This window comes from Ruminococcus sp. RTP21484sp1_RTP21281st1_A8_RTP21281_210402 (genome assembly GCF_040914025.1).
In the GTDB taxonomy this organism is placed as follows: domain Bacteria; phylum Bacillota; class Clostridia; order Lachnospirales; family Lachnospiraceae; genus Blautia_A; species Blautia_A faecis.
Genome location: NZ_JBCPGE010000023.1, coordinates 1 through 57,671, shown reverse-complemented (window position 1 = coordinate 57,671; position 57,671 = coordinate 1). Strand labels below are relative to the sequence as shown.

The following is a 57,671-nucleotide window of genomic DNA, read 5'->3' as shown; positions in this document are numbered from 1 at the left end:
ATGTTCAGTCTGGGAACAGTTCCTCTGATGCTTGGTTTTGGAAGTCTGGATACGTCAGAAGCTGAAAATACGGAATCAGATGCGGAGAAAGAGGAAACAGTGGTATATGAAACTCCTGCCGTAGAGAATGGTGAAATTTCAATTGATGCAGATACATTGACTTCGAATCCAATGTATATCAATTACGATTCCAATGGAACCAATATCCAGCTTATTGCTGTAAAAGGCTCGGATGGAACTCCGCGCTTATCACTTAATACATGTCAGGTATGCAATCCATCGCCAAGGGCGTATTTTAAGGAACAGAACGGAAGACTGGTATGCCAGAATTGTGGAAATGTATTCACGACAGTCAGTGTAGGTGAAACTACAGGCGGGTGCAATCCTATGTATATAGATTATAAGAATACAGACGGAAAACTGACGGTAAGTGTGGCAGATCTGGATACATATGCAGATCAATTTGCATCGTGGGATGGTCCGGTAAAATAGTATCTTCATCGGAGAGCTATCAGCTTGAAAGGTGGATACCTTATCTGCCACCTGAGTCTATGGTGAAAGACCTTAAAGCTATCTGATATAACTGAAGTTTTACGGGCAGGATTCTTATTCAAAATGTGAACTGCGGAGGAAATCATGATGAAGAAAAAAATTATTAAGCTGTTCGCAATACTGGCGGCTGTTTTTCTGGGATCCCTGGAGGTGGGATGGCGCTTTTTTAACATGGTGGTCTGCTGCAAAAGGGGAGAGCAGAAAAAGGAAAGAAAAAAATGGTTTGAACTGTCTCATATCAGGGAAAATCATCCCCAGAACGGTTATGCCAGAGAATATAATGAGAGTAAGGCATGGTGCTTTGGACAGAACATGCAGGACTGTTATATCAAAAGTATTGATGGATTAAAACTGCATGCATTATATCTGCCTGCAGTAGCTGCAAAACGGATCGTCATATTAAGTCATGGATATCGTGGCAGCCGGTTTGGCACGTTGTCGTTTATGGCGAAATATCTGCATGAGCATCAGTGCGATGTCCTGTTTATCGAGCATCGCTGCTGCGGTGACAGCGAGGGAAAATATATTACTTTTGGGGCAAAGGAACAATGGGATGTGCAGCAATGGGCAGTGTATATGGCTGAACGAAACAAAGAGAAGCTTCCCATTTACCTGTACGGACAGTCCATGGGTGCAGCTTCTGTGCTGATGGCATCAGGACATACACTTCCACCGGAGGTGAAAGGCCTGATTGCGGACTGTGGTTTTCAGTCTATGGAACGGCAGATGCGTGATATGGCAGCTAACTGGTTCCACCTGCATCATATTCCGTTGCTTCTGATGGAACTGGACTGGTTCTGTTCTCTTCTGGCTGGATTTCATATGAAAGATGCAGACACTACAGAAGCCATGAAAAAAAATAAAAGACCGGTTCTCTTTTTCCATGGAGAGAAGGACACCTATGTATATCCCAATAACTCTTTTCAGAACTATATGCTCTGCAGGGCAGAGAAGGAACTGGTGATCATACCGGGAGCTCGGCATCTGTGCAGTGCCTATGCAGATCCGGAACTGTATCAGCATAAGATGATGGAATTTTTTGAAAAATACGATTAAATGAAAAAATCCTGACCGAGATTTATCAGACATAGTACATAGCAGAAAATATACCTTTGAACTGCTAGTACATCGAAACTTAATATTCGATGTACTATGTTAAATGTATGATAAGTTCCGGTCAATTTTTTATAAAGTGTTCATTAAGTCTTCAGGGTACTGGTATTTCCTGAGAAGGTATGATATTTTTTCACCTGAAGCATACATACAATGTTTTCTGTCCCGGATAAAGAGGAAAATCGGGACAATGGAGGTTATCTATTATATGAGAAATTATTATCCTTTGACGGCAGCTCAGAAAATGCATCACAACTGGATCCTGGATTATGGTACACAGCAGGTATCTGGCGTGAGCGTTGTGGCTTCTGTACAGGCAGAACTGGATTTTGGATTATTAAAAAAATGTATTCAGATGGAAACAGAGCGTTCCGGTTGTACCAGAGTCCGCTTTACAAAGCCGGATAAAGAGGGAAATGTAAAACAGTATATTGAAAAACAGGACCCGCGTGATATTGAGCTGAAGGATCTGTCAGGAATGGAAAGTCTGGCAAAGGCAGATGAGCTGATGCAGCAGTGGGCATATGAAACATTTGACGGAAATAATATTCCCATGTGTGAATTTACCATGCTGAAGCTTCCAGAAGGATACAATGGTTTCTTTTTACATATGGATCACAGACTGATCGATTCCTGTGGACTTGTAGTTATGATCGAAGATCTGTTCCAATTATATACGCATTACAGATATGGAACAGCCTGTCCTCAGGAACTGGTAGATTTTGAAACGGTTCTGAAAAAAGACCTGGCAAAGGCGGGCAATGAAAAGCGTTTTGCAAAAGATAAAAAATTCTGGGATGACCAGCTGGATGCACTGGGTGAGCCGTTATATTCTGATATTCAGGGACCGTCCGTATTGGAGGAAGCAAGAAAGCGCCATGGAAATCCGAAGCTTCGTGCTTCTGACATTGAGATGAACGAGCTGTTTGTTGCAGTAAAGGATTATCATCTGGAACCGTATGCGACACAGAACCTGATGGATTTCTGTATGAATCATCAGCTTTCTATGACAAATTTGCTTCTGCTTGGTATCCGTACTTATCTGTCAAAAGTAAATAATGGACAGGAGGATATTACAATCCAGAATTTTATATCCAGACGTTCTACCCATGACGAATGGACTTCAGGAGGAAGCCGAACCATTATGTTTCCATGTAGAACAGTGATCTCACCAGAGACAGATTTTCTTTCGGCAGCTTATGAAATTCAGAATATGCAGAATCGAATTTATATGCACAGCAATTATGATCCGGCATTTATTGTGGATGAGATGAGAAAAAGATATCATACACCGGAGCATACCAGCTATGAAAGCTGCTATCTGACCTATCAGCCAATGCCGGTGAAGGTGGAGAATGAAATGCTTGGAACTATTCGCCAGCATGCCAAATGGTTTGCAAACGGTGCTGCAACCAAGAAAATATATCTGACCGTATCTCACACCGAGGATGGGGGAATGAACTTCTCCTATCATTATCAGACTGCTCATCTGGAGGAGCATGACATGGAACTGTTGTATTATTATATGATGCGTATTCTTTTTAAAGGGATTGCAGAGCCGGATATGAGCATTGGAGAGATTATGGAACAGGTATAAAGAGCAACAGGTTCCACAAAGCATGAAAGGTTAAGCGTGGTTAACGAGAACTTGTCGGCATTGTTTTTATAGAAATCAAAAATCAGGAGGAAATGGAATGAGTCAGGAAATGGAATTTAAAAATATTGTGGCGCAGTACAGTAAAGTGAAACCGGAAGAGATGACAGGTGAGATGAGATTTCGTGAGGATCTGGGATTTACTTCCCTGGATTTTATGTCTTTCCTGGGTGAGCTTGAGGATACCTTTGATATTGAACTGGATGAAAACGAAGTGACAAAAATTACAACTCTTGAGGAGGCACTGAAGCTTCTTGAGGAGCTTCAGTAGGACTTAACGTTACTGTTCCCGGAGTGAACAGTAAGAATTAACAGAGTGTCAGTTCACTGAACAGTGAAGGAGGAAAAATATGCTGATCAGGAATATATTAGAAGGAAGTGTACAGAAATTTGGCGAAGTCAAAGCAGTAAAATGGCTTAACCGAAAAGAAGTTCTGGAGAAAAGCTACAGCGAAATGATGAAAAATGTGATTTCTACCAGAAAAGGACTTCTTGCAGAAGGGTTTGAGGGAAAACATATTGCATTAATCGGAACCAGTTCTGTAGAATGGATCGAAAGCTATCTGGGAATTATTACAGGATACACTACAGCGGTGCCGCTGGATGCTGCACTCCCGTGTGAAGAACTGATCGACCTGATAAATCGCTCCGATTCCGAAGCACTCTTCTTAAGTCCGAAACACAGACCATATCTGGAAGCATTTCTTGCAAACTGTCCCAAGCTTCAGAAAGTATGGATGCTCCAGGAAGAGGTGGAGGATCTGCCTTCAGGCGTGTACAGTATCAATGAGCTGAGAGACATGGGAAAGAGCGCAGCAGAAGATGCTTCCTGTCCGGATGCAGAAGCTATTGCGACTATTATCTTTACTTCCGGAACCACAGGCAAGAGCAAAGGGGTTATGCTGACACAGAATAATCTGGCATCCAACGTTGAGGCAGTTAAGATTTCAGCAGAGCCTGGAACTGCCATGCTCAGTGTACTTCCAATCCATCATGCATTCTGCCTTGTCATGGACTGGCTGAAAGGATTTTCTCAGGGGGCAACTATCTGTATCAATGACTCCCTGCTTCATATGGTCAGAAATATGAGCATTTTTAAACCAGATATCATGCTCATGGTTCCGATGATGATTGAGACAATTTATAAGAGACTGGCGGCTGCTGATCCGGAAATCCCGAAGGCGGTTCTTGCAGAAAAAGTATTCGGCGGAAAACTGCAGACGATTTTTACCGGCGGGGCACATCTGGATCCGTACTATATTGACCGTTTTGCAGAATATGGCGTTCAGATACTGGAAGGATATGGCATGTCGGAATGTTCTCCTGTTATCAGTAATAATACACCGGAAAATCATAAACCGGGTTCTATCGGAAAACCACTTGAGAATGTGGAGATAAAGTTTGAAAACGGGGAGATTCTGGTAAAGGGTACAAGTGTTATGAAAGGGTACTATCAGATGCCGGAGGAGACAGCGGAAACACTGAAGGATGGCTGGCTGCATACAGGCGACAAGGGCTATATGGATGAAGATGGATACCTCTTTATTAACGGTCGTGTGAAAAATCTGATTATTCTCTCCAATGGGGAAAATGTATCACCGGAAGAACTTGAGAACAAGCTTGCGCTGAATCCACTTGTTGCGGAAGTGATTGTAACAGGTGAAGAGAATGGTCTGACAGCACGCATCTATCCGGAACAGGCAGTTGTGGAGGCAAAGGCACTGGATACGGAGATGATTCGTTTACAGCTTCAGGCATTTCTGGATGTATACAATAAAAATCAGCCGACCTATCGTCGCATTACAGGTCTGGTGATCCGGAAAAATCCGTTTATACGCAGTACAACAAAGAAAATCAGGAGACAGGATGTCCTGATTGATGAGCCACAGGCATAAAAAAATCCGTCTGAGTGAATTGCTTAGACGGGTTTTTCTTATGACTGTTTGAAAGAGCATTCCCGCAATCTGCACGCTCCACTTTGCGGGAATGCTTTTTCAAACACGTCAGGATAAAAGAGGCAGCATGCCAGTCAGGAAAACCTGAGTCAGAATCTCTGCGATGACTTCTGGTTCAAGATCAAAATGATCTCGGGTCCATTTGTGAAGAACACCGATCGTGCTGCCGATCGCACAGGTGATCACATAAGATATTTCCTCTTTTGTGTGTCTGCCGGGTCTGGCACTGGAGGTAGTAGCTGTGACATAGTGATGAAGCATAGTCAGCATTTTTTCAAAGAGATCATTCCCATGGGGTGTGCTCAGAAGACTGGACAGGAAAGGATTTTCCATTGTATAGCGGCAAAGTGTCAGAAAATAGGACTGACAGATATCCCGGTTATTTTCAGGATGAAATTTTTCCATTATAGAAAAAACATCCTGGATCGTCTTTTCCTCAACAGCGGATACAAGAGAAGGAATGTCTTGATAATGATTATAAAAAGTGCTTCTCGCGATACCGGCTGTCTTAGTGATATCGGATACTGTGATCTGATCAGGAGTTTTTTTCTTTAGAAGTTTAAAAAAAGCACCCAGGATGGCTTCATCCGCTACAGAATATCTTTCGTCAGGAACTGGATTTTGCATAGTCGATTCCCTCCCAATATTTTATCAATAAATATAAGGATATGAGTGGCAAAAGACCTTTTGACTCTCATATCATGTATATATGGAAATCTGGAAAATGTTTATTTCTCTATTTCATAGGCAGGAATCAATATACATGCGCAGAAGTTTTCCAATGGCTGGAAACATTTGATAATAAGTTCACGATGAATCCTGGCACTGTAAGTCTTGAGACGACAGCTTCCGCCATTCAAGGCAACATCTGTATATGCGGCAAGGAGCTTCTTATCTCCGTTGGGAAATGCCTGATAAAAAGACTGGTCAAGTATTTCCAGAGTATCCATGCCTTCCAGAAGAAGCATTTCTTTATTGCAATAGCGGAAAACGAAGTCAATTCCAGTTCCGTTTTTATTAAAAATCAGTTCGATTACACAAAAAGCAATGGGCATATCATCTAATACAGAAAAACGCGTACGAATATTTGGAGATAAAGTCTTGGCAGGATCCTGATGCAAAGATTTGTTCAGAAATTTGTGAGTGGCCGCGCCACGCTTACGTCCTTCCAGACGTACGCCATCCTTCATATGATAGGTGCAGTTCTCAATATGATCAATCTGTCCTCTGGAAACCACGGTGCCCTTATTTATGGAAATATAATCATAAGGTATAAGAATTTCATATAAATCTTTGATTGTGATAAAAGTTTTCACAACTCGTCCATCGGTCATATAAATACAGGTCTTATTCTCCTGCCTGAGCAGATATTTGATATTACTGATATGGATATTGTTTTTCCTTAAAAATTTCATGATTTTTTCATCCATATAAATATCCCTCCGGTTATTAGTGTAAGGTAGAAGATGTCAGGTTACTATATTTCTGACATTGCTATCTGCAGATAATGAAATAAGTATACCATAAATGTAAAGATTTTACCAGTGTAATTGGGTAAAATATAAGGCTGCATGATCTGTATGCATCGTGATTTGTTTTGGGCGAAAAGAGCGCAGAAAATCCGGTTTTTTCAGATGAAAAAATGCACGGATATTATAAATGAAAAGCGAATTTTGTGATAATTTCACAATAAAAGACGATGTTTTCGAAAATAATTTTGAAACAAATAAATATATCATAAATACTGTAAAAAGACAGGGATTTTGGCATTAAATGTTTCTGTAATAAGTAATTAAAAAAGGTATCACAACCGGAAATGAAAGGTTGCGATACCTTTTTTATGTCAAACTGAAAATCGTTTTACCAGATTTGCCGAAACTTCAATTTTACAGGTATGCTGTCTGGGTTCGTTTATTTGAGAGAGAAGCTCTCTGGCGGCAACCTGTCCCATATAATGACGGGGGATGCTGATACTGGTAAGGGAGGGGTCGATAATGCGTCCCTCAGAGATATTGTCGAAGCCTACAATTGCCACCTGCTCCGGCACCTTGTAACCTCTGAGTCGCAAGGCCTTGATGGTTCCGATTGCAATCAGGTCATTGTCCGCAAAATAACAGTCTGCCAGAGTATCTCCCCTGTCAATAATTGCAAGCATATCTGCCATTGCTCCATCAATGGTTGGAGAAAGCTGGTGGATAATACAGCGGGAACGGGACATTCCGTTATCATGGACAGCATGATAAAATCCCTCCAGGCGCTCTGAAAAGTTGCGGAGAGGATAAGCAGACTGCAGGTATCCAGGCTGCTTCATTCTCCGGCTGATCAGATAATCGGTAGCCAGATAAGCTCCCTGACGGTTATTGGGAACAACATAATTACAGTTAAGGTTTTCAAAATAGGCGTCTAGGATCACCACCGGAAAAGGAAGCTTCAGGAAAGGCCGGACCATTTCTTCCCGCATTTCAGTACCAAACAAAATAATTCCAACGCAGTCAGTAGTTCTTAAATCCCCCAGATAATGCTCCAGATTATCCCGCTTTTCATAAAATGTGATTACTTTCAGTTTATAATTATCTTTTTGCACTACGGATTCCATACCCTCCACCATAGCATCAAAAATAGGAGAATAGGACATGATGGCATTATGGGAACGATAGCTTACCGCGTAAATGCTTCCGGCTTTATTTTTCTTTAGAGAAAGTTTGGTAAAGTCGTAGCCGTATTTTTCCGCAGCTTCTACCACCAGCCGGCGGGTTTCAGTGCTGACTCCGGGCTTATTATTCAGCGCCATGGAGACGGCAGTCTGTGAAAGATTCAGTTTTCTGGCCAGTTCTTTAGCAGTAATGGACATTTGCGGCACCTCCCGAAGTGGTATTTAGTAAAGTATCTGCTGTTTAGGGCAGAAAGTTGGTTTTCTGTGGAAACTGTTCATATTTCTTTGGCAGAAGTTTTTTCTGTTGTATATATTGTACTTCTTAATTGAAAAATAAACAATATATTTGCGAAAAATAAAGCGAAAATAAAGTCAAAAACACTTTATTTTTTATTGGAATAAAGCTGAAAGAGACCTATACTAGAGCTACAAAGAAAAGCAAATAGAATATCTGGGTAAGTAATAAAGAAAAAGATTTTACAGCTAAGAAAAACCAAAAGAAAATAATAAATATAAACAAGGAGGAATACCAGAATGGCAAAGATCAAAATCGGCTACGCGCCAACCAGACGAAGTATTTTCAGTGCACCGGATGCAGTTAAGTATCGTGGACTTACTGCAGACAGATTAAAAGAATTAGGAATCGATTTTGTAGACATCACAGACGTAAATGATGAGGGCCTTCTTTATGACGAGGCTGGCCGCATTAAGATTGCAGAGAAATTCAAAAAAGAGAAAATCGACGGACTTTTCCTTCCACACTGCAATTTCGGAACTGAGTTTGAATGCGCAAGACTTGCAAAAGAGTTAAATGTACCGGTTCTTCTGTGGGGACCTCTTGATGAGAGACCAGACGAGAATGGTGTCCGTCTTCGTGATACACAGTGCGGACTTTTTGCAACAGGTAAAGTCCTCAGAAGATTCCGCGTTCCATTTACATACATGACAAACTGCAGACTGAATGATCCGGTATTCGAGCGTGGACTTCGTGATTTCATGGCTGTCTGTAATGTAGTAAAAACCTTCCGCAACATGAGAATCCTTCAGATTTCCACAAGACCATACGAGTTCTGGTCCACCATGTGCAACGAAGGTGAGCTCCTTGAGAAATTCAACATCCAGCTGACACCAATCCCAATGCCAGAGCTGACAGATGAGATGAAGAAAGCAAAAGCAGAGGGAACAGAGGTTGCAAAGGTTGTGGAATACTGCCGCCAGAACATGGAAATCTGTGTAAAAGACAACGAGCTTGAGAATGTAGCAGCTCTTAAGGTTGCTATGGGAAATCTTATTAAGAAATACGGCTGCCAGGCAGCTGCAATCCAGTGCTGGAACCAGCTGCAGAGCGAGATCGGAATCATGCCATGTGCAGCAAATGCACTTCTCAATGAAGAAGGAATTCCGGTTGTATGTGAGACCGATATTCACGGTGCAATTACCGCTCTTCTTGTTGAGGCAGCAGCACTTGATGACACAAGAAGCTTCTTCGCAGACTGGACCATCCGCCATCCTGATATTGAGAACGGCGAGCTCCTTCAGCACTGCGGACCATGGCCAATCTCTGTTGCAAGAGAGACACCGAAGCTTACTTATCCGCTGGCATTCAGCCATCCGGGAAGCATTACAGCTGAGGCAAAGCATGGTGAAGTGACACTGGCACGTTTCGACGGTGATAACGGAGAATACTCCATGCTCCTCGGAAAAGCAAAAGGCGTTGACGGACCGAAAGGTATGGGAACTTACCTCTGGGTTGAGGTTGAGAACATCAAACGTCTGGAAGCCAAGATTGTAGAAGGACCATATATCCATCACTGTGTAGGTATCCATAAAGATGTAGTTCCGGTACTTTACGAGGCATGCAAATACATGGGAATCACTCCTGATTTATATGATCCTATTGAAGAAGATGTGAAAGCATATTTAAGAGGTGAATGAGAATGGAAAATTTAAAGGCAAAATCTTTTGACTTGAGAAAAGATACTGTAGATATTATCGTTGCCGGAAAGGGCGGACATATCGGCGGCGACATGAGTGTGATCGATACTCTGATGAGCCTGTATTTCTGCCAGATGAACATTTCTCCGGAAAACATGGATGATCCGGATCGCGACCGTTTCGTACTCAGCAAAGGCCACTCTGTAGAGGCTTACTACGCTGTACTTGCAGCAAAGGGCTTTCTGGATCTGGAAGATATTAAAGCACATTTTTCAAAATTTGGTTCCAAATATATCGGACACCCGAACAATAAGCTTCCTGGAATCGAGATGAACTCCGGTTCTCTGGGACATGGACTTCCTGTATGCGTAGGTATGGCTCTTGCAGGCAAAAAAGATAACAGAGATTACCGTGTTTACACCGTAATGGGTGATGGTGAGCTGGCAGAGGGTTCCGTATGGGAGGGCTTCATGGCAGGACATCAGTACAAACTGGACAATCTTTGCGCAGTAATCGATCGTAACCGTCTTCAGATTTCCGGAAACACAGAGGATGTTATGGGACATGATGATCTTCATGAGCGTATCCGTTCTTTCGGATGGCATGTGATCGATGTAAAAGACGGAAACGATATTGACCAGTTAAATGCTGCTTTTGAAGAAGCAAAAACTGTAAAAGGCAAACCAACAGCTGTAATTGCCAACACTGTAAAAGGCTGCGGTTCTTCTGTAATGGAGAACAAGGCAAACTGGCATCACAAGGTTCCGACTCAGGAAGAATATGATCAGATCATCGCGGATTTTGCAGCAAGAAAGGAGGCCGCTCTTCATGAATAAGATTCCAAACAGACAGGCCATCTGTGAAGTTTTGATGGATAAAGCAAAAGAAGACAAAGATATTATGGTGCTTTGCAGCGATTCCAGAGGATCCGCTTCCATGACACCATTTGCAGATAATTTCCCGGATCAGTTTATTGAGACAGGTATTGCAGAGCAGAATCTGGTAAGTATTTCCGCAGGTCTTGCAAAATGTGGAAAGAAACCATTTGCATGCTCACCGGCCTGCTTCTTATCCACAAGAAGCTACGAGCAGGCCAAGGTTGATGTGGCATACTCCAATACAAATGTTACTCTTATCGGTATCAGCGGTGGCATCAGCTACGGCGCACTTGGAATGAGCCATCATTCTGCACAGGATATCGCAGCTATGTCCGCAATCCCGAATATGAGAGTTTACCTTCCAAGTGACCGCCATCAGACAAAGCATCTGATCGAGGCACTGTTAAAAGATGAGAAACCATCCTATATCCGTGTTGGAAGAAATCCGGTTGAGGATATTTATACAGAAGATAACTGCCCATTTGAAATGGACAAGGCAACTGTTCTGAAAGAGGGAACAGATGTGGCAATTATCGCCTGCGGCGAGATGGTGCGCCCGGCATTTGCAGCAGCCAAGTTACTGGAGGAGCAGGGAATTTCCGCAACTGTACTGGATATGTACTGTGTGAAACCGCTTGACGCTGAAGGCGTTGTAAAAGCTGCCAAGAATGCAAAGGCAGTGATCACGGTAGAAGAGCACGCACCATTTGGCGGACTTGGCTCCATGGTTGCACAGGTTGTTGGTGCAGAATGCCCGAGAAAAGTGCTGAACATGGCTCTTCCGGATGCTCCGGTTATCACTGGTAACTCTCAGGAAGTATTTGATTACTATGGATTAAATGCTGAGGGTATTGCCAAGAAGGCTGTTGAAGCTCTGAAATAAAAATCAAATAAGAAACAAATTTAAGCGTGACTGACAGACTGCGTGGATGCAGAGCCAGGATGCTGCTTGGAAGTGCTGCCCGATTGGGCGTGCTTCTGAGCAGTCTGGTCAGGCACGCTTATTATTTAGTTATAAAACAGACTTAAGGTACAGAGATGTTGATTTTAGAGAATATAAAAGTTTTAAGAGGATAGTAAACATGGCAAAATATATTATTAGTATTGATCAGAGTACCCAGGGTACCAAGGCGCTCCTTTTCGATGAGACAGGAAGCATTATGCGCCGTACTGACCGCCCTCACAGGCAGATCATCAATGAAAAGGGCTGGGTTTCCCATGATCCAGAGGAAATTTACAGCAATGTTCTGGAGGTTGTGAAAGAGCTTCTGGAGGGGGTAGAGAAGGAATATGTAGTTGGGCTGGGAATCAGCAACCAGCGTGAAACTTCACTTGCCTGGAACCGCGTCACCGGTAAGCCTTACGGAAATGCAGTTGTATGGCAGTGTGCCCGCGCAGTAGATATTTGTGCCCGTGTGGAAAAGGCTGGTGCAGCGGAGATGGTCCGCCAGAAAACCGGAATGAATCTTTCCCCATATTTCCCGGCCTCCAAGATTGCATGGCTTCTGGAAAATGAAGAGGGTGCAAAAGAGGCAGCAGAGCGTCATGAAATCTGCCATGGTACTATTGACAGCTGGCTGGTTTACAAGCTGACAGGAGGCAAAGAATACAGAACCGATTATTCCAATGCTTCCAGAACGCAGCTTTTTAATATTTTTGACCTGAAATGGGATGAGGAAATCTGCGGATTATTTGGCATTGATCCGGCAAATATGGCAGAGGTTACAGATTCCGATGCCTGCTTCGGCGAGACGGATTTCGAGGGACTTCTTCCTCATAAAATCCCGATCCATGGCGTACTTGGAGATTCCCACGGCTCTCTTTTTGGTCAGGGATGCCTGCAGCCTGGTATGATCAAGTCCACTTATGGAACCGGTTCTTCTATTATGATGAATATTGGCGAGAAGCCAATCCTCAGCACCCATGGTGTTGTTACCTCTCTTGCATGGAAAATCGGTGGCAAGGTTAACTATGTGCTTGAAGGCAATCTGAACTATACAGGCGCTGTGATTACCTGGCTGAAGGATGATCTTCAGATCATTTCTTCTCCTGGAGAAACCGGTAGACTGGCGAAAGAAGCCATTCAGGAGGACAGCCTGTATCTGGTTCCTGCATTCAGCGGCCTTGGTGCTCCTTACTGGGACAGCGAGGCGAGAGCTTCTGTTGTAGGCATGAGCCGTACTACCCGCAAGGCTGAGTTTGTAAGAGCTGCACTTGAATGTATTGCCTATCAGATTACAGATGTTGTACAGGCTATGTCTGAGGATGCTGGTGTTCCGGTGAAGGAGCTTCGCGTAGATGGCGGTCCGACCCGAAACGACTATCTGATGCAGTTCCAGAGCAATATTGCAGATGCCGGAGTTCTGGTCCCGGATTCCGAGGAGCTTTCCGCTATCGGACCGGCCTATGCGGCAGGATTGCAGCTTGGTGTCTGGGATGAAAGTATTTTTGGAAAATTAAACCGCGTGTCCTATAAACCGGACATGGATGCCAAGAAACGGGAGCAGAAGTATGCTGGCTGGAAGAAGGCTGTGGCTTCGGTGATTACAAACAAATAATTCAGATTCATGGTAAAGTGTTTTTTTTAAGTTCTAAAATAGGCCCCATAATCAGTTGTTCCTGGCGAGCAAGGTTTATGGGGCTGAAATTTATGTGGAGGAAACAGTTATGTATGGCATTACACTTATGTCAAGACCATCAGATTGGGAAATTATACAGCAAAAAGAAGGCAAGGGGAGCGTCTTTCTAAATGGAAAATTTTCGGTACATCCGGCAGCTCTGGAGGTTGGAGTTGAACGTGTAATACCGCTGGTAAGAGTAATGAGTGAAGATGATAATATGGCGGTGATTCCGTGGACGAATGCAGATCATTTTACTTATAATGAAAATTTTCAGGGAGAATTCGATGTAACGTTAGACATTCCGGCTGGGGGACCATATAGAATTGACACTGGGCTTGAAACCAAAAGTTCTATCCCGGATCTGACATGGGTCTATCGGGGGGATTGTGTGCTTCATATCGGAGTTGGAAATCTGTTTATTATTGCAGGTCAGTCAAATTCAGCCGGATATAGCCGGGATTTTTGCATGGATCCTCCAAGTATGGATGTACATTTATACAGAAACAGAAGCAAGTGGGATATAGCCAGTCACCCAATGAATGAGAATACATATGCGGAGACATGTGCGAATGAAGAAATGGGAGTATCAGGAGTTTCACCCTATCTTGCATTTGGAAAAAAATATGCAAAAATATCTAATATGCCGGTTGGATTGGTTCAGACATCTCTTGGTGGCTCCTCTATGGCTCGCTGGGATCCGGAAAATGGAGATTTGTATCAGAACATGATAGATAAAATCCATGAAACAGGGGATCGCTGTGCAGGAATTTTGTGGTATCAGGGGTGTTCAGATACAGATCCGGAACCGGCAAAAAAATATTTTGAGCATTTTTGCAGCTTTGTAATGGCAGTGCGCAAAGAACTGGGCTACCAGGTTCCATTTTTTACTATGCAGTTAAACCGGCAAATTAATGGAAGGAATGATGACTGCTGGGGCATGGTTCGTGATGCACAGGCGAGAGCTGCAAGAGAGATTCCTGGCGTATCTGTTTTGACAACATCTAATTTAAGTTTGTGTGATGATATTCATAATACGGCACATGCGAATGTGGCTTTAGGAGAAAAACTGGCAAAACAGTGTGCATTTGTATTAAACGGACTGGAAGAATACCAGCCGCCGGAAGTGATCAAAGTTGAAAGAGTAAATGAGGATGAAAAAGAAAAATTTCAGCTGGAGGGAAACAGAATCTGGCTGAAGCTTACGTGTGTACATGTGAAAAATTGTTTTTTACTGTATTCGACAGCAGGAAAGGACAGTGGATTTACGCTTACGGATAGTAAAGGAAATGTGGAAATTCTTCATATACGCGGTAATAGAGAAAATAAAAATCATTTGTATCTTGAATTAGCCCGTGAAGTGGAAGATGAGGCAGAACTTTCATTTGCCTGGCAGGCAGATCCAATAAAACACCCACCTGTTGATGAAGTGACGTTTTTACCACTTCTGTCATTTTATAAAAGCCATATAAATCTGACAATAAACAAAGAATTTAGACTTGACGTTAAATGAATATAATCGTATGATTTTAAAATATATCTGAGAAGCGGATTATGAATAACCGCTTGACTTGATAACGTGGAAGTTTAACTGTTAAATTATTTGAGTTATATAAATTTATAGAAGCGGTGAAGGGAGAAATATAGAATGAAATTAGGAATTGTTTATACCAGCACAACACCAGAACTTATTGAGTGCGTAAATGAAGAAATCAGAAAGAACCTTGGAGATACACCGGAGATCCTCAACTATCAGGATCCATCCATTCTTGCTGAAGTAAGAGAGCATGGTTATGTAACAGCAGGAGCTGCAGCACGCCTTGTCGGAATGTACATGCAGGCTGTTTCTGACGGAGCGGATGTAATTTTAAACTGCTGCTCTTCTGTTGGAGAAGTTGCAGATGCCGCACAGAATATCGGACGCTACACAGGTATCCCGATTGTTCGAATTGATGAGGAAATGTGCCGCGAGGCTGTCCGCCTTGGGAAGAGAGTAGGAGTTCTGGCCACTCTTCCTACCACACTGGAGCCTACTAAGAATACAGTTTCCCGCGTGGCAAGAGAAATGAACAGCCATGTAGAATTGGTTGACGGACTTGTAGACGCATTCGGTGCAGACCAGAATAAATTTAAAGCACTTCTTTGTGCAAAGGCAGAAGAAATCGCAGATCAGGTAGATGTGATTCTTTTGGCTCAGGGATCTATGGCATATGCAGAAGATGCAATTCATGAGAAAATCGGTAAGCCGGTACTTTCCAGCCCTCGCTTCGGAGCTCAGGCACTTGCGAAAGCACTGCAGGAAAAAGGAATGTAAATAAGGTTTATAATAAGATATCCTGGGGTCTGTATCAAAGAAATAAGGTCTTTGATACAGGCTCTTTGAGTTGTTTGAGCATGACAATTTAGTGGATATATTTTGTACAAATATTATGCAAAATTAACAAAAATATATGCGAAAAATCAGTTGGTATTCAGAGTTTACAAACTCTATTCAGGATGTTAATATAATGACAACAAGTTAAACATCCTACGTTATACGTAATAGAAAGGACAAAGGTGAAAAAAATGAGAAAGAAAGTATCTCGTGTAGCAATTAGTATGTGTGCAGTAGCAAGCATGGTATTGAGTGTAGCTGCACCGGCAATGACAGTAGCAGCAGAGACAACAGATGAGCCGACAGAGATTACTGTGTGGGCATGGGATAAGAACATGAATGGTACAGCAATGGAGGTTGCAGACAGCCTGGATGACAACGTAAAAGTTAATTTCGTTGAAATGGCGAAAGCAGACTGCCTCCAGAAGATTCATACTGTACTGGCTTCTGGTGTAACAGACGATTTACCAGATATTGTTCTCATCAGTGATTTAAATGCGCAGGGTTATCTGATGTCTTATCCAGATGCATTTTTACCAATGGATGACTACATTTCTTATGATGATTTTGCCGCTTATAAAAAAGATATGCTTTCCTACGACGGTGCCGGATACGGAGTGCCTTTTGATACAGGCGTTGCCGGATTATTCTACCGTACAGACTATATGGAAGAAATCGGCGTAACAGACGAGGACATGCAGGACCTTACATGGGACGAGTACCTTGCACTTGGGGAGAAACTGAAAGAGAAAGGTCATATGCTTCAGACCTACAATCCGAACGATATCGCCGAATTCCAGATCATGCTTCAGTCTACTGGAAAATGGTTCACAGACAATGACGGAAATGCTGATTTCACAAATAACGATGCATTAAAAGAATGCTATGATGTATTCAAAAAACTGAACGAATCTGATTTCTGCCAGGTAGTAAGTGACTGGACCGGATTTGCAGGAGCAATCAATAATGGTGATGTTGCCTGTGTTATGAGAGGAAGCTGGATCACATCTACTATTATGGGCGCTGATGATCAGAGCGGAAAATGGAAAATGGCTCCTGTCCCGAAGATGAGCACAGATGGTGCTACACATTATTCCAACCAGGGTGGTTCAAGCTGGTTTGTACTGAAGAACTCCAAGAACGCAGATGCTGCAGCAAAATTCCTTGCTGATACATTTGGCGGAAGCACAGAGCTTTATGATTCTCTTATGAAGAGCAATAATATTATCGGAACCTACCTTCCGGCGGCTGATATTGAAGCAGTTAATACTGAATCTGAATTCTTCAGTGGACAGCAGATCAATAAAACACTGGTCGATTGGGAAGCTCAGATTCCATCTGTAAATACTGGCGCATTTAGCGCAGAAGCCCAGAGCGCATTACTTGCAGTGACTCCTAACATCCTTAATGGCAGCGATCTGGATACTGAATTAGCAGCAGCAGAAGAGCAGTTTAACCAGACTATTCAGTAAATAAACGTAAAGAAGATAGTTAAAATAAAGAAATTAAGGGGGCGGAGTGATTCGCCCCTTTTCTAAAATAAAAAGATAATGGATATAGAACGGAAAGGAGATTCCATGAAAGGTAGCACATTGGAAAAAAAGAATTCCCGTATTGGCTGGACAATGGTAATTATTGCTTCTGTGCTGATTCTGGCATTTAGTTATATCCCTATGGTGCAGGCATTTCTTTTATCCTTAAAAACAGGAAAAGGAAATAATCTGACCTTTGGCGGCGTAGCCAACTATGTAAGAATGCTTAATGATACCGGGTTTAAAACAACGATTGGTAATACATTATTTTATGCAGTGATCCAGATCCCGATCATGTTGCTTCTTGCATTATTAGTTGCTGTCTTATTGAATTCTGAAACCTTAAAACTGAAAGGCTTTTACAGAACCTGCATCTTTCTGCCATGCGTAACTTCTCCTATTTCTTACGCAATTCTGTTTAAGAATATTTTTGCAACAGATGGAGTTGTGAACCATGTTCTGTTATCACTTGGACTGATTAATTCCCCAATTGCATTTATTTTGGATCCTGTCTGGGCAAAATTTGTTATCATCATTGCTCTGATCTGGCGTTATTCCGGATACTATATGATCTTCTTTTTATCTGCATTGCAAAATACAGATAAGTCAGTATATGAAGCTGCCAAAATTGATGGTGCTAATTTCAGACAGTCCTTCTTCAAGATCACAATGCCGATCTTGAAGCCAATTATTTTCCTTACCAGCATTATGGCAGTAACCAACACACTTCAGCTGTTTGACGAGGTTGTAAATCTGACTGGAGGCGGTCCTGGAAATGCAACCAGAACTATTTCCGAGTACATTTACGATCTGTCCTTTAACTATGTTCCGAATTATGGATATGCAGCTGCTGTTTCTTATGTGGTCCTGGTGATCATTGTACTTATTACAATCGTTCAGAAGAAAGTGACAGGTGATCATGATGAATAAAAAACATTTAATTGGTGAAGGTTTTAAACATGTATTTTTGATGACATTGTCATTACTTTGTGTATTCCCATTTTACTGGATGATTGTAGGAATGACAAATAGCTCTGCTGACATTACCATGGGAAAACTCACCTTTGGAAATAAACTGGCAGAAAATGTTACAAATGCTTTTAACTATTCCAATCTGTGGAGAGCATTTGGAAACTCCCTTTTACTGGCGGTAATCGTTACCGGTATAGGTCTTTTAATCTGCTCCATTGCAGGTTATGCCTTTGTTGTATTTCCAAGCCGCGGAAAGGAAATTCTTTTTCTTGCGCTGATCGCATCCATGATGGTACCTTTTGCAGCAAAGATTATTCCAATGTTCCGTATGTTTTCCAAAATGGGACTTTTAAACAATTATCTGGCAATTATTCTTCCGGCAATCGGTTCTCCGTTTTTGATTTTCTTCTTTAAGCAGAATGCCTATTCCTTCCCGAAGGATACGCTGGAAGCAGCCAGAATGGACGGACTGAATGAATATCAGATCTTTTTCAAAATTTTTATGCCAATGATGAAGTCCACATATGCAGCAGCCGGAATATTCATGTTCATGGCAAGCTGGAACAACTACATGTGGCCTCTGATCGCACTGCAGAGTGATACGAAATTTACACTGCCGCTGGTTGTAGCAAACCTTGCCTCCGGATTTACACCGGATTACGGTATGACAATGGTTGGTATTGTGCTTTCCACATTGCCTACAATTATTGTATTCTTTACCTTACAGAAATCCTTCGTTGAAGGTATGACAGGATCTGTTAAATAAAAATGTGAAGGAGATGCAGGCATGAAAGGTCAAAAAATAAAAGAACTCTATTTTGGTGGAGATTATAACCCGGACCAGTGGGATGAAGCTACAATCCGCCAGGACATGGAATATTTTAAAAAATGTCATATCAACTATGTAGCACTTCCAGTTTTTTCCTGGGCTAAGCTAGAGCCACAGGAAGGAGTTTATAACTTTGAATGGCTGGACAAGATTCTGGACATTCTCTGGGAAAATAGAATTTATGTATGCCTTGCTACTTCTACTGCTGCACAGCCGGAATGGATGAGCAAGAAATATCCGGAAATCATGCCTGTAGACAACAACGGGCTGAAACGTACTCATGGAATGAGAAATTTTTACTGCGTAAACAGTGAAAAATACAGAGAAAGAGCAGCAGCTCTGGCAGAGCAGATGGCACTTCGTTACAAAGATTATCCGGGGCTTGTTGCATGGCATGTGGCAAATGAATACAGCACATTCTGTCACTGTGAGAACTGCGAAAAGAAGTTCCGTGTATGGCTGAAAAAGAAATACGGAACCACAGAAGAACTGAATAAGAGATGGAATACTTCTTTCTGGGGAAGAACGGTTTATGATTTTGACACGATCATGCTTCCTACAGAACGCAATGATGATGACAGGTTTTTCCCGGCAAAACAGCTGGATTACCAGCGCTTTGTTACAGATACAACAGAGGAGTGTTTTTTGAATGAGGCAAACGTGCTTCGCAGAATTACTCCTGATATTCCGGTGTTCAGCAATATTTCCGGATTTATTAAAAAACTGAATCAGTTCCAGCTGACCAGAAATATGGACATTGTAGGATGGGATAACTATCCGTCTCCAAAAGATGATGCAGCATTTCCGGCATTAAAGCATGATATTATGAGAGGACTGAAGGACGGTGCTTCTTACATGGTCGCGGAGCAGTCCCCGAACCAGCAAAATTGGCAGCCATATAACAAGCTGAAGCGACCGGGAGAGGTAAGACTTCTGGCATATCAGGGAATTGCCCATGGCGCTGACAGCTCCTTATATTTTCAAATGCGTCAGTCCGTTGGAGGACAGGAAAAGTTCCATGGCGCAGTTATTTCCCATGCAGGAACTGATGACACCAGGATTTTCAGGGAGTTTGAGCAGTTGGGAGCTGAGCTTCATCAGCTTGGTGGACAGATTCTGGATGCGAGAACAAATGCCGATGTAGGAATTCTCTTTGACTGGGACAACTGGTGGGCACTGGAGCTTTGCAGCGGCCCAACTAAGGATATGGATTACCTGCTTCAGGTGGCTCATTATTATCGTGCATTCCACAAGCAGAACATAGCTGTGGACATTGTGAAATTCACAAGTAATCTGGATTCCTATAAGGTTGTAGTTGCACCTCTTGCATACATGATAAAGCCTGGATTTGCAGAGCGATTGACTAAATTTGTGGAAAACGGCGGAACACTGATTGGAACCTATATGACAGGCCTTGCAGATGAAACAGACCGCTGCATCTTTGGGGCATATCCGGGTCCGCTTCGCAATGTATTTGGGCTGTGGGTGGAAGAGACAGATGCACTTTATCCGGAAGAAACCAATCAGATTATTTTGAACGAAAATAAGGAAGCCTACAGCTGCAGCTTCCTGTGCGACCGTCTCAGACTGGAAAATGCAAAGGCATTTGGAACTTATGGAAGTGATTTCTATGCAGGAGAGCCTTGTGTCACAGTAAACGAATACGGAAAAGGAAAAGCGTATTATCTTGGAACACAGCCGGATGAGGCATTCTTGAAGATATTTGTTCATAAGGTATGCGAGGAGACGAATGTGCATCCGGTACTTCAGGTGGAAGAAGGTATTGAGGTAACCAGCAGAGAAAATGAAAACGGCAAATTCTATTTTGTCATGAATCATAACGCGGCAGAGAAACAGATAGTGCTTCCGGAAGGAAAATGGGAAAATCTGATTGGGGCACAGCCGGAAAATGAAAAACTAATTTTGAAAGCAAGAGATGTAGCTGTTTTAAAACGCCGGTAAAGTAGTGTATAATAATACCAGAGTTAAAATACCGAAAATCGCAGGCTCCTGTGCAGTGCGATTTCCGGTGCTTATAATGCGGTATATATTATAAAAAGTCAGGGGGAGCAAATATGTCTGATAAGAAAAATTTTCTGAAAAAGCGGCTTCATAAAGACAGCGTTGTAAATCAGGTAGTGGAACAGATTACAGATTCGATTATTGCCGGAAACCTGCAACCAGGTGATAAACTTCCTACTGAGCCGGAGCTGTGTGAAAATTTTGGTATTGGAAGAAATTCTGTGCGTGAAGCCATTAAAATTCTGGAAGCGTATGGGGTGGTTTACATAAAAAGAGCGGAAGGAACCTTTGTAAACGATACCTATAATCATAAAATGTTAGACCCGATGCTGTACGGAATTCTTCTGGATAAGAATATGAGAATAGACATTATTCAGGTTCGTAAAGTTCTGGATACCGGAATGCTGTATCAGATTATAGGCGGAATCACCGATGAAAAGATGGACCAGATTTTGAAGAAATTTGATAATCTGAAAACAGTTGTTTTGAGAGAAAATGTTACTGCCAAGCAGGTGTTGCAGGCTGATGTTGATTTTCATCTGACTCTTGTAGAAAGCACGGAAAATCCTATTTTATGCAACATACATGAGTATGTAGACCGAATTACCACTCCGTCCAGGGAAAAAACGGTGGAGCTGGTTCTGGAGAAGAATCAGAAAGAGACATTCATTCTGCTTCATCAAAAGATAATCAATCTTCTTCTGGAAAAAAATTATCAGAAAATCGAAAGCGTTCTGGCAGAGCATTATAAGTTCTGGGTAGAAGGCTAGAGCATGTTTGAAAAAGGCTTTCTGCAAGATGTGCGTCACAATTTGTGGGAGATTTTGTCCGGATGAGGGCGCCGTAGCGGGCTACGGCAACTGAATTCGGGCGAAATATACCGCAAAGTGGGGCGTGCAGATTGCGGGAATGCTTTTTCAAACACGCTCTAAGCCATGCGAAGAAAACATGACATAAAATAAAGAATGTGGACTTGAGATTTCCAAAAAAGAACTGTAAAATTTTTTATATCGTATAATGTGCAAGCAGTGTATTTATAACAAAACTGCACAATTAAAGGAGAAAAATCATGCTGACAGATACAACCAGATCCCCTTACGCGAAGGTACATGCGTTGGACGGGATGAAAGTAAAATGGACCGGCGGCCTTTGGAAGGAACGCTTTGACACCTGCGCCAACAGTACAGTGCCTCAGCTGAAGCACATGTTTGACAGCAAGGATATTAGCCATGTAGTAGAGAATTTCAAAATCTGCGCCGGAGATGCGCAAGGAGATTTTGACGGAACTGTTTTCGGAGACGGAGACTTTTATAAATGGATGGAATCTGCCATTTATACGGCTTATCAGACAGATAACCAGCTTCTGAAGGATGAGATTGAAAAATACATTGATCTCATCGGAAGAGCACAGCAGCCGGACGGTTATCTTTCCACCAAGCAGATCATTGGAGAAAGAAGCGGGAATGGCGTTTCCAGAATGGGAGATATTAACGATTTCGAGGTATACAACTTCGGACATATGTTTACAGCGGCCTGTGTACATAAAAGAATTACAGGTAAGGACAGCTTTCTTGCAATTGCAGCCAGAACAGCAGATTATCTGGAGCATCTGTATGAAGAGGCAGAACGCACAGGAGAGGTTCAGACTGCAGTTTGCCCTTCCCATTATATGGGACTTGTGGAAATGTATCGTACCACTGGCGAGGAACGTTATCTAAAGCTTGCAAAGCAGGCGATTGCGCTTCGTGACAGCGTAAAGAATGGCTTGGATGACAACCAGGATAAGATTCCGCTGAAGCAGCATGAGAAAATTCTTGGACATGCAGTTCGTGCCAATTATCTCTATGCAGGTGTGGCGGATCTTTGCCTGGAAGAGGAAGATCCGGATTATATTAAGGTTCTCCACAAAGTATGGAGAAGCCTTGTGGATAAAAAGCTTTATATAACAGGTGGATGTGGAGCATTGTATAACGGTGCCTCCCCCTATGGATACTTTTTTGATCATCAGCTTGTTCATCAGGCATATGGCTATGAATACCAGCTTCCGAATATCACAGCATACAATGAGACCTGTGCATCTCTTGGCGGTGTTTTCTGGGCATACCGCATGTTCCAGCTGGAGCCAAAGGCAGAGTACTTTGATATTCTGGAACGAATGATGCTGAATACCAACCTGGCTGCACTGAGCCTGGACGGAAAAAGATTTTTCTATGAAAATATGTTAAGACGCGCCAAGAAGCTTGATTATAAGCTGATCTGGCCACTTACAAGAAGTGAATATATTCTTAGCTACTGCTGTCCTCCAAATCTGGCGAGAACCATTGCCCAGTCCAGTGAATATGCATATCTTACATCTGATAACAGCGTATGGACCGGTATGTACGGTGCAAGTGAAGCTCAGGTGAAGCTGGAAAATGGAGGAGAATTCACACTGGTGCAGTCCACAGATTATCCGTTCGATGGAGCAATCCGCTTTACAGCAAAGAATGTGAAGGTAAATGCTCCTGTTCATTTGAGACTGCGTGTTCCGGGATGGGCTGCAGGCGGCTCTATTAAGGGCGCTGGCGCAGACCGTGAGCTGACAGCAGCTGATGCAGGAACCTATTTGGATATTCTTGTGGAGGATCTGCAAAACATGGATGTACAGCTGAATCTGGATATGAAGATTCGCTATACCGTTGCAAACAATATGGTAGAGGAAACAGTTGGACAGGCTGCCATTGAACGTGGACCGCTGGTATATTGCTGCGAGAGTGCAGATACCCATGCATCGACTTTGGATGATATTTATCTGGATCTGAATGCAGAGTTTGTTCCTGTTGAATTTGAAATCGAGGGAAGAAAAATGACAGCCCTTGAGACAGAGGAATATTCTATTGATCGTTCTGAATTTGACAGAAATGCACTGTATCAGCCGCTGAAATACCACGGTATGAGCAAAAAGCATGTACGCCTGATCCCATATTATGCGTGGGACAACCGTGACTATGGAGAAATGAGGATCTGGTTCCCTGTCGCATATACCGTATAATAAATTGAGTTATCAAAAACTGAGATATGAATGTAAAAAATCCTGCCGCTTATATTTTGAACGAACAGAATGGAGAGTTATAGAAATTATGGAATGTAAAGTAATTCCTTTCCATACCGTCGAGGAGAGGAGCAAAACAGATGCCGACAAAGCAGAAGCACTTCTTTCCCAGGTAATGGAAGGTTTTCATAAAAAATTAGTAGTACTGGATGATGATCCGACTGGTGTACAGACCGTTCATGATGTGTCTGTTTATACTGACTGGGAAGAAGAATCTATCCGCAAGGGCTTTGAGGAAAAAGAAGCTATGTTTTTTATCCTTACCAATTCACGAAGCTTTTCTGTGGAGGAAACTACAAAAGTTCATCAGGATATTGCCGCAAGAGTGGCGAAGGTTGCCAGAGAGCTGGGACAGGACTTCATGATCATTTCCCGTGGAGATTCCACACTGAGAGGTCACTATCCGCTGGAAACACAGCTTCTGGCAGATGGCCTGACAAAGAACGAGGGCGTTGTTATTGACGGGGAGATTATCTGTCCGTTTTTCCCAGAAGGCGGGCGCTATACAATGGATAATATCCATTACGTAAAAGAACAGGAAAATCTGGTTCCTGCCGGAATGACAGAGTTTGCAAAGGACAAGACCTTCGGCTACAAATCCTCCGACCTTACAGAATATGTGGAGGAAAAAACAGAAGGAAAGTACCATAAAGAGGACTGTATCACCATTTCCCTGGACGAGCTGAATGCTCTGGATGTGCAGGGAATTAAAGACAAGCTTATGTCTGCACAGAATATGGCGAAGATCATTGTGAACGCAGTATCCTATGCAGACCTGAAAGTTTTTTGCGCCGCACTTGTACTTGCAATGAAAGCTGGAAAGCATTATATGGCAAGAACTGCCGCTGCTTTTACCAAGGTGATGGGACGTATTTCAGATCAGCCCCTTCTGGGAAGAGCACAGCTGGAGGGCGATACAAAGAACGGAGGAATCGTTCTGATCGGTTCCCATGTAAAGAAGACCACAGACCAGCTGAACTGTCTGAAAGAACTGGACGGACAGGCTGATTTTATGGAATTTCAGGTAAATACCGTGTTCGAAGAAAACGGTCTGGAGAAAGAGGTAGAGAGAACGGTGAAGGCAGCAGAGGAGAAAATCCTGTCTGGAAGAACCGTTGTAATTTATACAAGCAGACAGCTTCTTGCGCCGGAGAATATGACTCCGGAAGAGAAACTGCATATTTCTGTAAAAATTTCCAATGCAGTGACCAGTATTATCGGAAAGCTTTCTGTGAAGCCGAAATTCATCATTGCAAAAGGCGGAATCACTTCATCTGACGTAGGAACCAAAGCTCTTCGCGTAAAGAAAGCCCGTGTTATGGGACAGGTGAAGAAAGGAATCCCGGTATGGATGACCGGCGAAGAAAGCAAATTCCCTGGAATGCCATACATTATTTTCCCGGGAAATGTGGGTGAAGTAAGTACGTTGAAGGAGATTGTAGAGGAATTGATCTGAAAAATAGCATGATTGCAGGTCTTCGTTTACACGAGTGGCAAATTTCAATTACGTAAGAGTTTTAATGACCTAACAAGTAAATTTTTAGTCTGTTTTGAACAGCTTACGGAGACTCTGTATGTTAGAGCGTGTTTGAAAAATCATTCCCGCAATCTGCACGCCCCACTTTGCGGTATATTTTGCCCGAATTCGGTTGCCGTAGCCCGCTACGGCGCCCTCATCCGGACAAAATCTCCCACAAATTGTGACGCACATCTTGCAGAAAGCCTTTTTCAAACATGCTCTAGGAAGCTGTCTATTAGAAAGAGGTTCGCTTAAATAGGAGGTTTACATAATGAGAAAAGTAATTATATCTCTGGCGCCTGTACAGGCAGGAACCAGTGTGGATGCAGTAAAACTTGCAGAGGATGTAGAGAAAAGCGTAAAACTTGGTGCTGCTATGTGTCACCTTCACTGTCGTAAACCAGACGGAAGCCTTACACCTGACATTTCTTATATGTCTGAGTGTTTTGACGAGATTCTGAAACGGACAGATGTGGTAGTTCAGGCGTCTACAGGCGGTGTTTCCGATATGAATATCCAGGATCGCTGCAATCCTCTTGACTACCCGAAGGTAGAGAGTGCGTCTCTTAACGGCGGAAGCACAAATCTTGGTGAGGCAGTATATATCAATTCCTTTGATGATATCCGTTATTGCGCAGATGCAGTTTATAAAAGAGGAATCCTTCCGGAAACAGAAGTTTTTGATATTGGAATGTTACATAACATGGCAGTAGTGAAATCTGAGCAGCCATTTGCTGTTCCAATGTTGTTTAATCTGGTATTCGGACACAAAGGAGGTATGCAGCCTACACCAGAAATGCTGGCAGCTTTCCGTTCCTTTGTTCCATCTGATGCACTTTGGGGTGTTACCCATTTTGGCCGTGATAACTGGACATTTCTGGCTGCTGCAATTGCTATGGGAGCAACGGTAGTACGTGTTGGTTTTGAAGACAGCCACTATCTGGCAGAAGGTGTAGATGCCGAGTACAACTGGCAGGTGGTTGAGAAACTGGTAAATCTGATCCGCGCCATGGGTCTGGAGCCAGCGACTCCGGATGAGGCAAGACAGATGTTGAATCTGAGAAAACGCTAAAATACGATTTAAAAATATAAAGTGTTGGATCGTAATTATTCAGTAGATGTTATTCTGCGAAGTGTGTGACCATGAAGGTACTGAACAGTTACGATATACCAAAGAAATATATGTCAGAAAGGATGGGTTAAAACAAATGTTGGCAATCAAGAAAATATATATGGATTATGAAACAGCCCCGGTTGGTGTTTCCCATATGCCCCAGTTTGCCTGGGAGCTTGTAAGCGATAAGAAAAATGTAAAACAGAAATCCTACGAACTTCAGATTGCAAAAGACGCTGATTTTACAGATCTGATCTATAACAGCGGAAAAACAGAGTCTGAGGAATCTGCACATGTTTATGCAGAAGGTGCTTCACTGGAGAGCGGCAAGCGCTATTTTGTCCGTGCAAAAGCCAGTGATGGGCAGGAAGAAACGGACTGGAGCGAAACCGCATCTTTTGTAACTGCCCTTGCAGGAAAAAATGGTGAGTGGGAGGAAGGCGCACCAGCATGGAAAGCTCCTTTTGTATCCGCCGAAACTGACGATTCCTATAAGAACGTTTCCAAAGGAACCTATGTAAGAGGAACCTTTGAAATCAAAAAAGATATAAAAGAAGCCTATGCCTTTACCACAGCCCTTGGCCTGTATCAGTTTTACCTGAATGGCAAAAAAGTTGGTGAGGACGAGATGACACCGGGATGGACATCCTATAGAAGACATCTCCTCTATCAGACCTATGATGTAACGGAATATCTGCAGAAGGGCATTAACGGTGCTGGAGCAATGCTGGCTCCAGGCTGGTATAAAGGTGTTATGGGGCTGACAAAAGCCCGTAACAACTATGGTGATCAGACGGCTTTTACTATGGAACTTCTGATTCGCTACACCGATGGAACAACAGAATCTGTTTATACGGATCCATCATGGAAAGGCTGCGATTCACCGGTGGTATTTGCAGAAATCTATGATGGTGAGACTTATGATGCAGCCCTTGAGATTCCGGACTGGTCAAAGGCAGAAACCACAAAAGGCGACTGGAAGCCGGTTCAGCTTGTATTCTTTGATACACAGGTTATGCGCGCGCAGTACGCTGCGAAGGTTCGTGTAATGGATCGTATTCCAGCGAAACGTATTTTCAAAACACCGGCAGGAGATACAGTTATTGATTTTGCCCAGAATATGGCAGGACGAATTGAAGTAACTGCAGCCGGAAAACCAGGCGATGTGATCGAACTTCACTGCTTCGAAGTTCTGGACAAAGATGGAAATGTATATCTGGACAATCTTCGTGCAGCCAAAGCAACGATGAAATATACTTTTGCAAGGGAAGAGACAGTTACCTGGCATCCGACTTTCACTTACATGGGATTTCAGTATGCGCTGATTGTTTCCTATCCAGGCGAGCCGAAAGCTGAGAATTTCACAGCCTGCACCCTTCACTCCAACATGGCTTCAAACGGAAGTCTGGAGTGTTCGAATCCGCTGCTGAACCAGTTGCATCACAATTTCCTGTGGGGGCTGAAGAGTAATTTCCTTGATGTACCTACAGACTGCCCGCAGCGTGATGAGCGTCTGGGATGGACTGGAGATGCGCAGATCTTCTGCCGTACCGCCACTTATCTGATGAATACATATACGTTCTATAAGAAATGGCTCCATGATCTGGAGGTTGATCAGACACCAGAGGGCGGTGTACCACATGTTGTTCCGAATATTGAGGAAGGCCGTACAGATGGAAACTGGCTTCTCCGCCAGGGACCTCACTCTGCAGCAGCCTGGGCTGATGCGGCCATCATCAATCCATGGACCATGTATCTGATGTATGGGGATAAAGATATTCTGAAAAAACAGTACAACAGCATGAAGGGATGGATTGACTTCATGCGTGCCCATGCTGTTGATTATATCTGGAACTACAAGCTGCAGTTTGGCGACTGGGTAGCTCTTGATGCAGAAGAAGGCAGCTACTTTGGAGCCACACCAAATGATCTGACCTGTACGGCATATTATGCATACTCTACCGGACTTTTTGTAAAAATGGCCCATGCTCTTGGAAAAGAGGATGTGGCAGCAGAGTATGAGGAGCTTTATCATAAGATCGTAAAGAAATTCCAGGAGACTTTCTTCGACGCAGAAGGAAATATGACAGCACAGACACAGACAGCACATATTGTGGCACTGTATTTCCAGCTGACTCCTGAGAAATATATCACAAAAACGGTAGAAGGTCTGAAACGCCTTCTGGACAAAGAAAACGGACATCTGGTTACCGGATTTGTGGGAACTCCGTATTTCTGCCATGCCCTCAGCCAGAATCACAGCCTGAAAGAAGCTTACGATTTGCTTCTGAAGGAAGACTTCCCATCCTGGCTGTATCAGGTGAAAAAAGGTGCCACCACGATCTGGGAGCACTGGGATGGAATGAAGGATGACGGAAGTATGTGGAGTGCAGATATGAACTCCTTTAATCATTATGCTTATGGGGCTATTGGTGAGTGGATGTACCGTGCAATGGCCGGAATTGAAGCGGATCCGGAACATCCGGGCTTTAAACATGCGATACTCTATCCGCGCATTGGTGGAAATCTGAAGTACACCGCCGGAAAATATCATAGCATTTATGGTGATGTTGGTGTAAAATGGGAAGTCCAGGGGAAACAGATTACTTTAACTGTTCAGATTCCGGTGAATACAACAGCAGAGATCCGTCTGGATCAGGCAAAAGCTGTTCTGGAAAGCGATGGACTGACATTTGCCAGGGAAGCAGACTATATGGCTGCCGAAGCGGGAAGCGGTACATACCATATCGCATTTGAACAGTAATCATAACGCAGAATGCGAAAGGGTGATGAGAATATGGAAAAGAAAAAGAAACCTTCGGGAATACAGAAAGCGTGGAGACAGCTGAGTATTCAGAATCAGATTTTTTTATCCATGTTTCTTATCACCCTTTTGGGTGTGGGCGTTTTGATGAATATTGTATACAAAACCTCTATTGATGCGATTGAACAGAATTACAGGGCATCTTATCAGTCTACGCTGAAGAATTCCAGCCGCGTTATGGATATGAATCTAAAGAACATTGTAGACGTAGGCCGAAATTTTCTGAATGATGAAGCTCTTCAGCAGATTCTGAAAAAAGGCAATGAATACGGAGGAAGCAAGTTTACGTCCACAGATCGTGTGAAGCTTCGTGTGATTGCAAATGAAATGGCCAGTCAGCAGGTGTGGGTGAATTATATAGTATTTACGGATCTTTATGGTCATGTTTATCAGCTGAACAATGTGAACCTGGGTACTTATGATTTCTATAATTATTATAGTGATAAGGATATTCTGGAAGAAAGCTGGGTGAAACAGGCAAAGGCTGCGCAGGGAAAGGAAATTTTTTTCTGTGACAGTATTTTAAAAGCAGGAACAAAGAAAGGATTTTCTTATGCGAAATATATGATCAATCCCTCTGATGGACAGGGAATGGGCTATATGGTGGTGGGACTGAGCCAGAAGCTGTTGGGAAAATCCTTTGTTATGGGCAATGAAAGCTTTGATTCCAGTAACTTTATGGTTGTAGATGAGGATGATCAGCTGGTTTATTTTGTGGGAAATGAGGAAAGGGAGAATGCAATTATGCAATCCTATTCGAATCCGGGAGAGAACCATCTGTATCTGTTTTCTTCTGTCACCAATTCTACTACAGGCTGGCATATTGTAAACGTAGTGGAGAAAAATGAGATCAGTGAAGAGAGCAAAAATATCCGTCTGACCTCGTTTCTGGTAGCCGGCTGTGTTCTTGTAGTGGGTTTTCTCATGGCACGAATCATTTCCAGAACCATCAGCCATCCTCTGAAGCAGCTGGAAAATACCATTGCACAGGTTGGGGAAGGAGAGCGCCACATTACAGAAGAGTTTGACTACAGTGAAGTTGGCCGGATTGGACGGAAATTCAAGGAAATGGTCAATACGAACCTGGAGCTTTCCGAGCATCTTATGGCGGTGAAGCTGAATGAACGGGAAGCAGAGCTGCTTTTGCTTCAGTCTCAGATCAATCCCCATTTTCTTTATAATACACTGGATTCTCTGTACTTTGTTGCAATCATGCATGGGGATGACCAGATGGCAGAAATGGTAGAGGCACTTTCTGATAACTTTAAGCTGGCGCTGAATAATGGAAGCAAATATATTAAAGTTGCGGATTCTGTGAAATGGATGCAGGGCTATATGAAGCTTCAGAATATGCGCTACAATAATCGTTTTGAACTGTTCGTGGATATCAGCAGAGAAATTCTTCAGCGTGAAACGATCACCTTTATTTTTCAGCCATTTATTGAAAATGCCATGTATCACGGTCTGGAGCCGAAGATTGGAAAAGGAAAGATTTCCCTTCGCGGCTGGCAGGAGCAGAATAATATGATTTTCACTATTGAAGATGATGGTGTGGGAATTGACGATATGTCCAGACTGGAGAATGGTTATGGAGTGCGCAATGTAATAGAGCGTATAAAGTTGAATTACGGGGAAAAATACGGCGTAACATTTGAAAGCAGTCCAGGCAATGGAACGAAGGTAACGATTGTGGTTCCGGTAAGATAAGGGATAGGGAAATGCAGATACAAGGAGGATTTTCATGTATCGCTTAGTGGTAATTGATGATGAATATATAGTTGTGCAGGGAATTAAGGCTTTAATTTCCCGCCTGAAGCTGGATTATGAGGTAGTAGGGGCTGCTTATGACGGAATCCAGGGACTGGAAGTGATCCGAAGTGAGAAACCGGATGTAGTAATTACGGATATCCGAATTCCGGGGCTGGATGGTCTGTCTGTGATCGAGGCGGCGAAGGAAGAATGTCCGGATACATATTTTATTGTGATCAGTGGCTATTCTGAATTTGTGTATGCGCAGAGGGCGCTTACTCTTGGTGTAAAAGATTATATTGATAAGCCGGTTACAGCAGATAAACTGAAAAATGCCCTTACCAGAATTGAAGATGAATGGGCGAAGACCCGCCATGAAGATAATCGTAAGGCACAGGCTAATCGTGAGAAATTCCTGGAATTGGAAAGATTTTTTGAGAGCAGTGTAAAATGTATTACAAACTGTGATGCTGCAGCATTTCGGGAAGAATGCCGGCAGACAATCAGATGCCTGCAGGAACTTTACCCGGAGTTGCAGGATTTTCGCAGGGAATTTTACAAGCATCTCTGTGTGCTCAGCGATGTACTGATCGAAAGTCAGAAGCAGGTGGAACGAGGGTCACTTGTCTCTTTTCAGGAGATGGTAAAATGTCAGAGCATAGAAGAAGTACAGGCCTATGGAAAAAGCGTTCTGTCTGATATCAGCAAGCATCTGACCGCAGACCAGACCGGAAGCAAACACAGAGTTATCCTGGAACTTCTTACTTATCTGGATGAGCATTATGATCAGGATATCGGACTTAGTGAGCTTGCAGACAGAGCTGGAATGAGCACGGCTTACTTAAGTGTTCTTTTTAAAACAGAGGTTGGCACATCTTATGTGAAATATCTGACGGACCTTCGCATAAAAAAGGCGAAGAAGCTGTTACAGGATGGATATAAGGTTAATGAAGTCAGTGAAATGGTGGGATATAATAATTACAGATATTTCTGTGATATTTTTAAAAAACACGAGGGCATGACTCCCAATGAGTATAAGGGAAACGTGTGGAAAGCAGAATGATAAAAACAGGATTTGCAAAAATGCACATATTCAAATTGCTGAATATGTGCATTTTGTATATTTAGCACAATTGAATGCCTGGACAAGTGAAACTTTTTATAAAAAACAGTCTAAAAAAACTGTACATTACCAAAAAAATTAGGCACTGGTAAAAAAACAGAACAATGGTATTATATAACCATAAGATATTTCCCGGGGATACAAAGAAACAAATTAAACGTGACCGAAAAGTAAATGGCAATCAAGAGTAAATTATAACAAAGTTCAATAATTTTGAAAATTCTGGAGGAATTTATAATGAAAAAGAGAGCATTAGCTATTTTAATGGCAGCATTAACAGCAAGCACAATGTTTGCAGTTCCTACATTTGCAGCAGATTACTCAGGAGAGGATCCGCAGCTTGAGAAAAACATCAAAATCCTTACCATCTGGGCAGAAGATAATGACAATGGTATGCTGTTAAACAAAATCTGCGAAGACTATCAGAAAAATGTAAACCCGAATTTCACATGGGAATATGAGATGGTTGCTTCTGACAACCTTCAGCAGAAAATTGCTACACTTGCAGCATCCAATGATCTTCCGGATCTGTTCGCTTACGAAGCAGGTGCTCCACTCAGCGTTCTCATCGATTCCGGAAAGGTTAAAAATATTACAGAAGCTGTTGACGAGATCGGAACAGCAGATTATTTAAACAGCGGTGCTGTTGAGCTTCTGAAAGGATTATCCGGAACAGATGATCTTTATGATCTTCCTCTTGGACTGAATGTAGAAGGCTTCTGGTACAACAAAGCCCTGTTCGAGCAGGCAGGATGCGAAGTTCCTACTACATGGGATGAGTTTGAAGAGGTTCTTCAGAAACTTTCTGATGCGGGTATCCAGCCTCTTACAACTGGTGGATCTGACAAATGGGGTGCAACCCGTCTGATCAATGCATACGCAGTAAGAACCGCAGGAAACGACATTATGACAAAAGCAGCTGACGGCGAAGTTCCTTATACAGATGAGAAACTTGTTGCAGCAGCTGATAAGATTGCAGAGTGGGCAGAGAAAGGATATTTCGGAGAAGGTATCACAACAGTTGATATGAATACAGCTGGTTCCATGCTGATGAGTGGAAAAGCAGCTATCTTCTACAATGGTTCCTGGTTTACACAGAACCTGACAGATGATTCCCAGAACCCGGCAGGCGAGGACGGAATCGGATTCTTCAACATTCCGGTTGCAGATGAGTCCATCAGCTCCGCTACTTCTTACTCTATGAACTGTGGTAACATTCTTGCACTTGACAACGACAAATATGATGAGGCTACTGGCTGGTTCCTGAAATACTTCATGGAGAACATCGGAAACGTAGCTATGGAAGATCAGGGAACTGTTAAAGGCTACACATATGATGTTGCAGCAGATGATATGGATAACTACACCAAGCTTGTTCTTGACGAGATTGACAAATCCACAGAAGGATTTGCATGGTGGGAAGCAAAAATGCCTAGCGAAATCTCCAAGACAGCTCAGGAAAATGTACAGCCTCTGTTAAACGGCGAAATGACTGGCGAAGAATATATGCAGTCCATCCAGGATGTATATGACATGCAGTAAGTAACAGCTTTGGCAATATAAGCTTTGAACTTCAAATGGGAGTGTTTGCCAGCAGACACTCCCATTTTTATGTTAGAAGACAGGATGTTAGATGTGGGAGCGCCAAAGGCGCAGAGCATCTGACTTTCGTATTGAAATCAGAAAGGAAGGAATTTTATGAACAAGGTATTAGGTAATAAGAAAGCGATATCCCTTTTCGTAGTTCCGGCATTAATTGTTTACACCATCATCGTAATGGTACCGGTTATCTGGTCGTTGTATTATTCATTCTTCAGCGGCAGCCCGGGACTTCAGTGGGAATTTGCCGGATTTGACAATTATGCAAGACTTTTTAGAGACAAGAACTTCTTAAATGCATTGACAGTAAACTGTAAATATGTATTGGTAGTAACCGTTGGCCAGGTTGGAATGGGACTTTTACTTTCCCTGATGTTTAAATTCTGGCTGAGAAGATGCAAAACCATCGTAAGAACTCTGGTTTTCTTCCCGGTAGTACTTCCTACTGTTGCAGTAGGTCAGCTGTTTGCAAAAATATATGAGATTCAGCCAAACTATGGTCTGTTAAACTCATTGCTTGACTCTCTTGGTTTTACGAACCTTGTTCAGCCATGGATCGGCCAGTCCAGCACAGCTCTCTGGGCATTGTGCGTAATGGATATCTGGGTAGCCATGGGATTCTATTCTGTAATTTTCTATGGAGCACTCCTTGATATCTCTGATGATATCCTGGAAGCAGCCAGAATCGACGGCTGCGGTGGATGGCAGTTATTTAAAAACATTCTTCTTCCGCTTCTTCGTCCGATGGTAATTACCAGCCTTGTATTCAGCTTCTCCGGAACTGTAAAAATGTTCGAGTCTGCTATGGCTCTTACAAAGGGCGGACCTGGAAGTGCAACAAAATCACTGTCCATGTATATGTATGACGTTGCATTTACCTACAACAAGGTTGGTTACGCCAGCGTTATCGCAATCGTGATCTTCCTGATCTGTGTAGTTGGATCTCTTGTTATCAACAAATTTGATGTGAAAGACTGAAAGGAGGAAATATTATGAAAAAAGTAAAAGCAGCTTTTCGAGGAATTGTAATTTTCCTTCTTTGCGTAATTGAGATCTATCCGTTATTCTGGATGCTTACTGCATCATTCAAGAAACAGGCTGAGTGGAGTGAGAAGCCAGCTTATGCGTTAAATGATGGCTTTTATTTCCAGAACTACTCTGATGCATGGACAAGAGGACATATGTCCACATTCTTTAAGAACAGTTTGATCACTACATTAGTAGCACTTGTATTTATTGTATTTTTCTCAGTAACTGTAGGATTTGCTGTAACAAAGATGAAATGGAAATTCAGAAATGCAGTTGCACAGTATTTCCGTTTCGGTATCATGATTCCGGTAGCAATTGCTTTGATCCCGCTGTTCCAGATTTACAGCAGATCAAATCTGTTAAATACCAGAACATGTCTGATCATTACGTACATAGCATTTGGTCTGTCGTTATCCATTTATCTGGTTCAGGGATATCTTCGTTCCTTCCCGGATGATATTATGGAGGCAGCTGTTATTGATGGCTGCGGTATTTACAGACTGATGTGGCATATTGTAACACCGCTTATGAAGAACTCTATTGTAACCGTACTGGTTCTTCAGTTCTTCTTCAAATGGAACGACCTTCTGTTTTCCATGACATTCATCAGTGATTCTGCATTGAAGACTGTTCAGACAGGACTTCTGTACTTCTCTGATGAGTTTGGATCCAAGAACTGGGGTGCAATCTTCGCTTCTGTATCTATGAGTGTATTCCCGCTTCTGATCCTGTACATGGCACTGAATAAGAAACTGATGGAAGGTATGACAGCAGGAGCTGTAAAGGGTTGATTTTATGGAAGATAAAAGGACAGAGCAGTATAGACAGGAATTAAAAGAATTTGTAATGTCTCATACGGAGGATGTGCTTAAGAATCCGCGAAGCTTTATCCGTTACCCGTTTATTGATCCGGGCTCTGTTTACGATGGAAATGTATGGGACTGGGATACCTACTGGTCCGTATATGGCTTTCTGAATCTGGCGGATTCCTACCAGGATCCGTCTGTGAAGCCAAGAATTATAGAGCATGCACAGGGAAATATCCGCAATTTCTTCGACCATCAGCTGGAAGATGGATATATTCCCATGATGATCGAGGTGGCAGACTGGCCGGAGCCTTATCTGAATATGAGGCATAAGGAAGGCAAGATTATGAATATGCATAAGCCCTTTCTTTGCAGTCAGATGTGCCTGATCAGTGATTATACTGGTGATTATGCCTGGACGGAAGAATTTCTTTCAGGCGTGGCGAAGTATTTTGAATGTTATGATCACTATTATTTTCATGAAAACAGCGGACTGTATGTATGGCAGGATGATATTATGATCGGTATGGACAATGATCCGGCTACTTTTGGCCGTCCGCCATTTTCCACTGCCAATATTTATCTGAACAGCTTTATGTGTGTAGAACTGGAAGCTGGTGCCAGATTATACAGACAGTTTGGCAAGGAGGAAGCGGCAAAGAGACTTCTGGATAAGCGCGAGGCACTGATCGGTGCTATTCAGCAGGAATGCTGGGACAAACGTGATCATTTCTTCTATTCAGTTGATGTGGATATTAAGACAAGGAAATACGACTGGTTCCACCAGGGGCTTGGAGTTTTCTGGAAAACACTGCCCATCAAGATTCGTGTATGGTCCGGATTTATTCCCATGTATGCAGGAATTGTCACGAAGGAGCAGGCGGCAGACATGGTGAAACATATTTTTGATCCCGATACCTTTGGTTCTGACTTTGGTCTGACCACGCTTTCAAAGGATGAAAAAATGTTTGACCTGTCTGTTACCAATAACCCGTCCAACTGGCTTGGCCCGATCTGGCTGGTTGCAAACTATGTGGTATTCCGCGGACTTTTGAACTACGGATACCGCATGGAGGCGGAAATTATGTATAAGCGCACCATGCGCCTTCTGGGAGAGGACCTGGAGAAAACAGGATGTCTTCATGAGTATTACAATCCATTTAATGGAGAACCGGTTATGAATGGTGGCTTTATTAACTGGAATATACTGGCATTGAATATGGCAGATGAGCTGAAAGGAAAGAAACCAATGTGTCTGCCAGAATTGCTGGAAAAACAGGCAGAAAAGCAATCGTTATAATAAGATTTTTCTGCTGTGAGGTAAGTAAATACAGGAAAAGGATTGCAGAATACGTGAAATTTTGCAGTCCTTTTTTGTTTGACCGGTAAAAAACATCTTTCTGAAACAAAGTGTGTACAAAAAAATTTAAATAGCTTATACTTAGAATGTGTTTTAAGTTTATTTTGTAAAATGAAACAGATAAAGGAGCAAAAACATGATTCAGAACCCGATTCTTCCGGGATTTTGCCCGGATCCAAGTATTATACGTGTTGGAGAAGATTATTATATTGCAAATTCAAGCTTTGAATGGTGGCCTGGTGTGAAAATCTATCATTCTAAAGATCTGAAGCATTATGAACAACTGCCATCGCCGCTGAACAGAATGAGCCAGCTTAATATGGTTGGTGAGGATGATTCCTGTGGCGTATGGGCACCGGATATTTCCTGGGACGGGGAATACTTCTGGCTGATTTATACGGACGTGAAAACTCGTACCGGAGGACTTTTTAATACCCATAATTATCTTGTAAAATCAAAGGACATCCGTGGCGGCTGGTCTGAGCCGGTTTATCTGAACAGCTCAGGTTTTGACCCATCTGTATTTCATGATACAGATGGCAAAATGTATATTGTGAATATGATCAACAATTTCAAGGGAATTCTGGTGCAGGAGTATGACCCGGTACAGGAGCGCCTGGTAGGGGAAGCGAAAAATGTTTTTCCGGGAACCGGAAGAGGCTATACAGAAGGACCACACATTTACCATATTGGAGAGTATTATTATTTGTTAATGGCAGAGGGAGGAACCGGTTACGACCATATGGTGACAATGGCCCGGGCGAAATCTATCTGGGGACCTTATGAGGAAGATCCGGGTAACCCTGTGCTGACCTCAGATATGGAGAATCCAGATGAGCTGCAGCGTTGTGGGCATGCAGATATTGTATGTACCCAGAAAGGTGAGTGGTATATGGTACATCTTTGCGGTAGACCACCGAAAGGCAGCGGACAGTGTGTATTAGGCCGTGAAACGGCAATCCAGAAAATGGTTTGGAACGAAGAAGGCTGGCTTAGAATGGCCTGTGGCGGCAACTTCGGGCAGTGGGAGACAGAAGAGCCGGAAGGACTTGTTGAGTGTCTTTTCCCGGAAGAAGCAGGGAAGGATTACGGCAGGGACGATTTTGATATTGAGATTTTAGCACGTGGAAAATCTGGCGGTGACTTTGAGAACAATACAAGTAAAAACAAAAGCTCAGAATATCTGGATGTGCGCTACACCTCCCTGCGCCAGCCCTATGACAGCTACACAAGTCTGACGGAGCGTCCGGGCTACCTGCGCCTTTACGGTCAGGAATCCCTGAATTCCTGCTATGACGTAAGCCTGGTGGCAAGGCGGCAGATGGAGCGCCATGTCCAGGTGGAAACATGCGTTGAATTCACCCCGACCTGCAGGGAGCAGATGGCAGGTCTTGCCTACATGTACGATACCGGCAATTTCTATCTTCTGATAAAAACCAGAGACGAAGAGTTTGGAAATCAGAACCTGGATCTGAAAAGACCAGCCAAACTTCGTCTGATAAAAAGCGATCACTTCGATGTCACGGATGCGATTCCGGAAATTGATATTCCAGAGGATGAACCTCTGTTCCTGCGGGTTGTGACTACCCAGGAGGGGCTATATGCGAAATTCTTTTACTCATTGGATGGAAAAGAGTATAAAGAACTGGCGGAACTGCCTACCAAAATCCTCACAGATGAGCAGAGTGACGGTTTCACTGGGGCACACTTCGGAATGTATTGTCATGATATGACCGGGCTGAGACGATATGCGGATTTTGATTATTTTGAGATTATAAAAACTGAGTAACCGCTATATAAATATCAGGATAATACTACATCAAAATGGTTTTCACCAGAATGTGCTATAAGCTGCTTTCCGTTTGGTAGGTAAACCAGAAGAGTGGTTTGAAATGGAACAGAAACCTGAAAACGCAGGTGAGTCTGTGTATTGTATTCCCATTTTATTTTATAAGTGCCCTGATAAGTTGAGATTTTCCCCTCTGCGTATCCCAGACGTGCGTCTGGCATTGGTGCAAGAAACAGATTTCCTTCTTTGTCAAAACGGAAACCACAGAGATATTCGTACATCCATCCAGCAACACATCCATAAGCATAGTGATTCAGACTATTCATATCAGTTGGGCTGATGCGACCGTGTTTATCAAGGGAATCCCACCGTTCCCAGATACTGGTTGCTCCAAGTTTTACTTCATGTAACCATCCAGGATAGTCTTCGCTTAGAAAAATATCATAAGCTTCTTTGCTCATTTGGCATTTGCAAAGGGCTGGAAGGAGAAAGCGTGTACCAATAAAACCTGTACTTAAATGCATATTGTATTTTTGTAAAGTTGCGTAAAACTCTTTGCATAGCTGAGCTTTTTGTTCAGGAAGATGCAGTTCAAAATATAAAATCAAAGCATAAGAAGTTTGTGTCTGAACTCGGTTTAATGAGCCGGAAGGAGACAGAAATTCTTGTATAAAAGCATTTCGGATTTGTTCTGCTTGTATTTTGTAGTCGTTTTCTAATTTGAGAAAATCAAGTACATGTGCAGTCTGTTGGCATAAAAGAGTTGAGTAATAATAGTATGCACTTGCAACAAGTCCGGTATCTGTAAGTCCTGCTAAGGAATTCTCCTTTGGATTGTCCAACGCTAACCAATCGGCCAGCTGATGATCATTATCCCAGAGAAATTCTTTTCCACCAAGCTGAACACGGAGATTTACATAATTGTTCCATGCGGACATAGCTGGAAAATGGGAAGATAACATTTGCTTGTTATGCGTTCTTAAATAGATTTCCCATGGCAGAACAGTTATGGAATCTCCCCATGCACAAAAACCAATTTTTCCTAATGGCTGATCAGTATCAGCCGAAGGTTTTGGTTTTGGAAGGGGGGCGTATAAAGGAACCAGACCGTGTAAAGCTTTTTGTTCTAATGCGAGATTTATCAGGTAATGGTTTAAAAAGGCAGCAGAATCCATATGGAAACAGGCTGTTCGTGCAAAAATACAGATATCTCCGGTCCAACCCAGACGTTCGTCACGTTGAGGGCAATCTGTAGGCACAGAGAAAAAATTACATTCTTGTGAGCGCTTTGTATTTCTAAATAATATATCAATTTCCTTTCTGGAAGTCTGGATGTTGCCGGTTTCGTGTAAAGCAGACATCAGACGAAAAGCTGTGAAATTCTGTGGATTTGGTGGAAGAGTTCCTGTTACCTTCACATAACGGAATCCATAATAGGTAAAATGTGGTCGTATCCATTTTTGTGTACAGATACCTTTGTAGGAAAATTGAGCCTTTGCAGTTCTTAAATTATCACGATAAAATTCTCCATTTTGTAAAAGCTCACCATATTGCAGCTGGAATTCTCCATATCCATCAAGATAACATTCAACCCAGCCGGTAATCATTTCCTCGAAATCAAGAATCAGATCACCAGAAGGTGTATAAAACATATTTTTTACAGGGTATTGTTTAGTTTTGATAATTGGAAGATCTGTGCGTGGTTTTAGGTTTGCTGGAGAAATTAATGTATCGGGAAATAAAGAATTCTCTGTAGTATGGGTTGAAGGAATTAATATTTTAAGTGTTGCAGAGCTTTTGGGGGATGTGGTATCAATGGATTCCCCATCATAAATGTTGTTTAGAAAAATGTTGCTTCCTGAAGCTTTCCAGGAGCTATCGGTATATATTTCCTTGGAAGTACCATCTGTAAACTCCAGCGAAAGAATTGCGGTTAGCATTTTTTTGTTACCATAGAGGTTTTCGTAACCGCCGCCGAAAGAGAATCGTCCCATATACCAGCCGTTTCCCAAGAGAAAACCAATCTGATGTTCTCCGGCAGAGAGAAATTCAGTAATGTCGTAGGTCTGATATTCATTTATAAAATCATAAGAATGATAACCGGGTGACAGATATTCTTTGCCGACTTTATTTCCATCTAAATAAGCTTCGTAAAGGCCAAGTCCATATGCATACAGCCTGGCTTTGCGGATGGGTTTATTTGTGGTGAAATTACGAAAAATAAATGGCATAGATTGATTTTCAACATGGGCAGTCAGCCATTTTGCGGGCCAGTCACCTTTTGCTCTGGCAGTTTCGAACCAGGTAGGAGCACTGAAAATATGCTGCTTATTCAAAAGTGCAATTTCAACCTGCCAATAATAACGAATGCAGGGCTCAGGGATGAAGTTGGGCTCATAAAAAGGCTGATTCCAGGAATAAAGAGGCTGACTATCAAATACAAGAGCTGATGCTGCAAAATTATTTTTGAAAATTCGAATTCTGGTATAGAGACTGCTATCCTGCGGTTCAAAATCGCTACATTCCCAAGAAAAATGAAGACTGGAAAAATCCCATCCAAGAGGTTGAAATATATGGTTGGTTTGAAGGTTGTTGATTTTCATTATATAAAATCTCCTTTAAAATCCTGCAAGTTTACATATACGAGTTTTGCATAGGCGATTAAAAATAGCAATTACCCGTCCTACGCCGATCATTGCAATTATGGTGCCGATTCCGATTCCAGTCAACTGATGTGTAAAAATCAACCCGATGAGGCAGCTGATTCCAACACTGGAAAAATCGATAATATTTTTTCCAAGCCCCATGCCTTTTTTTGAAACCTCACCAACTGTATGGGCGAGTCCATCGGCCGGATTGGGGATAAAATTCATATTTACCATCATGGCAGCACCAATGCCTGTGAAAACAATAGCCACAAAGAGGAGAAACAGATTTGGCCAGAGCTGGGAATAATTCATGGTAAGAATATTGCCGAAGAAATTCAGAAGGAGACTGAATACCAGACTGAATGGAATCTGGAGTAAATCAGCCCAATGATAATCCGGTCTTCTTAAAATAAATTCAATTCCCACGAGAACAGAATAAACCAAAAAGGTCATGGCGGCGAAATTTAATTTCCATATGGAGGCTATGGCAAAAGGCACAGATATGATAGGCGAAACTCCAAGCCCGGTTTTTGTGCTTAAAGTGATGCCAAAAGCCAGAAAAATACAACCCAGGATATAGAAAAATGTACGGTAAAAATTGCAGGTTTTTTTCATTTACATGCTCCTTATAATTCGTTCTTTTCAGCTGGCCGTACGGAAAGATTACTGCGAATCTTGATAATAGCATTGGTATAATAGTATTCACGAATTGAATCTGGCCCGTTAGTTATTGCATTGAAAAGAATGTCAAGAGGTTTGCTGCCTTGATAACCAGGCTCTTGATCGATGGTTGCAGCAATAACACCGGCTTCCAAAAGCTGTTTGGTGGCTGGTGTGCAGTCATTGGAAATTACTGTTATCTTGCGGTTGCACTCTGTAACAGCACGGCAGGCGGCACTTACGCCTGCAGCAGAAAGATAGAGTGCATTAATTTCAGGGTTTTCCTTCAGGACTTTGCGAGTGATCAAATAACTTTCCACATCATCATAACAATTGTTGGAAACAGTAGCCAAAATCTGTGCATCGGGATAATTATCCCGAAGATAATTCTGGAATCCAGCGTTACGCTGGGTGATACACATAATGTTTTCAGAACCGCTGATGATGCCTACTTTTGCCTTTCCGCCAGTGATCATTCCCATAAGATTAGCGGCAACCTGTCCGCATTGATAAAAATTACTGCCTACATAGGCAATACGTCCGGAATCCGGAATATCAGTATTACAGGTGACTACAGGGATTCCCTGTGAAGAAATCTCCTGAATTTTATGGGCGATTTCAGCTGTGTTATATGCTGTAATAACAATTCCGTTGTATTCATTAGCAACAAAATCGTCCAGAAGCTCCAGCTGTTTATTGATCTCATTTATTGGAGTGAAACGGATGTCTACTGTTACACCAAATTCTTCAAGCTCCAGAGCTTTTTTACGGATTCCCTTTTCCACATCAGCAAAAAACGGATTATAATTATTGGGTGAAATAAGGATAAAACCAAATTTCAGCTTCTTTCTGCGTACTGCAAGATTTTGAGCTGCTTTATTGGGGAGATAATTCAGAGCTTCCATAGCAGCCCGGACCTTCTTCTCTGTTTCAGGGCTTACTCCGCCTCGATTGTTAAGGACTCGGTCTATTGTACCCCTGGAAACATTTGTAATTTCTGCAATCTGTTTGATCGTAGCCATAAAAATACCTCTATACATTTTATTATCGTTGATTAGAACTAAATTTGAATCTGTAAACTCATTATAATTGGTATTTCGGTGCATGTCAATTGAAAAAGTGAAAAATATGTGCGCGAGCACGAAAAAGCACAAAGCACGATAGAAAAATATATGCAAATAATTAAAAAGAAGCAGTGCATATTGCATTATATACAAAAAATAGAAGACAATAATGTTGAAAATGACAGTTTTATATAAGGGTATTGACAGAGACAAGTTGATTTGTTATCATCAAGCCATCAAGTGAACGAGCACGAAACAAATCTGATAAAGCCGCGGAAAAGATAAGTAACGTGCACGGGCAAAATCGAAACGAAAAAATAAACAAAAGAAAAACAAAGGAAATCCAGGGAGGAATTTAAAATGAAAAAAAGATTAGCAGTAGCAGCTATGGCAGCAGTTATGACAGTATCCATGATGGGAATGACATCTGTGGCAGTACAGGCAGATGATACAGTTAAGATCGTTACAATTGGTGTACAGAGCGGTGGCTCTTACTGGGGAAACATTGAGAAAGGATTTACAGAAGCCTGTGAGGAGCTTGGCTGGGAAGGTGATTACTGGACTCCACAGAATGCAGGAAACGATTCTGAGATGGTTCAGCTTGCTGAGAACGCACTGACTCAGGGATATGACGCTATTTGCATGGAAATCAATGATCTTGATATGTACGGTGACGTGATCAGCCGTGCCAAAGAGGATGGCGTGAAACTGATTTCCCTTACAGATGTTGGAGAAGAGAACTGTGATGCATTCGTAGGAATCGACTCCTATGCAAGTGGATATTCACAGGGGGAAAAAATTGCAGAATTTGCAAAACAGCTGGAATACGATTCCATTAATTATGTAACCCTGATGTCAACAACAGACAATGCTTCCCAGCTGAAGAACAGACAGGGTATTGCAGATGCAATTGCTGAAAACTTTGACGGTGAGGTCAACGAGATTGACATTGCAGCAACTGACAGCAATGCAGCAACTGCACAGGACAAATTAAGTGCTTTCTATCTTGCAAACCCGGATCTGAATGCAGTAGCAAGTGTAGACCTTTATGCTGCACTTGGAGCAGCTCAGTTCGTAGATGAGAACGGCTTAGAGGGCAAATTCATTGCTACAGGTCTTGAGCTTACAGCTGATGCATTTAACCGTGTACTGGATGGTGATTTAATGGCAACCTCTTCTGTAGACTCTGTTGGTATTGGTAAAAACTTCTGCTATGTAGCACAGAAAATTTTAAATGGTGAGGACTATGATTACAGCAACCCGGCAGAGAAGATTTGGGTACTTCCGGATGAAGTGGAGAGCTACTGCGCGGAGAACGGAATTGAGTTAAACTAATAAAAAAATAAGCTTCGTTTAGAACCGTTTACGGTGTTTCGCAAATGATGTCCCGCCTTACGGCGGGGTATTTTATACCAAAAATTCGGCATAAATCGAGCCAAAAAGGAGAAATTATGGAAAAAAAGAAACCTTCATTAATAAAAACTCTTTTTCAGATTAAAGAGATCAGCGTAATACTTCCACTGGTAGTTCTGGTAATCGTAGCGATGATTGTGAATCCGTCGTTCCTCAGAATGAGCAATATTCTTGATATTTTAAGAACATCAAGCTTCAACGCGATGATTGCAGTTCCTCTTACTTTCCTGCTTGCATCCGGAAGAATGGATCTTTCCATCGCGGCAACCACCACACTGGGTGGTCTGATCGCAGCAATTGCAGAGACAAATGGTGTTCCTCTTGTATTTTCCATTCTGCTTGCCCTGTTAGTAGGTGCATCAGTAGGTGTACTGAACAGTATTCTTGTTGAAAAATTTGAAATGCTTGGTTTTATTGCAACCATGGCAACCTCTTATGTAGTAAAAGGTATCGCTTCTGTTATCACAAATAATAATCCGGTAAGTGGTATCTCTGATGGTTTCCAGGCAATCGCAAAAACACGCGTTGGCGGAAGCATCTGGATCACAATTATTTATGCTCTTGTAATTGGCGTGGCAGGACAGCTGATCCTGAACAGAACCAAATATGGCCGTGCCACACTGGCTGTGGGAGGAAACCCGGAGACCGCAAACCTTGCAGGTATTGATGTTAAGAGAAGACATTCCGAGCTGTTCATTCTGGTTGGTGTTTTTGCAGCAGTAGCAGGATGCCTTCATTGTTCCAGATTTGCAAGCGCGCAGCTTACAGCCGGAAGCGGTACAGAGCTTACAATTCTTGCATCCTGTATTATTGGTGGAACAAGCCTTCGAGGAGGTACAGGTACTGTAACAGGTTCTTTACTTGGATGTATTCTTTTTGCAACCATCACCAATGCACTTCTGGTTATGGGTGTTCCGACCACATGGCAGAACGTAGTATATGGAGCAATTCTGATTATCGCTTTGCTGATTGATATTTTCAAACGTACCAAGATGTCCAAGGCGTGATAGGAGGAAACAAATGGGTGATACAATTCTGGAAATGAAGCATGTGACCAAGAAATTTCCTGGTGTCATTGCGCTGAATGATGTTTCTATCAATGTAAAAAGAGGTGAGGTTCTGGGAATCGTAGGAGAGAACGGTGCCGGAAAATCCACTCTGATGAAGGTATTAAGCGGAAGCTATACCAATAAAGAATATGAAGGCGAAATCTGGGTAAACGGTGAGAAACAAAGCTTTGCATCTGTTTCTGATGCGAAGAAGATTGGCATTGAAATGGTATACCAGGAAGTAAACGCCATGTACGAAGCAAGTGTAGCTGAGAATATTTTTGTAGGAAACCTGCCTGGAAAAGGCTGGGTAGATTATAAAAAATTATATAAAGATACACAGGATCTTCTGGATCAGCTTGGGCTTCAGATCAGTCCGAAAACTCCGGCTGGAGCATTGAATAGCGGACAGCTGCAGCTGATGTCCATTGTACGTGCAATGGCAGCGCATCCGAAGATTATGGTTCTGGATGAGCCGACTACAGCTTTGACAGATTCAGAGGTTGATATTCTTATGAATTTCCTGGAAAATCTGAGGAAAAGCGGTGTGTCCTGTATTTACATTTCTCACAAATTGGAAGAAATTTTCCGTATCTGTGACCGCGTTACCATTATTCGTGATGGAAATGTGATCACCAGTGGAGATATCAGTGAATTTAATCAGGAAACTCTGGTTCAGGGAATGATCGGACGTAAGGTTGAAAATATGTATGTGAAGAGTGCGCATCAGATCGGTGAGCCAACTCTTGAGGTGAAACATCTTTCCGTTCCTCATCCTACTATTGATAATCGAAACATTGTAGACGATATCAGCTTTTCCGTAAGAAAAGGTGAAATCCTTGGAATTGGCGGTCTGGTGGGAGCTGGACGAAGTGAAGCTCTGGGTGCAATTTTCGGCGAACTGGTACAGGGCGTTCATAAAGAAGTAAAGATCAATGGAAAAGAAGTGACCATCAACAGTCCGAAAGATGCCATCAAAGCAGGAATCGGTTTTGTAACAGAGGAAAGAAAGCGTACCGGATTTATTCAGACCATGAATATTCTTCACAATCTAAGTCTGATTTCCCTGTATGATCTTCCGAAGAAGCATTTTATTGACCGAAAAGTGGAAAATGAAAAAGCAAAAGCTATTTTTGACAGAATGCGGGTAAAAGCCCCTTCCATGAATACCATGGTTGTGAATCTTTCCGGTGGTAACCAGCAAAAGGTAGTACTTGGAAAATGGCTGATGAAGAATCCACAGATTCTTTTTATTGATGAGCCGACCAAAGGTATTGATGTCGGAGCCAAAGCTGAGTTCTATAAAATGATGGATGAACTGGCTGCTGCAGGTGTATCTATTGTTATGGTTTCTTCCGATATGCCGGAGCTGATGTCCATGAGTGACAGAATACTTGTACTTAGCAATGGAAAAATCACCGGTGAGTTCAGTCATGAGGAAGCTGCACAGGCAACAATCATGAAAGCAGCAATTGCGAATCAGTAAAAAGAGATGAGGGAAAAACATGGAAAAACAGGTTTTTAATCCATATTTGCCCAGCTATGAGTATGTACCAGATGGAGAACCTCATGTCTTTGGCAGCAGAGTGTATGTCTATGGAAGTCATGACCGTTTCAACGGAAAGGCTTTCTGCGTAAGAAACTACGTGTGCTGGTCTGCACCGGTGGATGACCTCACTGACTGGAGGTTTGAAGGGGAAATCTACCGGAAGGATCAGGACAGATACTTACCGGATGCAAAAGACCGCAGGCTTTTTGCTCCGGATGTGCAAAAAGGACCGGATGGACGGTATTATCTGTATTATGCCTTTGATTTTTCCGGGGTAATCGGAGTAGCTGTCTGCGATACACCGGCTGGAAAATATGAGTATTATGGAAATGTTCATTATGAAGATGGAACTGTGCTCGGAACCCGGGAGGATGATTATTTTCAGTATGATCCGGGAGTTCTGGTGGATACAGATGGAAAGGTTTACCTGTACACTGGCTTCCGGCCGGAAGGAGAGATGGCGAAGCGTTTTTCCTTTGCAAGACCTACTGCTCCGGGAGGAATGGTGACAGTTCTGGATGAAGATATGGTGACGGTGAAAATAGGGCCGAATGTGTTTATTCCAGCTGGTGAGGAAGCTGTTGGAACAGATTTTGAAGGACACGGATTCTTTGAAGCAGCATCTATCCGTAAAGCAGGGGAAACATATTATCTTTTGTATTCTTCGGAAAATGGACATGAGTTGTGTTACGCCACATCTGCAAGTCCATGCGGTGGATTTCGGTATAGAGGCGTGATAATTTCAAACGGAGATATTGGAATTAATGGAAGAACTGAGCCATTAAATTACACAGGCACCAATCATGGAGGTATTGAAAAAATCGGTGATCAGTGGTATGTTTTTTACCATAGACAGACCAATGGAAATCCCTATTCCAGACAGGGCTGCGCAGAGAGAATCCAGATGCTTGCAGATGGAAGTATTCCCCAGGTGGAGATTACTTCTTGCGGCTTAAATGGCGGTCCGCTTAAAGGCAGAGGCAGCTATAATGCAGGAATTGCATGCAATCTGATGAGCAAAAATGGAGCAGTCCCTTATGTGGCAAATACCCAGGTTTCCCAGGAACATCCTTATATCACACAGGATGGGGAAGAGGGAAAAGAACAGTATATTACCAATATGCAGGATGGTGCACAGGCTGGATATAAGTATTTTAAAATGAAAAAATTAAGTCAGATCGGAGTGGAAACCAGGGGAAAAGGAGCAGGAAAAATCCTGGTGAAAACAGAACTGGATGGAAATCCTGTAGCTGAGGTTGCCCATGCTCCGGGAAGCGACTGGACGACCTGTTATAAGGATGTACAGATTCCGGATGGAACTACCGGGCTGTGGTTTGTTTATCAGGGAGAAGGTTCCATTGAATTTAAAAGTTTTGAGTTGATCTGAAGAATGTAAAAGCGGACAGAGCACGATTAAAGTGGCAGATGTCCGCTTTTAAAATACATATCCGTTAAAAGAAGTACAGAGTCAGGAGGATGTTATTATGTTAAGAAAAAGACCGCTTACGTTCCCAACCGATAAATCGATTCGTGTGATCGCAGACACAGATTGCAGCTGTGAATGCGACGACCAGTTTTGCATTGCCCACATGCTGATGACACCAAGATTTGACATGTGTGGAATAATTGCAGAGCATTACGCTGAGCCGGATTCGGAGCAGAAAAGTTACGAGGAAATTAAACGTGTTATGAGCCTGATGGATGTGGAAGATTCCGGCATCAAGGTTCTTCATGGTGCGAAACAAGCAATGGTGGATATTCACACTCCCGTAGACAGTGAGGGTGCCCGTTTTATTGTAGAAGAAGCTATGAAAGACGATTCCAGGCCACTGTTTATCTGCGGACAGGCAGCCTGCACCAATATAGCCTCTGCATACCTTATGGAACCCCGGATTGCCCGGAAGGTCGTAGTGATTTGGATTGGTGGAAGACCATATCCGGAGGGTGGTTTTGAGTTTAATCAGAATAATGATCTGAATGCAGTAAGAGTGCTTTTCCAGTCTGATCTGGAACTGTGGCAGGTGCCTTTCAATGTTTATACCGCAATGAAAATCAGCTTTTTTGAAATGCTGAATCATGTTTATCCATGTGGAAAAATCGGTGAATACCTGGTGAAGCATACTATGGAAGTAAGCGGCGGTATTTCGGAAAATGTGATCGGAAGCAGGGGCAGTGATATGTCAAAGGGCGCTGCAATCACCTCTTTTGGCGGAGAATTATGGTCGCTTGGAGATTCTGTGTGCGTTGGGCTTATGATGAACAATACTCTGGGAAAGTTCCATATGGAAAAAGCACCAGATGAATTGGATAACCGTGGATTTTATGAATGGTCAGGACGAAAAGGAAGAGAAATACGTGTTTATGACACGATCGATAACAGATTTATAATTCAGGATATGTTTGAAAAGTTCCAGTTCTATTTTGGAAAAAATGAGATGAAATAGTGCCGGTTTTTAAAATAATAAATTCATACATTTTCTTAAGAAAATTGCATTGCAACCCCCATGTTTTCTGCGTATTATGGTAGTAGAAAGCATGGGGGTTTTTGTTCAAAAAGATTTATATTGAAACGAACATAGTGCAGCTAAAAAAATAGAAAGGATTACGAAATAATGAAATTGAATTATGCAAAAACAATAGAAAAATGGGGCATTTTTGAAGTGACCATAAGCGGTCCAAAGGAGGGAAATCCATTTTGTGATCAGTGGATCAAAGGCACTTTTTGCTGTAAAAATGAGAAGAAAACGGTAGATGGTTTTTATGATGGAGATGGTGCTTATAAAGTAAGATTTATGCCGTCTTTTACAGACAAGTATACTTTTGAAATTGAGGCTTCCTTTGATATTAACGCGGGGGAAGAAGTGCCGGATGAAGAAGCGCCTGAACATAAGCTAGGAACTGCTGATGGTGGGAAGGCAGCAGAAAAATGTGCTGTCAGAAATATACTGACCGGAAGTTTTACTGTAACTTCTCCTTCAGCAGACAACCATGGTCCGGTTCGTGTTGCAGGTACCTATTATCTTGCCTATGAGGATGGAACACCCTATCACTGCATTGGAACTACATGTTATGTATGGAATCTGCAGAACGAAGAATTGCAGAAGCAGACACTGAAAACTCTGGAAGAAAATGCTTTTAATAAGATCCGCTTCTGTATTTTTCCCAAGCACTATGACTACAACCTTCATGAGCCAATTACCTATCCTTATGAGGGAACACCCTGCGACAGCTCTGTGTTAAATGAGAATAATTTCGCGGAATATAATGGCTGTGCTCCGGGCAATGACTGGGACTTTACCAGATTCAATCCAGCCCATTTCCAGCATATTGAAAAGTGTATTCAGGCACTTATGAATCTGGGAATTGAGGCTGATCTGATTGTTATGCATCCATACGACAGATGGGGATTCTCCATGATGAAAGCAGAGGATGATGACCGTTACTGGAAGTATGTGCTGGCACGTTTTTCCGCATACCGAAATGTATGGTGGTCCCTGGCTAATGAGTATGATCTGATGCATGAGAAGACTCTTTCTGATTGGGAAAGATATGCCGGCATTATCTGTGAGAAGGATCCTTACCATCATCTCAGATCCATTCATAACTGTAAGGCATATTACGATTATAACCTGCCTTGGATTACCCACTGCAGCATCCAGAGAACAGAGACATACCGTTCCTCCGAGCTGGTAAATGAGTGGCGTGAGAAATATCATAAGCCTGTAATTCTGGATGAAATCTGCTATGAGGGCAACATTCAGTTTGGCTGGGGAAATATCAGCGGTGAGGAAATGACAAGAAGATTCTGGGAGGCATTCTGCCGCGGAGGATATCCGGGACACGGTGAAACCTATCTCAGCCCGGATCGTATTCTCTGGTGGTCTCATGGCGGCGTTCTTCACGGAACCTCACCGGATCGTATTAGATTTCTTGCAAAAATCATGGAAGAAACACCGGGACTTGGTGTGGAACCAATGCCTTGTAAATGGGATGAGGTTGCCTGCCGTGCTACCGGTTTCCCGGCGAGGAAAGATTATTTTATTTACTATTATTCCTTCATGCGGCCGGGCTTTCGTGACTTCTACTTTGATGATACTACAGAGTATCAGGTGGAAATTATCGATACCTGGGAAATGACTATTACAGATGGAGGTATCCACAAAGGTAAATTCCGCGTGCAGCTGCCGGGGAAAGAGTATATGGCAGTGCGCCTACAGATAGCGAAATAATAACCATATTCATACAAAAATCCCAGTTGTGTATGCAGCTGGGCTTTTTGAGCATAAAATTCTTGAATCGTTTTTCAGAATTTGTTATGATTCATATCAGAATTTATGAGAAATAAACAGAAATACTTTTAAACAGGGGAGGAGATTTTTTGGAAGAAACAAACATCAGTCAGGAGCAAAATCCATTGGGAACGGCTCCGGTAGGTGGTTTGATCGGGAAATTTGCAATTCCGGCTATTATCAGCATGCTGGTCAGTGCTTTGTACAATATAGTGGACCAGATTTTTATTGGCCAGGGCGTGGGGATGCTGGGAAATGCGGCTACCAATGTTGCATTTCCTGTAACAACTATTGCAACGGCGTTGGCACTGCTTCTGGGAATTGGAGGTGCGTCTAACTATAACCTGGAAATGGGTGCCGGAAGAGAGAAGAAGGCAAGCTCCATAGCCGGAACTGCACTTTCCACACTGGTGATTACCGGTGTGATTCTGGCAGTGGCAGTACTTCTGTTTTTGCGTCCGCTTCTAAGCTTATTTGGTGCAACGACAGATGTTATGCCCTATGCGGTGGATTATCTTGGGATTACAGCAGTGGGACTCCCTTTTTATGCATTATCCATTGGAGGCAATCATATTGTCCGCGCAGACAGAAGCCCCACATATTCTATGACCTGTGTTCTTACAGGTGCCATCATCAACACAATTCTGGATCCCCTTTTCATCTTTGGGTTTGGTTGGGGAATCAAGGGTGCTGCCTGGGCAACGGTGATCGGACAGGTTGTTTCCGGAATTTTGGTGATTATTTATTTTGGAAAATTTCGTAAAATGTATCTGGAGATGAGCATGTTAAAGCCTTCTTCAGAGTGCCTGAAAGCTATTATTTCTCTCGGAATGGCGTCCTGTATTAATCAGATCGCTATGGCGGTTGTTCAGATTGTACTGAATAATATTTTACGTTATTATGGCGGTTTATCTGTCTATGGAAGTGATATTCCAATCGCCTGTGTAGGAGTTATTTCAAAAGTAAATCAGGTGTTTATGGCGATTTGTATTGGAATTTCCCAGGGCTGTCAGCCAATCTGGGGCTTTAATTATGGAGCAAAAAAATACGACAGAGTAAGGCTTGCATACCGTTATTCTGTGACTGCATGTACGGTGATTGCCACCATATTTTTCCTTTGTTTCCAGCTATTTCCCCATCAGATTGTGAGCATTTTCGGAACAGGAAGTGACCTTTATTTCCAGTTCGCAGAACGCTATCTGAAGATATTTATGTTTATGACTTTTGCAAATGGAATTCAGCCAATGTCCTCAGGATTTTTTACATCTATCGGAAAAGCAAAGCTTGGAATCGTCATGTCCCTGACCAGACAGGTGCTATTTCTTTTGCCATTGATCGTTGTTTTCTCATTAATAATGGGAATTGACGGGGTGATGTATGCTGGACCGATCGCAGATGCAGCGGCATTATCATTGGCGATATTGTTTGCACGAAGAGAGCTTGTGGCCATGAAGAAATAATAAAAAAGACTGATATAAATGATACTGTACTTCAGGAGGTTGTTGGAGTCCGGTATGTTATATCAGTCTTTTTTATAAATACAGCTGATTAACCGTTAGGTTAAATCTGTGTCAGATATTAATGGCAGGAATGACTTCCGCAGCCATGATCGCCACAGCTGTGACCTGCTTCATGATCATGGTGATCGCAATGTACATTGGGGTTATAGCCAAGATTTCCTGCGAGTAATGCGTTTACAGCTTCATCAGCGTTGCCGCTGACACCACCGAAAAGACGGATTCCAGCCTGGGCAAGTGCATTCTGGGCACCGCCGCCAATACCGCCGCAGATCAGGGTATCTACGCCATGTGCAACCAGGAATCCAGCCAGTGCGCCGTGACCGCTTCCATTGGTATCGACTACTTCGGCACTTACAACCTTGCCATCTGCAATGTCATAGATCTTGAATGTTTCTGTGTGTCCAAAGTGCTGAAAAATTTCTCCATTTTCATAAGTAACTGCAATCTTCATAATGATATCTCCTTCATTTTGTAAATTTGATTTGGGAAGTGAACTATTAAATCGGTCAGCGGCTGGCAGTTCCTGTGAAAGGTCTAAGCTGGTAAGCGGAGTCTGTTTAGATTCCTTTCGGCAACAGCATTTCCCGCAGCGCGTATGCTCCCGTCCTTCGCAGAGCCGGTAATTTCCCCCGGCTATGACAAGGCGCTGTCCAAGGACGATGCACCGGGCAATTTTTTCCCGGGCAGTTTCATAAATTTCCGTGACAGTTGTCCGGGAAATGTCCATCTGGGCAGCACATTGTTCGTGAGTTTTCTTCTCCAGATCTACCAGACGGATGACTTCATATTCATCCAGAGTCAGAGTGACAGCTTCCGACTCTCTGGGACATTCTTCAGGAGAAAAAGTTTCATATTGGGGTGCCTGGCAGATTCTGCGGCATCTGGGCGGTCTGGGCATATATGTCACCTCCTTGTTTTCGACATATGTCGATTATAAACCAGAAGAAGAGAAAATTCAATACTATTATTTTCTGAGCGCTATTCAAAGTTGCTCCAATATGGTATAGTTTTGTTACTATTCATTTGCAACGCTCTGCGAGGTGTTTTTGGTGGATAAAGTTTACAGAAAACCAGAGAACTAAGTTTGCGTAGCAAACGCTATTTCTTGTGCCTGTCACAAAAAGGTTCGTGTTTCTGTGCGTCGCGAAGCGCGTTGCTGTGAAGGTCGTGGTTGACAATTTTTTTTATTTGGAGTACAGTCCAAGAAGAGATAAAATCGTTACTGCTCAAAAGCAATTTTTTTCTGGAATTTCGGGCACAATTGGAGCAGTAATGTAAAATTAACAGAAGAGGTACGAATATGCTGAAAGTAAAGAACCTGACTTTTGAAGTGAATGAAGAGGGGAAAAAGCGCTGTCTGGTAAATCACATCAGTTTTGATGTTCAGGATGGAGAAATGCTGGTAATCACCGGACCAAATGGAGGTGGAAAATCCACCCTGGCCAAGGTACTGGCTGGCATTGAGAAAGCAAACAGCGGAGAAATTTATCTGGATGATGAGAACATTACAGGATACGATATTGATCATCGTGCAAATGCGGGAATTGGCTATGCATTTCAGCAGCCACCCCGCTTTAAAGGCATGACCGTGGCAAGAATGTTATCTCTTGCAGCAGGAAAGAATTTAACGGAAAAAGAGAGCTGTGACCTTCTCTCAGCTGTAGGACTTTGTTCCGAAGATTACCTGAACCGTCAGCTGGATGGAACCCTTTCCGGCGGTGAAATGAAGCGAATTGAGATTGCCACAGTTTTAGCGAAGTCTCATAAAGTAAGCATTTTTGATGAACCTGAAGCAGGAATCGACCTGTGGAGCTTTTCCATGCTGATCAAGCGCTTTGAGGAGATTCATCGTGAGAAAAAGGAGTGCCTGATCCTGATTTCCCATCAGGAAAAAATCATCAATATGGCAGATAAAATCATGGTAATTGAAGACGGTGAAGTAAAGAAATATGGTACGAAAGAAGACGTTTTCCCAACCTTATTTCAGCAGGAAAAATGTCAGAAATGTCTGAATGAAGGAGGAAAATGTTGATGGTTAAAGTAGAAGAAACAACCCAGGGTGTGCTTGATAAGATCAGCGAAGGCTTTGCGCAGAAAGGTGCTTTTAATCTCCGTCAGAATGGTATTTCCATCTGTCACGGTGACAGCGAACATATCAAAATAAAGAAAAAAGAGGACAAGCCGGGAATCGATATTTTCATTGACGGGGAGACAAAGGGAGAGAAGGTTTTCATCCCGGTAGTGGTAAGTGTATCTGGAATGACCGATCTGGTTTACAATGATTTTTATGTGGCAGACGGTGCAGATGTTGACATTGTTGCAGGCTGCGGAATCCACAATAGTGGCTGTAATGACAGTCGTCACGATGGTATTCATACTTTCCATGTGGGTAAAAATGCTAATGTACATTACGAGGAAAAACACTATGGAGAGGGGAATGGAACCGGAAGCAGAGTGCTGAATCCCGTAACTAATATTGAGCTTGGAGAGAACTCCGTATTTACGCTGGATACCGTTCAGATCAAAGGTGTTGACTCCACAATCCGTACCACAAATGTTTCAATGGATGCAGATTCCAAGCTGTTTGTTCTGGAACGTCTGATGACAGATGGGGAGCAGAAAGCGGAGTCTGATATTGAAGTCTGTATGAACGGAGCGGGATCTTCTGCACAGATTATTTCCCGTTCTGTTGGAAAGGGAAACTCTTCCCAGGTTTTCCATCCGAAGGCTGTTGGAAAGAACAAATGTCACGCACATATCCAGTGTGATTCCATTATTATGGATCATGCAGAGGTGGGTTCTATCCCGGAAATCCAGGCGAAGCATGTGGATGCTGCAATTGTTCATGAGGCCGCTATTGGAAGAATTAACGATGAGCAGCTTCTGAAGCTAAGAACTCTTGGAATGACGGAAGCTGAGGCGGAAAATGTGATCATTGAGAATTTCCTGAGTTGATAAAAACTTAAACAGAAAAATAACTATTCAGTAGGTATGTACTATTTTGCGGAGGTTGTAACTGTGAAGGTGCTGAATAGTTACACAGAGAATATAGAATCTTCAGGTAGGTTTGGAAGATTTATGAAAAAATGCCAGGCAGCGTCGTTCAAAGACGCTGCCTGGCATTTGACATTATCTAATTTTTACGGATTTTTTGGAACTCCATTTGGAATAATATTTTTTGCCGCTTACAACTTTGTAGGTGCGGATCCGTACATAATATTTTTTCTTTGAAACCAGTTTCTTTAAGGTTGCGCGTGTAGCAGAGCCTTTTACGGTAAGGGTTTTCGCCTTTTTCATGCTGCTGTTCTGGTTGCCTTTATCGGAATCATCTTTACCGGAGTTATCTTTACCGGAGTTATCTTTACCGGAATCGTCTTTACCAGAGTTATCTTTACCAGAATCATCTTTACCGGAATCGTCTTTACCGGAGTCATCTTTACCAGGATTATCTTTTCCTGCGTCCGAGTCATCCTTGCCAGGAGCAGCTGTGATTGTAAAGGTTGTGTTAATAATGCCGGTGTAATTTCCAGCTCCAGTAATAGTTACAGTAGCAGTACCTTCCTTCACATTATCTTTATAAGAAACTGTGAAATCAGTGCCTGCCGCAAGTGTCTTGTCTCCGTATGTAACGGTAACATCCGGGCATTTCTCTGTTCCGTCACTGGTGTAGGAATACTGGGAAAGGGAAGCGGAATAGCGGCTGATATCCAATGGTTTAATGGTAAAGTCTTTCGTAACAGAACCAGTGTAATTTCCAGTTCCAGTGAGGATTGCGGAAGCAGTACCTGCATCCCAGTTGTTTCTGTAGGAAACGTAATAATCCTGGTTCAGGGTTAATTCCTTGTCCCCGCTTTTTACTGTGGCGGTTGGGTGTAAAGAGGAGCCTGTGTAGGTAAGGCTTTCATCGGAAAGCGTAACCGTGCAGCTGCTGATGTCAGCTCTGTTTATAGTAAAGGATTTGGTTACATACCCCTGGTAATTTCCAATTCCATCAATTCCAACCCACGGAGAATTGTAATAACTGCTTGGTTCAATGTTGTTGTGGTATGTTACAGTGAAATCCCTGTCTTTTACCAGGGTTTTACCACTGTGGGTAACTGTCACTTCAGGAGTTACCTCGGAACCAGTGTAATATGCCGGGGCAATGGAGAATCTGGCATTTGCCATGATCTACAATACAATCACTGGAAATGCAGATGCAGTAGAGGAAAATGGCGAGGCAGTCCGTTTGTACCAGAATTTCTGGAGATTCACAAAGGAAAATGTGAAAAGGGACACAAATTTAGTTTTTTATTTAAGATAAATGTGAAAAGGTTGAATGAAAAAGTAACTTCCACCATACATTGACACAGGTAAAATAAGACTTTTTTGCAGGACTAACGTCCATAT

At 42.6% G+C, this 57,671-nt stretch carries 47 protein-coding genes and 3 pseudogenes (1 of these 50 running past the window's edge); 40 read left to right on the top strand and 10 right to left on the bottom strand.

Annotated features, from left to right (window positions below; all coding sequences use genetic code 11):
- The 5 genes from AB5170_RS12310 to AB5170_RS12290 form a co-directional block, all read left to right on the top strand.
- Nucleotides 1–492, top strand: the 3' portion of a protein-coding gene (locus tag AB5170_RS12310) for a Fe-S-containing protein (RefSeq protein ID WP_173769384.1). It extends 462 nt beyond the left edge of the window; only the last 492 of its 954 coding nucleotides appear in the window; its start codon lies beyond the left edge, outside the window; it ends in the stop codon at nucleotides 490–492.
- 144 nt (nucleotides 493–636) lie between these two features.
- On the top strand, nucleotides 637–1,608 hold the full coding sequence (locus AB5170_RS12305; RefSeq protein WP_226821276.1) for an alpha/beta hydrolase: 972 nt from the start codon (nucleotides 637–639) through the stop codon (nucleotides 1,606–1,608).
- Nucleotides 1,609–1,873: 265 nt separating this feature from the next.
- On the top strand, nucleotides 1,874–3,262 hold the full coding sequence (locus AB5170_RS12300) for a condensation domain-containing protein (RefSeq protein WP_368361598.1): 1,389 nt from the start codon (nucleotides 1,874–1,876) through the stop codon (nucleotides 3,260–3,262).
- Between the two features lie 97 nt (nucleotides 3,263–3,359).
- The gene (locus AB5170_RS12295) at nucleotides 3,360–3,590 is read left to right on the top strand and encodes an acyl carrier protein (protein ID WP_173770817.1); all 231 of its coding nucleotides are present in this window, start codon (nucleotides 3,360–3,362) and stop codon (nucleotides 3,588–3,590) included.
- Nucleotides 3,591–3,669: 79 nt separating this feature from the next.
- Nucleotides 3,670–5,214, top strand: a complete 1,545-nt coding sequence (locus tag AB5170_RS12290; RefSeq protein WP_368361597.1) for an AMP-binding protein — start codon at nucleotides 3,670–3,672, stop codon at nucleotides 5,212–5,214.
- Between the two features lie 33 nt (nucleotides 5,215–5,247).
- On the opposite strand, the pseudogene AB5170_RS12285 reads toward AB5170_RS12290, so the two are convergent.
- From AB5170_RS12285 to AB5170_RS12270, 4 genes and pseudogenes are all read right to left on the bottom strand, one after another.
- Nucleotides 5,248–5,307: pseudogene (locus tag AB5170_RS12285) on the bottom strand (DUF6783 domain-containing protein); the annotation flags it as partial.
- Nucleotides 5,308–5,322: 15 nt separating this feature from the next.
- Complete coding sequence (locus AB5170_RS12280) at nucleotides 5,323–5,901, bottom strand: TetR/AcrR family transcriptional regulator (protein WP_173772999.1); 579 nt, start codon at nucleotides 5,899–5,901, stop codon at nucleotides 5,323–5,325.
- A 101-nt stretch (nucleotides 5,902–6,002) separates the two neighbouring features.
- Complete coding sequence (locus AB5170_RS12275) at nucleotides 6,003–6,704, bottom strand: LytTR family transcriptional regulator DNA-binding domain-containing protein (protein WP_368361596.1); 702 nt, start codon at nucleotides 6,702–6,704, stop codon at nucleotides 6,003–6,005.
- 413 nt (nucleotides 6,705–7,117) lie between these two features.
- Nucleotides 7,118–8,125, bottom strand: coding sequence for a LacI family DNA-binding transcriptional regulator (locus AB5170_RS12270; RefSeq protein WP_118577680.1), 1,008 nt, complete (start codon nucleotides 8,123–8,125; stop codon nucleotides 7,118–7,120).
- A 336-nt stretch (nucleotides 8,126–8,461) separates the two neighbouring features.
- Between AB5170_RS12270 and AB5170_RS12265 the strand changes: the two genes are divergently transcribed.
- From AB5170_RS12265 to AB5170_RS12215, 11 genes are all read left to right on the top strand, one after another.
- Nucleotides 8,462–9,862: an L-fucose/L-arabinose isomerase family protein gene (locus AB5170_RS12265; protein WP_118577679.1), complete on the top strand. Its 1,401-nt coding sequence runs from the start codon at nucleotides 8,462–8,464 to the stop codon at nucleotides 9,860–9,862.
- A complete protein-coding gene (locus AB5170_RS12260; RefSeq protein ID WP_368072516.1) occupies nucleotides 9,859–10,698 on the top strand; it encodes a transketolase in 840 nt (279 codons plus the stop codon). Before AB5170_RS12265 ends, AB5170_RS12260 begins: the two co-directional genes overlap by 4 nt.
- On the top strand, nucleotides 10,691–11,623 hold the full coding sequence (locus AB5170_RS12255) for a transketolase family protein (RefSeq protein ID WP_294429870.1): 933 nt from the start codon (nucleotides 10,691–10,693) through the stop codon (nucleotides 11,621–11,623). The genes AB5170_RS12260 and AB5170_RS12255 overlap by 8 nt, the downstream gene beginning before the upstream one ends.
- Nucleotides 11,624–11,822: 199 nt before the next feature.
- The gene (locus tag AB5170_RS12250) at nucleotides 11,823–13,298 is read left to right on the top strand and encodes a glycerol kinase (RefSeq protein ID WP_294429868.1); all 1,476 of its coding nucleotides are present in this window, start codon (nucleotides 11,823–11,825) and stop codon (nucleotides 13,296–13,298) included.
- A 109-nt stretch (nucleotides 13,299–13,407) separates the two neighbouring features.
- Nucleotides 13,408–14,871, top strand: coding sequence for a sialate O-acetylesterase (locus AB5170_RS12245; protein WP_368361595.1), 1,464 nt, complete (start codon nucleotides 13,408–13,410; stop codon nucleotides 14,869–14,871).
- A 135-nt stretch (nucleotides 14,872–15,006) separates the two neighbouring features.
- Nucleotides 15,007–15,672, top strand: coding sequence for an aspartate/glutamate racemase family protein (locus AB5170_RS12240; protein ID WP_173715708.1), 666 nt, complete (start codon nucleotides 15,007–15,009; stop codon nucleotides 15,670–15,672).
- Between the two features lie 251 nt (nucleotides 15,673–15,923).
- Nucleotides 15,924–17,204 (top strand): ABC transporter substrate-binding protein, encoded by a 1,281-nt coding sequence (locus AB5170_RS12235; RefSeq protein WP_368361594.1) that lies wholly within the window; start codon nucleotides 15,924–15,926, stop codon nucleotides 17,202–17,204.
- Nucleotides 17,205–17,309: 105 nt separating this feature from the next.
- Nucleotides 17,310–18,194 (top strand): carbohydrate ABC transporter permease, encoded by an 885-nt coding sequence (locus tag AB5170_RS12230; protein ID WP_173715710.1) that lies wholly within the window; start codon nucleotides 17,310–17,312, stop codon nucleotides 18,192–18,194.
- Nucleotides 18,184–19,002: a carbohydrate ABC transporter permease gene (locus tag AB5170_RS12225; RefSeq protein WP_319017790.1), complete on the top strand. Its 819-nt coding sequence runs from the start codon at nucleotides 18,184–18,186 to the stop codon at nucleotides 19,000–19,002. The genes AB5170_RS12230 and AB5170_RS12225 overlap by 11 nt, the downstream gene beginning before the upstream one ends.
- 21 nt (nucleotides 19,003–19,023) lie before the next feature.
- Nucleotides 19,024–21,027: a beta-galactosidase gene (locus AB5170_RS12220; RefSeq protein WP_173770809.1), complete on the top strand. Its 2,004-nt coding sequence runs from the start codon at nucleotides 19,024–19,026 to the stop codon at nucleotides 21,025–21,027.
- Nucleotides 21,028–21,140: 113 nt separating this feature from the next.
- On the top strand, nucleotides 21,141–21,857 hold the full coding sequence (locus tag AB5170_RS12215) for a FadR/GntR family transcriptional regulator (RefSeq protein WP_173715712.1): 717 nt from the start codon (nucleotides 21,141–21,143) through the stop codon (nucleotides 21,855–21,857).
- On the opposite strand, the pseudogene AB5170_RS12210 reads toward AB5170_RS12215, so the two are convergent.
- Nucleotides 21,778–21,948, bottom strand: a pseudogene (locus AB5170_RS12210) (DUF6783 domain-containing protein); the annotation flags it as partial. The gene AB5170_RS12215 and the pseudogene AB5170_RS12210 sit on opposite strands and share 80 nt — an antisense overlap.
- On the opposite strand from AB5170_RS12210, the pseudogene AB5170_RS12205 reads away from it, so the two are divergent.
- The 3 genes and pseudogenes from AB5170_RS12205 (at nucleotide 21,886) to AB5170_RS12195 (ending at nucleotide 25,634) form a co-directional block, all read left to right on the top strand.
- Nucleotides 21,886–22,044: pseudogene (locus AB5170_RS12205) on the top strand (DUF6783 domain-containing protein). The pseudogenes AB5170_RS12210 and AB5170_RS12205 overlap by 63 nt on opposite strands.
- A gap of 112 nt (nucleotides 22,045–22,156) precedes the next feature.
- Nucleotides 22,157–24,118, top strand: a complete 1,962-nt coding sequence (locus tag AB5170_RS12200) for a glycoside hydrolase family 127 protein (RefSeq protein ID WP_195408768.1) — start codon at nucleotides 22,157–22,159, stop codon at nucleotides 24,116–24,118.
- An 88-nt stretch (nucleotides 24,119–24,206) separates the two neighbouring features.
- Nucleotides 24,207–25,634, top strand: a complete 1,428-nt coding sequence (locus AB5170_RS12195; RefSeq protein ID WP_368361593.1) for a four-carbon acid sugar kinase family protein — start codon at nucleotides 24,207–24,209, stop codon at nucleotides 25,632–25,634.
- Between the two features lie 84 nt (nucleotides 25,635–25,718).
- Here the strand turns inward: AB5170_RS12195 and AB5170_RS12190 are convergent, their stop codons facing one another.
- The gene (locus tag AB5170_RS12190) at nucleotides 25,719–25,877 is read right to left on the bottom strand and encodes a DUF6783 domain-containing protein (protein ID WP_320054983.1); all 159 of its coding nucleotides are present in this window, start codon (nucleotides 25,875–25,877) and stop codon (nucleotides 25,719–25,721) included.
- Between AB5170_RS12190 and AB5170_RS12185 the strand changes: the two genes are divergently transcribed.
- From AB5170_RS12185 to AB5170_RS12140, 10 genes are all read left to right on the top strand, one after another.
- The gene (locus AB5170_RS12185; RefSeq protein WP_347709135.1) at nucleotides 25,809–25,952 is read left to right on the top strand and encodes a DUF6783 domain-containing protein; all 144 of its coding nucleotides are present in this window, start codon (nucleotides 25,809–25,811) and stop codon (nucleotides 25,950–25,952) included. The genes AB5170_RS12190 and AB5170_RS12185 overlap by 69 nt on opposite strands.
- A 16-nt stretch (nucleotides 25,953–25,968) precedes the next feature.
- Nucleotides 25,969–26,769 (top strand): 3-keto-5-aminohexanoate cleavage protein, encoded by an 801-nt coding sequence (locus AB5170_RS12180; RefSeq protein WP_195477159.1) that lies wholly within the window; start codon nucleotides 25,969–25,971, stop codon nucleotides 26,767–26,769.
- A gap of 160 nt (nucleotides 26,770–26,929) precedes the next feature.
- Nucleotides 26,930–29,575 (top strand): family 78 glycoside hydrolase catalytic domain, encoded by a 2,646-nt coding sequence (locus tag AB5170_RS12175; RefSeq protein ID WP_368361592.1) that lies wholly within the window; start codon nucleotides 26,930–26,932, stop codon nucleotides 29,573–29,575.
- Nucleotides 29,576–29,608: 33 nt separating this feature from the next.
- Entirely contained in the window at nucleotides 29,609–31,342 is a 1,734-nt protein-coding gene (locus AB5170_RS12170; RefSeq protein ID WP_368361591.1) for a sensor histidine kinase, read from the top strand.
- A 34-nt stretch (nucleotides 31,343–31,376) separates the two neighbouring features.
- On the top strand, nucleotides 31,377–32,447 hold the full coding sequence (locus AB5170_RS12165) for a response regulator (protein ID WP_368361590.1): 1,071 nt from the start codon (nucleotides 31,377–31,379) through the stop codon (nucleotides 32,445–32,447).
- A 297-nt stretch (nucleotides 32,448–32,744) separates the two neighbouring features.
- Nucleotides 32,745–34,049 carry an ABC transporter substrate-binding protein gene (locus AB5170_RS12160; RefSeq protein ID WP_118577669.1) on the top strand — a complete coding sequence of 435 codons (1,305 nt, stop codon included), beginning with the start codon at nucleotides 32,745–32,747 and terminating at the stop codon, nucleotides 34,047–34,049.
- A 156-nt stretch (nucleotides 34,050–34,205) separates the two neighbouring features.
- On the top strand, nucleotides 34,206–35,084 hold the full coding sequence (locus AB5170_RS12155) for a carbohydrate ABC transporter permease (protein ID WP_173715719.1): 879 nt from the start codon (nucleotides 34,206–34,208) through the stop codon (nucleotides 35,082–35,084).
- Between the two features lie 14 nt (nucleotides 35,085–35,098).
- Nucleotides 35,099–35,926, top strand: coding sequence for a carbohydrate ABC transporter permease (locus AB5170_RS12150; protein ID WP_118577667.1), 828 nt, complete (start codon nucleotides 35,099–35,101; stop codon nucleotides 35,924–35,926).
- A 4-nt stretch (nucleotides 35,927–35,930) separates the two neighbouring features.
- Complete coding sequence (locus AB5170_RS12145) at nucleotides 35,931–37,241, top strand: trehalase family glycosidase (protein WP_368361589.1); 1,311 nt, start codon at nucleotides 35,931–35,933, stop codon at nucleotides 37,239–37,241.
- Between the two features lie 196 nt (nucleotides 37,242–37,437).
- The gene (locus AB5170_RS12140) at nucleotides 37,438–39,090 is read left to right on the top strand and encodes a glycoside hydrolase family 43 protein (RefSeq protein ID WP_368361588.1); all 1,653 of its coding nucleotides are present in this window, start codon (nucleotides 37,438–37,440) and stop codon (nucleotides 39,088–39,090) included.
- A 14-nt stretch (nucleotides 39,091–39,104) separates the two neighbouring features.
- Here AB5170_RS12140 and AB5170_RS12135 read toward each other — a convergent pair whose 3' ends face one another.
- From AB5170_RS12135 to AB5170_RS12125, 3 genes are read right to left on the bottom strand one after another with little or no spacing between them, the layout of a single operon-like run.
- Entirely contained in the window at nucleotides 39,105–41,693 is a 2,589-nt protein-coding gene (locus AB5170_RS12135; protein ID WP_368361587.1) for a family 78 glycoside hydrolase catalytic domain, read from the bottom strand.
- A 15-nt stretch (nucleotides 41,694–41,708) separates the two neighbouring features.
- Nucleotides 41,709–42,353 carry a YitT family protein gene (locus AB5170_RS12130; protein ID WP_294422685.1) on the bottom strand — a complete coding sequence of 215 codons (645 nt, stop codon included), beginning with the start codon at nucleotides 42,351–42,353 and terminating at the stop codon, nucleotides 41,709–41,711.
- An 11-nt stretch (nucleotides 42,354–42,364) separates the two neighbouring features.
- Nucleotides 42,365–43,420: a LacI family DNA-binding transcriptional regulator gene (locus tag AB5170_RS12125; protein ID WP_294422687.1), complete on the bottom strand. Its 1,056-nt coding sequence runs from the start codon at nucleotides 43,418–43,420 to the stop codon at nucleotides 42,365–42,367.
- Between the two features lie 402 nt (nucleotides 43,421–43,822).
- On the opposite strand from AB5170_RS12125, the gene AB5170_RS12120 reads away from it, so the two are divergent.
- The 7 genes from AB5170_RS12120 (at nucleotide 43,823) to AB5170_RS12090 (ending at nucleotide 53,222) form a co-directional block, all read left to right on the top strand.
- A complete protein-coding gene (locus AB5170_RS12120) occupies nucleotides 43,823–44,797 on the top strand; it encodes a substrate-binding domain-containing protein (protein ID WP_226814899.1) in 975 nt (324 codons plus the stop codon).
- A 116-nt stretch (nucleotides 44,798–44,913) separates the two neighbouring features.
- Complete coding sequence (locus AB5170_RS12115; RefSeq protein ID WP_226814898.1) at nucleotides 44,914–45,882, top strand: ABC transporter permease; 969 nt, start codon at nucleotides 44,914–44,916, stop codon at nucleotides 45,880–45,882.
- Nucleotides 45,883–45,895: 13 nt separating this feature from the next.
- Nucleotides 45,896–47,410, top strand: coding sequence for a sugar ABC transporter ATP-binding protein (locus AB5170_RS12110; protein WP_368361586.1), 1,515 nt, complete (start codon nucleotides 45,896–45,898; stop codon nucleotides 47,408–47,410).
- A gap of 19 nt (nucleotides 47,411–47,429) precedes the next feature.
- Complete coding sequence (locus AB5170_RS12105; protein WP_294422696.1) at nucleotides 47,430–48,860, top strand: family 43 glycosylhydrolase; 1,431 nt, start codon at nucleotides 47,430–47,432, stop codon at nucleotides 48,858–48,860.
- Between the two features lie 97 nt (nucleotides 48,861–48,957).
- Nucleotides 48,958–49,917, top strand: coding sequence for a nucleoside hydrolase (locus tag AB5170_RS12100; RefSeq protein WP_294422698.1), 960 nt, complete (start codon nucleotides 48,958–48,960; stop codon nucleotides 49,915–49,917).
- A gap of 168 nt (nucleotides 49,918–50,085) precedes the next feature.
- Nucleotides 50,086–51,702, top strand: a complete 1,617-nt coding sequence (locus AB5170_RS12095) for a DUF5605 domain-containing protein (RefSeq protein WP_368361585.1) — start codon at nucleotides 50,086–50,088, stop codon at nucleotides 51,700–51,702.
- A 149-nt stretch (nucleotides 51,703–51,851) separates the two neighbouring features.
- A complete protein-coding gene (locus tag AB5170_RS12090; RefSeq protein WP_148461482.1) occupies nucleotides 51,852–53,222 on the top strand; it encodes an MATE family efflux transporter in 1,371 nt (456 codons plus the stop codon).
- Nucleotides 53,223–53,340: 118 nt separating this feature from the next.
- Here the strand turns inward: AB5170_RS12090 and AB5170_RS12085 are convergent, their stop codons facing one another.
- Entirely contained in the window at nucleotides 53,341–54,180 is an 840-nt protein-coding gene (locus tag AB5170_RS12085) for a NifB/NifX family molybdenum-iron cluster-binding protein (protein WP_195589344.1), read from the bottom strand.
- A 402-nt stretch (nucleotides 54,181–54,582) separates the two neighbouring features.
- On the opposite strand from AB5170_RS12085, the gene AB5170_RS12080 reads away from it, so the two are divergent.
- From AB5170_RS12080 to AB5170_RS12065, 4 genes are all read left to right on the top strand, one after another.
- The gene (locus AB5170_RS12080) at nucleotides 54,583–55,314 is read left to right on the top strand and encodes an ABC transporter ATP-binding protein (protein WP_173718622.1); all 732 of its coding nucleotides are present in this window, start codon (nucleotides 54,583–54,585) and stop codon (nucleotides 55,312–55,314) included.
- Entirely contained in the window at nucleotides 55,314–56,237 is a 924-nt protein-coding gene (locus AB5170_RS12075) for a SufD family Fe-S cluster assembly protein (protein WP_118577643.1), read from the top strand. Before AB5170_RS12080 ends, AB5170_RS12075 begins: the two co-directional genes overlap by 1 nt.
- A gap of 351 nt (nucleotides 56,238–56,588) precedes the next feature.
- On the top strand, nucleotides 56,589–57,119 hold the full coding sequence (locus AB5170_RS12070; protein ID WP_368361601.1) for a pentapeptide repeat-containing protein: 531 nt from the start codon (nucleotides 56,589–56,591) through the stop codon (nucleotides 57,117–57,119).
- Between the two features lie 328 nt (nucleotides 57,120–57,447).
- Entirely contained in the window at nucleotides 57,448–57,585 is a 138-nt protein-coding gene (locus AB5170_RS12065) for a hypothetical protein (protein WP_368365070.1), read from the top strand.
- The last annotated feature ends 86 nt before the right edge of the window (nucleotides 57,586–57,671 follow it).

Coding starts and splice junctions, on each gene's coding strand:
- AB5170_RS12080 (WP_173718622.1), top strand. CDS start 54,583: ATGCTGAAAGTAAAGAACCTGACTTTTGAAGTGAATGAAGAGGGGAAA.
- AB5170_RS12125 (WP_294422687.1), bottom strand. CDS start 43,420: ATGGCTACGATCAAACAGATTGCAGAAATTACAAATGTTTCCAGGGGT.
- AB5170_RS12095 (WP_368361585.1), top strand. CDS start 50,086: ATGAAATTGAATTATGCAAAAACAATAGAAAAATGGGGCATTTTTGAA.
- AB5170_RS12150 (WP_118577667.1), top strand. CDS start 35,099: ATGAAAAAAGTAAAAGCAGCTTTTCGAGGAATTGTAATTTTCCTTCTT.
- AB5170_RS12265 (WP_118577679.1), top strand. CDS start 8,462: ATGGCAAAGATCAAAATCGGCTACGCGCCAACCAGACGAAGTATTTTC.
- AB5170_RS12195 (WP_368361593.1), top strand. CDS start 24,207: ATGGAATGTAAAGTAATTCCTTTCCATACCGTCGAGGAGAGGAGCAAA.
- AB5170_RS12300 (WP_368361598.1), top strand. CDS start 1,874: ATGAGAAATTATTATCCTTTGACGGCAGCTCAGAAAATGCATCACAAC.
- AB5170_RS12250 (WP_294429868.1), top strand. CDS start 11,823: ATGGCAAAATATATTATTAGTATTGATCAGAGTACCCAGGGTACCAAG.
- AB5170_RS12280 (WP_173772999.1), bottom strand. CDS start 5,901: ATGCAAAATCCAGTTCCTGACGAAAGATATTCTGTAGCGGATGAAGCC.
- AB5170_RS12295 (WP_173770817.1), top strand. CDS start 3,360: ATGAGTCAGGAAATGGAATTTAAAAATATTGTGGCGCAGTACAGTAAA.
- AB5170_RS12245 (WP_368361595.1), top strand. CDS start 13,408: ATGTATGGCATTACACTTATGTCAAGACCATCAGATTGGGAAATTATA.
- AB5170_RS12105 (WP_294422696.1), top strand. CDS start 47,430: ATGGAAAAACAGGTTTTTAATCCATATTTGCCCAGCTATGAGTATGTA.
- AB5170_RS12270 (WP_118577680.1), bottom strand. CDS start 8,125: ATGTCCATTACTGCTAAAGAACTGGCCAGAAAACTGAATCTTTCACAG.
- AB5170_RS12100 (WP_294422698.1), top strand. CDS start 48,958: ATGTTAAGAAAAAGACCGCTTACGTTCCCAACCGATAAATCGATTCGT.
- AB5170_RS12175 (WP_368361592.1), top strand. CDS start 26,930: ATGGATTATGAAACAGCCCCGGTTGGTGTTTCCCATATGCCCCAGTTT.
- AB5170_RS12160 (WP_118577669.1), top strand. CDS start 32,745: ATGAAAAAGAGAGCATTAGCTATTTTAATGGCAGCATTAACAGCAAGC.
- AB5170_RS12230 (WP_173715710.1), top strand. CDS start 17,310: ATGAAAGGTAGCACATTGGAAAAAAAGAATTCCCGTATTGGCTGGACA.
- AB5170_RS12085 (WP_195589344.1), bottom strand. CDS start 54,180: ATGCCCAGACCGCCCAGATGCCGCAGAATCTGCCAGGCACCCCAATAT.
- AB5170_RS12275 (WP_368361596.1), bottom strand. CDS start 6,704: ATGGATGAAAAAATCATGAAATTTTTAAGGAAAAACAATATCCATATC.
- AB5170_RS12135 (WP_368361587.1), bottom strand. CDS start 41,693: ATGAAAATCAACAACCTTCAAACCAACCATATATTTCAACCTCTTGGA.
- AB5170_RS12165 (WP_368361590.1), top strand. CDS start 31,377: ATGTATCGCTTAGTGGTAATTGATGATGAATATATAGTTGTGCAGGGA.
- AB5170_RS12145 (WP_368361589.1), top strand. CDS start 35,931: ATGGAAGATAAAAGGACAGAGCAGTATAGACAGGAATTAAAAGAATTT.
- AB5170_RS12065 (WP_368365070.1), top strand. CDS start 57,448: ATGATCTACAATACAATCACTGGAAATGCAGATGCAGTAGAGGAAAAT.
- AB5170_RS12110 (WP_368361586.1), top strand. CDS start 45,896: ATGGGTGATACAATTCTGGAAATGAAGCATGTGACCAAGAAATTTCCT.
- AB5170_RS12200 (WP_195408768.1), top strand. CDS start 22,157: ATGCTGACAGATACAACCAGATCCCCTTACGCGAAGGTACATGCGTTG.
- AB5170_RS12215 (WP_173715712.1), top strand. CDS start 21,141: ATGTCTGATAAGAAAAATTTTCTGAAAAAGCGGCTTCATAAAGACAGC.
- AB5170_RS12155 (WP_173715719.1), top strand. CDS start 34,206: ATGAACAAGGTATTAGGTAATAAGAAAGCGATATCCCTTTTCGTAGTT.
- AB5170_RS12255 (WP_294429870.1), top strand. CDS start 10,691: ATGAATAAGATTCCAAACAGACAGGCCATCTGTGAAGTTTTGATGGAT.
- AB5170_RS12130 (WP_294422685.1), bottom strand. CDS start 42,353: ATGAAAAAAACCTGCAATTTTTACCGTACATTTTTCTATATCCTGGGT.
- AB5170_RS12240 (WP_173715708.1), top strand. CDS start 15,007: ATGAAATTAGGAATTGTTTATACCAGCACAACACCAGAACTTATTGAG.
- AB5170_RS12115 (WP_226814898.1), top strand. CDS start 44,914: ATGGAAAAAAAGAAACCTTCATTAATAAAAACTCTTTTTCAGATTAAA.
- AB5170_RS12075 (WP_118577643.1), top strand. CDS start 55,314: ATGGTTAAAGTAGAAGAAACAACCCAGGGTGTGCTTGATAAGATCAGC.
- AB5170_RS12305 (WP_226821276.1), top strand. CDS start 637: ATGATGAAGAAAAAAATTATTAAGCTGTTCGCAATACTGGCGGCTGTT.
- AB5170_RS12225 (WP_319017790.1), top strand. CDS start 18,184: ATGATGAATAAAAAACATTTAATTGGTGAAGGTTTTAAACATGTATTT.
- AB5170_RS12180 (WP_195477159.1), top strand. CDS start 25,969: ATGAGAAAAGTAATTATATCTCTGGCGCCTGTACAGGCAGGAACCAGT.
- AB5170_RS12220 (WP_173770809.1), top strand. CDS start 19,024: ATGAAAGGTCAAAAAATAAAAGAACTCTATTTTGGTGGAGATTATAAC.
- AB5170_RS12120 (WP_226814899.1), top strand. CDS start 43,823: ATGAAAAAAAGATTAGCAGTAGCAGCTATGGCAGCAGTTATGACAGTA.
- AB5170_RS12235 (WP_368361594.1), top strand. CDS start 15,924: ATGAGAAAGAAAGTATCTCGTGTAGCAATTAGTATGTGTGCAGTAGCA.
- AB5170_RS12170 (WP_368361591.1), top strand. CDS start 29,609: ATGGAAAAGAAAAAGAAACCTTCGGGAATACAGAAAGCGTGGAGACAG.
- AB5170_RS12260 (WP_368072516.1), top strand. CDS start 9,859: ATGAGAATGGAAAATTTAAAGGCAAAATCTTTTGACTTGAGAAAAGAT.
- AB5170_RS12290 (WP_368361597.1), top strand. CDS start 3,670: ATGCTGATCAGGAATATATTAGAAGGAAGTGTACAGAAATTTGGCGAA.
- AB5170_RS12140 (WP_368361588.1), top strand. CDS start 37,438: ATGATTCAGAACCCGATTCTTCCGGGATTTTGCCCGGATCCAAGTATT.